At 39.1% G+C, this 41,366-nt stretch carries 38 protein-coding genes and 6 pseudogenes (1 of these 44 only partly in view); 18 read left to right on the top strand and 26 right to left on the bottom strand.

Features of this window, described 5'->3' with window-relative positions; all coding sequences use genetic code 11:
- The 6 genes and pseudogenes from JCM9152_RS21450 to JCM9152_RS13185 form a co-directional block, all read right to left on the bottom strand.
- Positions 1–757, bottom strand: a pseudogene (locus JCM9152_RS21450) (glycosyltransferase family 2 protein); the annotation flags it as partial.
- A 744-nt stretch (positions 758–1,501) separates the two neighbouring features.
- Positions 1,502–3,034, bottom strand: a complete 1,533-nt coding sequence (locus tag JCM9152_RS13205; protein ID WP_035345074.1) for an ABC transporter ATP-binding protein — start codon at positions 3,032–3,034, stop codon at positions 1,502–1,504.
- Positions 3,035–3,045: 11 nt separating this feature from the next.
- Positions 3,046–3,822 (bottom strand): ABC transporter permease, encoded by a 777-nt coding sequence (locus tag JCM9152_RS13200; protein ID WP_035345072.1) that lies wholly within the window; start codon positions 3,820–3,822, stop codon positions 3,046–3,048.
- Between the two features lie 67 nt (positions 3,823–3,889).
- Complete coding sequence (locus tag JCM9152_RS13195) at positions 3,890–4,660, bottom strand: glycosyltransferase family 2 protein (protein WP_035345069.1); 771 nt, start codon at positions 4,658–4,660, stop codon at positions 3,890–3,892.
- A 15-nt stretch (positions 4,661–4,675) separates the two neighbouring features.
- Entirely contained in the window at positions 4,676–5,803 is a 1,128-nt protein-coding gene (locus JCM9152_RS13190) for a glycosyltransferase (RefSeq protein WP_035345114.1), read from the bottom strand.
- Positions 5,804–5,821: 18 nt separating this feature from the next.
- Positions 5,822–6,940, bottom strand: coding sequence for a glycosyltransferase (locus tag JCM9152_RS13185; RefSeq protein ID WP_035345112.1), 1,119 nt, complete (start codon positions 6,938–6,940; stop codon positions 5,822–5,824).
- A 320-nt stretch (positions 6,941–7,260) separates the two neighbouring features.
- Here JCM9152_RS13185 and galU point away from each other — a divergent pair.
- A pseudogene (gene galU, locus JCM9152_RS13180) lies at positions 7,261–8,144 on the top strand (UTP--glucose-1-phosphate uridylyltransferase GalU).
- A 73-nt stretch (positions 8,145–8,217) separates the two neighbouring features.
- On the opposite strand, the gene galE reads toward galU, so the two are convergent.
- Positions 8,218–9,231, bottom strand: a complete 1,014-nt coding sequence (gene galE / locus JCM9152_RS13175) for a UDP-glucose 4-epimerase GalE (RefSeq protein ID WP_035345067.1) — start codon at positions 9,229–9,231, stop codon at positions 8,218–8,220.
- A gap of 181 nt (positions 9,232–9,412) precedes the next feature.
- On the opposite strand from galE, the gene JCM9152_RS13170 reads away from it, so the two are divergent.
- The 3 genes and pseudogenes from JCM9152_RS13170 to sigZ all read left to right on the top strand — a co-directional run bounded on the left by JCM9152_RS13170 (position 9,413) and on the right by sigZ (position 13,245).
- Positions 9,413–11,278, top strand: a complete 1,866-nt coding sequence (locus tag JCM9152_RS13170; RefSeq protein WP_035345065.1) for an InlB B-repeat-containing protein — start codon at positions 9,413–9,415, stop codon at positions 11,276–11,278.
- A gap of 44 nt (positions 11,279–11,322) precedes the next feature.
- Positions 11,323–12,150, top strand: a complete 828-nt coding sequence (locus JCM9152_RS21440) for an SGNH/GDSL hydrolase family protein (RefSeq protein WP_148296505.1) — start codon at positions 11,323–11,325, stop codon at positions 12,148–12,150.
- Positions 12,151–12,667: 517 nt separating this feature from the next.
- A pseudogene (gene sigZ / locus JCM9152_RS24305) lies at positions 12,668–13,245 on the top strand (RNA polymerase sigma factor SigZ).
- Positions 13,246–13,926: 681 nt separating this feature from the next.
- Here the strand turns inward: sigZ and JCM9152_RS13155 are convergent.
- Positions 13,927–14,181: a hypothetical protein gene (locus JCM9152_RS13155; RefSeq protein ID WP_035345063.1), complete on the bottom strand. Its 255-nt coding sequence runs from the start codon at positions 14,179–14,181 to the stop codon at positions 13,927–13,929.
- A gap of 241 nt (positions 14,182–14,422) precedes the next feature.
- Here JCM9152_RS13155 and JCM9152_RS13150 point away from each other — a divergent pair, with 241 nt between their 5' ends.
- Positions 14,423–15,742, top strand: coding sequence for a Na+/H+ antiporter family protein (locus JCM9152_RS13150; protein ID WP_035345060.1), 1,320 nt, complete (start codon positions 14,423–14,425; stop codon positions 15,740–15,742).
- A gap of 104 nt (positions 15,743–15,846) precedes the next feature.
- On the opposite strand, the gene JCM9152_RS22670 is transcribed toward JCM9152_RS13150, so the two are convergent.
- The 4 genes from JCM9152_RS22670 to JCM9152_RS13135 form a co-directional block, all read right to left on the bottom strand.
- Positions 15,847–16,005 carry a hypothetical protein gene (locus JCM9152_RS22670; RefSeq protein ID WP_156314997.1) on the bottom strand — a complete coding sequence of 53 codons (159 nt, stop codon included), beginning with the start codon at positions 16,003–16,005 and terminating at the stop codon, positions 15,847–15,849.
- Positions 16,006–16,052: 47 nt separating this feature from the next.
- Positions 16,053–16,364 (bottom strand): hypothetical protein, encoded by a 312-nt coding sequence (locus JCM9152_RS13145; protein ID WP_035345057.1) that lies wholly within the window; start codon positions 16,362–16,364, stop codon positions 16,053–16,055.
- Positions 16,365–16,439: 75 nt separating this feature from the next.
- Complete coding sequence (locus tag JCM9152_RS13140; protein WP_035345054.1) at positions 16,440–17,156, bottom strand: YebC/PmpR family DNA-binding transcriptional regulator; 717 nt, start codon at positions 17,154–17,156, stop codon at positions 16,440–16,442.
- Positions 17,157–17,237: 81 nt separating this feature from the next.
- Positions 17,238–17,663, bottom strand: coding sequence for a hypothetical protein (locus JCM9152_RS13135; RefSeq protein WP_035345052.1), 426 nt, complete (start codon positions 17,661–17,663; stop codon positions 17,238–17,240).
- A gap of 384 nt (positions 17,664–18,047) precedes the next feature.
- Here JCM9152_RS13135 and JCM9152_RS23745 point away from each other — a divergent pair, with 384 nt between their 5' ends.
- Positions 18,048–18,176, top strand: coding sequence for a hypothetical protein (locus tag JCM9152_RS23745; RefSeq protein ID WP_268870734.1), 129 nt, complete (start codon positions 18,048–18,050; stop codon positions 18,174–18,176).
- Between the two features lie 75 nt (positions 18,177–18,251).
- On the opposite strand, the gene JCM9152_RS13130 is transcribed toward JCM9152_RS23745, so the two are convergent.
- Positions 18,252–18,866 carry a zinc ribbon domain-containing protein gene (locus JCM9152_RS13130; RefSeq protein WP_035345049.1) on the bottom strand — a complete coding sequence of 205 codons (615 nt, stop codon included), beginning with the start codon at positions 18,864–18,866 and terminating at the stop codon, positions 18,252–18,254.
- A 154-nt stretch (positions 18,867–19,020) separates the two neighbouring features.
- On the opposite strand from JCM9152_RS13130, the gene gloA2 reads away from it, so the two are divergent.
- Positions 19,021–19,407: an SMU1112c/YaeR family gloxylase I-like metalloprotein gene (gloA2, locus tag JCM9152_RS13125; protein WP_035345046.1), complete on the top strand. Its 387-nt coding sequence runs from the start codon at positions 19,021–19,023 to the stop codon at positions 19,405–19,407.
- 331 nt (positions 19,408–19,738) lie between these two features.
- On the opposite strand, the gene JCM9152_RS13120 is transcribed toward gloA2, so the two are convergent.
- The 4 genes from JCM9152_RS13120 to JCM9152_RS13110 are packed head-to-tail and all read right to left on the bottom strand — an operon-like array spanning position 19,739 to position 23,297.
- Positions 19,739–21,592 carry a TRAP transporter permease gene (locus JCM9152_RS13120; protein WP_235715716.1) on the bottom strand — a complete coding sequence of 618 codons (1,854 nt, stop codon included), beginning with the start codon at positions 21,590–21,592 and terminating at the stop codon, positions 19,739–19,741.
- Positions 21,593–21,624: 32 nt separating this feature from the next.
- Entirely contained in the window at positions 21,625–21,870 is a 246-nt protein-coding gene (locus tag JCM9152_RS23340; protein WP_235715711.1) for a hypothetical protein, read from the bottom strand.
- Between the two features lie 14 nt (positions 21,871–21,884).
- Entirely contained in the window at positions 21,885–22,334 is a 450-nt protein-coding gene (locus JCM9152_RS13115) for a DUF1850 domain-containing protein (RefSeq protein ID WP_035345044.1), read from the bottom strand.
- A 24-nt stretch (positions 22,335–22,358) separates the two neighbouring features.
- The gene (locus JCM9152_RS13110) at positions 22,359–23,297 is read right to left on the bottom strand and encodes a TAXI family TRAP transporter solute-binding subunit (protein ID WP_035345042.1); all 939 of its coding nucleotides are present in this window, start codon (positions 23,295–23,297) and stop codon (positions 22,359–22,361) included.
- Positions 23,298–23,523: 226 nt separating this feature from the next.
- Here JCM9152_RS13110 and JCM9152_RS13105 point away from each other — a divergent pair, with 226 nt between their 5' ends.
- Positions 23,524–24,564 (top strand): methyl-accepting chemotaxis protein, encoded by a 1,041-nt coding sequence (locus JCM9152_RS13105; RefSeq protein WP_035345040.1) that lies wholly within the window; start codon positions 23,524–23,526, stop codon positions 24,562–24,564.
- 11 nt (positions 24,565–24,575) lie between these two features.
- Positions 24,576–25,204, top strand: a pseudogene (locus JCM9152_RS13095) (methyl-accepting chemotaxis protein).
- Positions 25,205–25,402: 198 nt separating this feature from the next.
- Here the strand turns inward: JCM9152_RS13095 and JCM9152_RS23740 are convergent.
- Entirely contained in the window at positions 25,403–25,528 is a 126-nt protein-coding gene (locus tag JCM9152_RS23740; RefSeq protein WP_268870736.1) for a hypothetical protein, read from the bottom strand.
- Positions 25,529–25,978: 450 nt separating this feature from the next.
- Positions 25,979–26,689 (bottom strand): response regulator transcription factor, encoded by a 711-nt coding sequence (locus JCM9152_RS13090; protein ID WP_035345035.1) that lies wholly within the window; start codon positions 26,687–26,689, stop codon positions 25,979–25,981.
- A gap of 311 nt (positions 26,690–27,000) precedes the next feature.
- On the opposite strand from JCM9152_RS13090, the gene JCM9152_RS13085 reads away from it, so the two are divergent.
- Both JCM9152_RS13085 and JCM9152_RS13080 read left to right on the top strand, forming a co-directional pair.
- On the top strand, positions 27,001–28,440 hold the full coding sequence (locus JCM9152_RS13085; RefSeq protein WP_035345033.1) for a zinc ribbon domain-containing protein: 1,440 nt from the start codon (positions 27,001–27,003) through the stop codon (positions 28,438–28,440).
- Between the two features lie 16 nt (positions 28,441–28,456).
- The gene (locus JCM9152_RS13080; protein WP_035345031.1) at positions 28,457–29,203 is read left to right on the top strand and encodes a zinc ribbon domain-containing protein; all 747 of its coding nucleotides are present in this window, start codon (positions 28,457–28,459) and stop codon (positions 29,201–29,203) included.
- Positions 29,204–29,654: 451 nt separating this feature from the next.
- Here the strand turns inward: JCM9152_RS13080 and JCM9152_RS13075 are convergent, their stop codons facing one another.
- Genes JCM9152_RS13075 through JCM9152_RS13055 form a run of 5 tightly spaced genes read right to left on the bottom strand, consistent with a single transcriptional unit; the run spans position 29,655 to position 33,745 of the window.
- A complete protein-coding gene (locus JCM9152_RS13075) occupies positions 29,655–30,440 on the bottom strand; it encodes a tyrosine-protein phosphatase (RefSeq protein ID WP_052015951.1) in 786 nt (261 codons plus the stop codon).
- Between the two features lie 14 nt (positions 30,441–30,454).
- Positions 30,455–31,264 carry a phosphonate ABC transporter, permease protein PhnE gene (phnE, locus tag JCM9152_RS13070; protein ID WP_052015949.1) on the bottom strand — a complete coding sequence of 270 codons (810 nt, stop codon included), beginning with the start codon at positions 31,262–31,264 and terminating at the stop codon, positions 30,455–30,457.
- Complete coding sequence (phnE, locus tag JCM9152_RS13065) at positions 31,261–32,052, bottom strand: phosphonate ABC transporter, permease protein PhnE (RefSeq protein ID WP_035345029.1); 792 nt, start codon at positions 32,050–32,052, stop codon at positions 31,261–31,263. Before phnE (JCM9152_RS13065) ends, phnE (JCM9152_RS13070) begins: the two co-directional genes overlap by 4 nt.
- Entirely contained in the window at positions 32,049–32,819 is a 771-nt protein-coding gene (gene phnC, locus JCM9152_RS13060) for a phosphonate ABC transporter ATP-binding protein (RefSeq protein ID WP_035345028.1), read from the bottom strand. The genes phnE (JCM9152_RS13065) and phnC overlap by 4 nt, the downstream gene beginning before the upstream one ends.
- 14 nt (positions 32,820–32,833) lie before the next feature.
- Positions 32,834–33,745: a phosphate/phosphite/phosphonate ABC transporter substrate-binding protein gene (locus JCM9152_RS13055; protein ID WP_235715710.1), complete on the bottom strand. Its 912-nt coding sequence runs from the start codon at positions 33,743–33,745 to the stop codon at positions 32,834–32,836.
- A 232-nt stretch (positions 33,746–33,977) separates the two neighbouring features.
- Here JCM9152_RS13055 and JCM9152_RS21435 point away from each other — a divergent pair, with 232 nt between their 5' ends.
- From JCM9152_RS21435 to JCM9152_RS13025, 6 genes and pseudogenes are all read left to right on the top strand, one after another.
- The gene (locus JCM9152_RS21435; RefSeq protein ID WP_052015945.1) at positions 33,978–34,379 is read left to right on the top strand and encodes a GntR family transcriptional regulator; all 402 of its coding nucleotides are present in this window, start codon (positions 33,978–33,980) and stop codon (positions 34,377–34,379) included.
- Positions 34,316–34,603: an FCD domain-containing protein gene (locus JCM9152_RS13045; RefSeq protein WP_369384559.1), complete on the top strand. Its 288-nt coding sequence runs from the start codon at positions 34,316–34,318 to the stop codon at positions 34,601–34,603. Before JCM9152_RS21435 ends, JCM9152_RS13045 begins: the two co-directional genes overlap by 64 nt.
- A gap of 59 nt (positions 34,604–34,662) precedes the next feature.
- A pseudogene (locus JCM9152_RS13040) lies at positions 34,663–35,504 on the top strand (SDR family oxidoreductase).
- 74 nt (positions 35,505–35,578) lie between these two features.
- The gene (locus JCM9152_RS13035) at positions 35,579–36,001 is read left to right on the top strand and encodes a VanZ family protein (RefSeq protein ID WP_148296502.1); all 423 of its coding nucleotides are present in this window, start codon (positions 35,579–35,581) and stop codon (positions 35,999–36,001) included.
- Positions 36,002–36,068: 67 nt separating this feature from the next.
- Positions 36,069–37,090 (top strand): annotated as a pseudogene (locus JCM9152_RS13030) (plasmid pRiA4b ORF-3 family protein); the annotation flags it as partial.
- A gap of 78 nt (positions 37,091–37,168) precedes the next feature.
- A complete protein-coding gene (locus JCM9152_RS13025; RefSeq protein ID WP_439644207.1) occupies positions 37,169–37,633 on the top strand; it encodes a DUF6930 domain-containing protein in 465 nt (154 codons plus the stop codon).
- Between the two features lie 148 nt (positions 37,634–37,781).
- Here JCM9152_RS13025 and JCM9152_RS13020 read toward each other — a convergent pair whose 3' ends face one another.
- Positions 37,782–38,426 carry a peptidylprolyl isomerase gene (locus JCM9152_RS13020; protein WP_035345016.1) on the bottom strand — a complete coding sequence of 215 codons (645 nt, stop codon included), beginning with the start codon at positions 38,424–38,426 and terminating at the stop codon, positions 37,782–37,784.
- A 189-nt stretch (positions 38,427–38,615) separates the two neighbouring features.
- Positions 38,616–40,319: a methyl-accepting chemotaxis protein gene (locus JCM9152_RS13015; protein WP_035345013.1), complete on the bottom strand. Its 1,704-nt coding sequence runs from the start codon at positions 40,317–40,319 to the stop codon at positions 38,616–38,618.
- A 410-nt stretch (positions 40,320–40,729) separates the two neighbouring features.
- On the opposite strand from JCM9152_RS13015, the gene JCM9152_RS13010 reads away from it, so the two are divergent.
- On the top strand, positions 40,730–41,366 hold the 5' portion of the coding sequence (locus JCM9152_RS13010; RefSeq protein WP_035345011.1) for a M23 family metallopeptidase. The gene runs 299 nt beyond the window's last position; the window shows 637 of its 936 coding nt (coding positions 1–637); its start codon is at positions 40,730–40,732; its stop codon lies beyond the right edge, outside the window.

Here is a 41,366-nt window from a genome sequence, read left to right as displayed (position 1 = left end):
AAGCGGAACTCTGATGCAATGATGACATCAAAATGCCGTCTCCCATTAGGCTTGTCCTCCCGTTTAGGCCACATTGGCTCCGGTACCGGGAATGGTCGCTCCTCTTGTGGAAATGGATAATATAACGTCTTTCCACTTTTGTGATACGTTTCATGAGCATCTTTATATTCTTTTCTCGCTCCCATAAAGTAACCAGGAAAACCAAAAGCTGAGTTTCCTGTTAATGAATCCTCCGTTTGACGTTGGAAGGAGAGCGGAGCCGTATCCAAAGAGACAACAGATCGTTCACCAAATGTCCATTTAACTCTTTTGACAAACTCAGAATCACCTGCAAAGCGAACACTATCCCAAAAGCCTATCTTCTCTATTACTTCTTTTCGTCTAAACATAAAAGATGACATATTGGCAAACGTGTAAACTCCAGGCTTTCCGCGACGATAAAAAGTCAATTGATTCGTTGTTCTGGCTTGGTTAGAAAAGTTAGCCATAACCGATCGATTTGCTTCTAAATGTTTGACTTGAATTTCAATTTTTTCAGGGTGAGACCAATCATCAGCATCATTAATCGTGACATAGTCACCAGTCGCCATTTGCAAAGCGACATTACGAGCTACATATGCTCCCCCATTAGTGGGGTTGATAAATATTTTACACGGTGATCTTGATTAGCATATTGCAATATAACTTCCTTTGTATGATCCGTGCTACAATCATCAACCACTAGTATTTCCAGGTTGTTCCATGTTTGTTTTACCATCGCTTCAATTGCTGTTCCTACTGTTTCAGCAGAGTTATAAGCTGGTATAATTACGGACACTTTTGCACTTTGATGGTTATCTTTGCTTTTGGCAGTTCCAATTAAACGATCGTACATTGTTTGATCATAGTCAGTCGTAAATAAGATAGGAGAAACGTGATAAGCCCGATACATCTCATTTAATAAATTCACCTTCTCTTCAGCGCTATGAATCAAACTTGCAAGGCCTAAATAGAGGTCAACATGTTTAGAGTGTTTGAGCTCATTTCGTAGCAAATTAGCTGCTTGTTCAACCTGTCCTAAACGCGCATAGCACTCTGCCTGTAAGACTTTGGCTCGGCGAATAGTACTCGAATCCTTCTCACCTTCTAATGCAATTTCAAGATAATAAAGACTTTGCTCTGCACCACGCTTGCTATATTGATTAACATACCAAACGGCTAGCTCCCAAGCAGCATACTGCCTTAGCACCCCACTTTCCGCAGCAAATGCTTTAAGATCCTCAATAGATCTATCTCTAAATCCTAATTCATACAGACGATACTTCATTCGTTCAATCTTCCGAATTTGCGTACGCTTTTTTCCTGGATTCATGATTTTTTTAAGCTTTTCCTTTTGCTTCTCAGTAAGTATGCTCGCCATCTTTTCTTTTTGAGTCGTACTCAAGAATTGATATAAAAACCAATCAACCGACGCTATGAGGCTTCGTTTCATTACTCGTAACACAGTTTACCACCGCCGTCATTATCCTTTGTTTTGTACCGTTTCACGTTTTTTCTTAATACTTTCTTGATAAAATTCCACCGCTTGTTCAGGATCTCCATCAAAACGAATCTGTCCTTTTTCCATCCAAATAGCTCTTGTGCACAATTGCTTCGTCAATGTCATACTATGTGTAACGATAATAACCGCCTTCGCTTGTTCCATCATTTCTTGAATTCGTTCACTAGCCTTTTGCTGAAAAGCAATATCTCCAGTTGAAAGTGCTTCATCAATAATGAAAATATCTGGTTGAAGGGTTGCTGCAATACTAAAACCAAGACGAGCTTTCATACCACTTGAATAGTTCTTAACCGGCTTGTCAATTGATTTTTCTAGACCAGAAAATTGGACAATTTCCGGAAAATCCTTTTCAACCTTTGCTTGGTCTATTCCAAGGAGCATACCATTCAAATAAATATTATCGGTTCCCGTTAATTGCTCATTAAACCCTGCACCATAGCTTAATAAAGAAGTTGTTTCACCATTTAATTGTAACGTCCCTTCTTCAGGACGCAATATACCTGTCAAGACTTTAGTCAATGTGCTTTTCCCTGCGCCGTTATGACCTATGATCCCAACAACTTCCCCTTCTTTAATTTCAAAGCTAATGTTTCTTAATGCCCAAAAGGGTTGTTTATTTAATTCAAAAGAAACAGCCACATTATCCGCTTTTACAATAGCTTGATCTTGAATCCTCGAAACGGTTTTTTCTAATTCTAGCTTCTCTTTCTTTCGTCTCTTCCTTGCTGGTATAGACAGTTTGTATTGTTTTATAATCTCAGCAGGATCACCTATTCCCCTAATGACACCTTTATCTAGCCATATTAAACGATCACAATTCCTTTTTGCATATTTCAAACTATGTGTAACTAAAATAACCATTTTCGCTTTTTGTACAAGTTCTCTCATCTTTTGTGCTGCTTTCTGACTAAACTCTCGGTCTCCAGTGTTTAAAGCTTCGTCTAAAATTAAAACCTCAGGCTCCATATGAGCTGCCACACTAAAGCCTAATCTTGCCTTCATTCCACTCGAATAATACTTCATCGGCTGATCTAGGAAGTTTCCTAAATCTGAAAACTGATGAATATCATCAATATACTCAGTTATTTTATCCTTCTCGATTCCAAGCATCATCCCGTTTAAATACACATTTTCTCTACCCGTTAACTCTTTCTTAAATCCCATTCCTAAAGAAAACAGCGCAGTTACTTTCCCAGCTACATGAATTGAACCTTCGTCCGGCTGCAAAATACCCGAAATTAATTTACACAACGTCGTCTTCCCTGATCCATTTGATCCAATAATCCCTAATACTTCACCTTTATATCCTTGAAAATCAATATGCTTCATCGGCCAAGCATATTTTGCTTGCCCTTCTACCTGTTTTCCCTTAAATAAATCGATCATTTTTGATTTATAATCATCTCGTTTACCAACAGGAAAACATACTCCCAGATTATCAGCTTGAACAACCACTTCACGATTCTGGTCAGGTAACATGTTATCTTTACACATGATGAACTCCTTTACAACGCCTTAATAATTTTGTGTTCGTTTCGACTATAATAGTTAAGCATCCCAACACTTACGAGTGCTGATACAAAAGCAATGACCGCAAGACCTATTAAGTTAGGAGTGGCTTGATACATTAATACATCACGATAACTATTTACTAGAATCGCAACCGGATTAATATCAACAACCCAACTATACTTATCAGGTAATCGATCGCCCATCCAAATTATCGGTGATGCATAAAATAGAACTCTTGTCACATGAGTAAGAACATAATCAATATCACGAATAAAGACATTAAAATACGCCAACATTAATCCTATAGCAATTAAAAAGATTAACTGTACAGCAACGATCAGTGGTAAATATACAACTTGCCATCCTGGTATTATTCCATTTAAAGCTAAGAAAATAGCAATAACCACTAAGCCAAAAGCGAAATTAAACAACTGTGATATTGTAAAAGCAAATGGGAAAATCGATTTAGGTAAATAAACTTGATTAATGATGGATGCATATTTTGTAATTGACTTAGCTGAAGAATTAACTGTCGTACTAATCCAGCGCCAAGATATTAAACCAATGGCTAAATATACTAAGTAATTTTCACCTGTTCTACCTAAAATAATAGAAACGAGAAAAAAATAGACTGCAACATTTAACAACGGGTCTAATAACCACCAAAAATAGCCTAAATAGCTATTTCGATGTTCAGCTTTCAAACCTGATTTCACCAAATAAATTAATAGGTCTTTTCGTTTTATAATTTCATTTATATAATTTCTCATTCTCTTTAACTACACCGCCTACATTTATTTCAGACTGTTTCTTTTTTTAGTTATTCCTCCAATACCCTCACCTAGCATACTTCACCAACTTAAACACCACATAATGACTAAAATACCACAAGCTTTTGACAAGATTTAACCCTTCGATTTCGCGGTACACACGCCAGTTTTGCTTAGCCATTTTCACCTTATTGCTTGAAACAGATTGCCGACCTACTCGGTACAAAGCCAATGGCTCCTTTAGGCCGTATGCCGTAAAGCCTCGCTTACAAATGTGTAGCCAGAGGACGTAGTCTTGGCGCGAGCGGATATTGACCATTTCAACGGCTCCGACCTTTTCTTTATCAAGCATAACCGTTAGACAGCCAATCACATTATGCTTCAATAAATCCTTGTATGTCGCTTCGTCCGGCACATCCTCTAGCTTACCTGTAACGTTCCCTTCCAGATCCATCACACGATATTGAGTGAAGGAAAAAGCGAGGTCACGCTCTTGCATAAATTGAAGCTGCCTCTCTAGCTTATTCGGAAGCCACATATCATCACTATCTAAAAAAGCAAGGTAGCGACCACTTGCTGCTGCAATGGCAGTATTACGTGTAATAGCTGGGCCACTGTTTTGCGCTAATTGAATATAACGAATTCGTGGATCACGACGTGTATACGCTTGTACGATTTGAGCTGTATCATCGGTTGAACAATCATCTACAATTAGCATCTCCCAGCTTTCATACGTTTGCTCTATAACTGATTCAATTGTATCAGCAATATAAGCTTGTGCATTGTATGCCGGGGTAATAATCGAAACGTTGGCTTGTTTTTTAATCAGCCTAGTCATGACGCCCCTTCCTTTCTATTGATGAGAAGGGATTAGCTTATGATACCAAGCAACTAGCCTCTCTTCTTCCTTCTCCCAATTTAATTCGTTTACTACAGCCTGTCGACCATTTTCACCCATTTTTCTCGCTTCTTCACGATTTGTTCGTAAATATTCAATCGCATCATAAACGGCCTTCTGATCATGAGGGTCAACGGCTATGCCGCATTGGTGCTTATCGACGAACGCCTTCCACACTGGAAAGTCCGAACACAAAATAGGCAGCCCATGACTCATGTATTCAAAGAACTTCGTGAGCTCCTTGCGCATATAATGAGGATCATAAGGAAAAAGCGCAATTCCAGCCAACCATTGCTTTTCCAAATAGGCTTGGTCAATTTCGTCCTTTGGCACATATCGTTCTATCCCTTCAATGATAATGTGCTCTTGTTTACCTTTAGCTTCGACATACATTTGCTCAGCTAAACCTTTTGCACACTTCCCATAGAAACGGATGGTCACATCAGGATGAAAAAGTGGAATTCGTGCTTGTGTCAGTGCTCCTCTCGTTTCAGAAAGGTTCCCTGTATAGATTAGCTCATCACTAGCTTCATTTGTCTTTCGCTCTGCTTGAATTGCCCCTTGATCAAGGATCGGATAATTTAATAGACAAATGCCTCGCTCATATTTTTCTTGATAATATTTTTCAGCTAAACAGAGCTCAAGCTTTCTCAAGAAGAACGATTCCATTAATCGGTACGCCTTCGCGAACACCTTTTGTACGGGCTTTGGTAAATAATCCTTTTGCAAAATGCTCGTTTCATAGTCCTCATGAATATCGTAAATCACGACATTGGATTTCTTCTTCAGCAGCCAAGCAACTGGAATCAATTCAGGGTCATGAATCGTATAAACATCTGCTTGAAGCTTCTTTGCTTTTCGATACGCTTCAAACGTTGAAAGCAGCATTCGTTTGAGCCGCCTGCTTCTCTTTTGTAATGATTGAATACGAATATCACTTGCGCCGATTACCTCTTCTCCATTTGGAGCAATTAATGTGACATCGTAGCCTGCTTTTTGCAACGATTGACACTGTTTATAATAAATTCTTGGATCTAGAGGATGATGAACGGTCGTTATATGTACGACCTTTCGCTTTTTCATCAATGTAAATCACACCCTTTAACGCTTTAACGTTTGTAGAAATAACGCTTCATATTGAGCAACAATCTTATTAGCGTCAAAATGAGCCGCCCGTTCCAGTCCATTACGAGACACCTGTTCACTCTTTTCCTTATTATATGAAAGTACTTTTTCCATCTTATTCGCTACATCGCTTGCATGACCGACTTCACATAACTCGCCATATTTCCCATTATCCAACACCTCTCTTGGCCCTGAATGACAATCTGTCGCTACGACAGGTGTCCCTGTAGCAAGCGCTTCTGCAATAACATGACTAAACCCCTCATGAATCGAGGTCAACACAAATAAGTCTGCCTTGGCAAAATATTGATAAGGATTCGCTTGGAAGCCTAAGAAATGAATACGGTTAGCAATCCCCAATTCGACACCGAGAGAGATTAAGCTCTCTTTTAAAGGCCCTTCTCCTAATAAAATGAGTTGGCTTTTCACTTTTTGATTTAATTCGTAAAACGCGCGTATAAGGGTTTCTTGATCCTTTTGCTTCACTAAGCGTCCTGCTGTTACAATAACCTTATCTTCCGTATCAAATAATGCTTGATGAATAGGGTCCATATCTTCTTGATTCCGTTTTTGTTCAATTAATCGCAAATCTACCGGATTATAAATAACCTTAATCTCTTCAGGCTTCACTTTGTACCGCTTCACTAAATTCGCCTTCACCCCTTCGGACAGTGACACAATTTGGTGAGCGAGTTTATAAACAAGACCAAAGCCAAGCAGCTGCATATTTTCTTTAAAGCTTCCCCCTAAATTATCCGCTTCTCGAATAACATTTTTAGCACCTGTCCTTGATAACCGATTAGCAAGTATCGCAATCGTATTCACTCGAGGGATCGTACTAAACACGAGATCTATTTGTTCCGTTTGTATAATCTCCTTAAGTCGTCCAACAGACCGACTTAAGCGTGCTGTTTCTAATTTAATAAACGTCACATCTTCCTTTAATTCACTCTCATAAGACCCATTCATATTAAGGGTCACTAAATAAGGGGCAAAGCGTTCACGATCAACATTATTCATAATATTTAATAACGTCCTCGCCGCTCCTCCTCCACCCATTTGGTAAATAAAAAAGAGGATTTTCACTTTCTTCATCACAAGCTACCGACCTTTCTAATTAACGGTACGTACTTTGCTTATAAACCAATAATCGATTATACCATATTCACTTAAATGAAGTCGCTTTTCTTTTAATCGTTACAAACGATGACACAACATTTTCAATTTTTTTCACAATCGCTACCTATACAAGACTTTTTTAATTCCTTTAATTATCTAATAGTGGTTGCTCATTGATATAGAAAGAGGTTTAATAGAGTTGAAGCAATTCCAACGATTTACATTGTTTGGAATGAAACATTCATTTAATACTTATGATAAAATAGATTGACATTATCTTTAAGAGGTGACCGTTCATGAAAGTTCGTAAAGCCATTATTCCAGCTGCAGGTCTTGGAACACGATTTTTACCTGCTACGAAAGCTCAGCCGAAAGAAATGCTTCCGATCGTCGATAAGCCAACGATTCAATATATTGTGGAAGAAGCAGTAGCTGCCGGTATTGAAGATATTATTATCGTGAGTGGCCGTGGAAAACGAGCTATTGAAGACCATTTTGATAAATCATATGAGCTAGAAGAAACATTAGCTCATAAAGAAAAATACGAGATTCTAGAAGAGGTTCAGTCAATATCCAATATTGCTAACATTCATTACATTCGCCAAAAGGAACCAAAAGGACTTGGGCATGCGATTGCTTGTGCTAGCCGCTTTATCGGCGACGAGCCCTTCGCTGTTCTATTAGGCGATGATATTGTTGAGTCAGATACTCCTTGTTTAAAGCAGCTGATCGATGTATACAATCGTTACCATTCATCTGTTGTCGCGTTCAGCCTGTAGCCGATGAGGACGTTTCAAAATACGGCATTATTGCACCAAAAGGCAATGAAATCGAAGAGCATGTCATTCATGTCGAAACATTAGTCGAAAAGCCTAAACCTGCAGAGGCACCATCGAACTTCGCCATTATGGGACGTTACGTTCTGCGTCCTGAAATATTTGATATTTTAGCGAAGCTTGAGCCCGGTGCGGGGAATGAAATACAATTAACAGATGCGCTCGTTAAGCTTAACCAGCAGCAAGCTGTATTAGCATGTGAATTTATTGGAAAACGTTACGATGTCGGTGATAAGCTCGGATTTATCCAGGCAACCATTGACTTTGCCTTAAACCGTGATGATCTTCGCGATGATGTGTTGAAATACATCGAGAAAAAAGCAAACGAAAACCTTGTAAAGTAGGGCAAAGATTGCAGTAATTAAGACAGCGCCTCAATTGTTGATTCGCTGTCTTTTCTCCATTTTCTCTAACCGACTATTCAGCAAACCCGTTAGGATTCATCCTCTGCCAATACCATGCATCGCGACACATTTCTTCGATTCCCTTTTCAGCTTTCCAATCTAACTGCCGAAATGCTTTTGTCGGATCGGCATAACAAATCGCAATATCTCCTGGACGTCTCTCACTTATGACATATGGTACATTTCGCTCTGAAGCTCGCTCAAAGGCCTGAATCATTTCCAGGACACTATACCCATTCCCTGTCCCCAAATTATACGCATCTATCCCAGTGGATTCGCTTAATTTCTCAAGTGCTTTCACATGCCCTTTAGCTAAATCAACGACATGGATATAATCACGAATGCCTGTCCCATCTTTTGTTGGATAATCATCACCGAATACCGTGAGCTCGTCTAATTTTCCGATTGCTACTTGAGTAATAAAAGGCATTAAATTATTCGGAATTCCATTTGGGTCTTCACCAATAAGTCCACTAGTATGTGCTCCTACGGGGTTGAAATAACGCAGTAGCGCAATCGACCAATCTGGATGAGCACGAAACAAATCACCTAGCATCTGTTCGATAACGAGCTTCGTCCGTCCATAAGGATTTGTTGCTCCGAGTGGCGTCGTTTCAACTAAAGGGACTTCTTCAGATAATCCATATACTGTTGCCGATGAGCTAAATACGAGCTTTTTCACTCCATACTTTTGCATTACTTCGCATAAATAAATCGTTCCTGTCACATTTTGATGATAATAGTGCAAGGGTATTTCAACAGACTCACCAACTGCTTTTAATCCAGCAAAATGGATGACCGCATCAATGCTATATTTTTCAAAAACTGTCTCTAGCTGTTCATAATCCAACAGATCCACCTGCTTAAAGGCACACGTTTTCCCGGTAATTCGCTCTACTCTTCTAATCGCTTCACGATGACTATTAGATAAATTATCTACGACAATGATGTCGTAGCCTTCCTCAAGCAACTCAACGCAAGTATGGCTTCCAATATAACCAGCTCCACCGGTAACAAGAATCATCACTACTCACTCCTTTATCGTAACTATATCATAAGAGAATTTCTTTCAACATCGTTCACTCTTTTTTGCTATGAACTGTTCCTTTATTTGGATGCTTTTATTATAATAAAAATAGTATTCTAGCAATTATTCTAATTATCCTCTAATATTTTAACCTAACAACTAGTAAAAGAAGGTGTTTTCTATGTCTAAGAAAGCTGTCATTTCCATTATCAGCTTTGTTATTATAATTGGTGTCGGGGCCATGCTTTTTTTCCCTTTCGAATCTAGTGGTAAGATTGAAGAATTAGAGCTTGAGGCAAAAAATTCCTTTGACCAAGCTCAGTTCGATGAAAGTATTGAACTGTATAAAGAAATTCTAGCAATCGATCCTTTGCACATCAATGCACGTGTCGGATTAGCCCATAGCTACGTTGGCATCGCTAGACTTGATTTAGCTGAACAAACATTAAAGGCTGGTATTGATCTACAACCAGAAGTATCGATTTTCTATACACATTTAGCCGATTTATACATTAGTCAATCCAACTTAACCGATGCTATTGCCACTCTAGAGCTTGGCATGCAACAAGCAGACAGAGAAGAGTTTCAAGAAACGTACGATCAATTTATGGATCACATTCAAATTCATATTGAACGTCCTTTTATTCAAATTGGACACGAACGCGCTATTGAACTCGTTTGGTCAGACGGGGAAAGCCGCATGATCCCTCTTGAGGCGGAGTGGTCGAGTGAGGATGATGATATTGCTACTATCATTGATGAGGAGGACGACCTCGGTTTACGAGTTGAGGGAACCGACATTGGGGAAACCATCCTTGTTGCCAAATCTGGTTCTATAGAGCGCGAATTAACGATCGAAGTAAAAGAACAAGTTGCCGAAGAAATCGTCTGGGAAAACATCGATGAAACACCTTTACTTGCAATGAACCAAGAGTTAGAGCTTTCGATCGTGGCATATGACAGCAATGATGAAGTCATGGACATTATTCCAGAGTGGGCATTAGAAAAAGAGCTTGGTACACTAGTAGAACACGAAAGCAATACTCAAACGATTCAATTTCTTGCTGAAGAAGAGGGCATTGAAACGATTCACGCAACAGCTGATGGCTTGACCTCCTCTTTGGATGTTCGAATTTCTGGTGACAACCATACGGTGTTAACGAATGTTACAGGAGAAGGGCAAGTAGCGATCTTCCCAGATCAGGACACGTACGAACCAGGAACACTTATTACAATTGAAGCGATTCCTGCTCAAGGCTGGACATTTGCAAGGTGGGAAGGAGACTTGGAAGGCTCTGATACTAAACGAGATATCACCGTAGATGATCATCTCTCCATTATGGCTGTATTCACACGCGAAACAGGTGAATATACATTAGCCTTATCCAAATCAGGCTCTGGTACCGTAACGAAGGACCAACCCGGCTCGACATTTTCAGCTAACGAAACCGTTACGTTACAAGCGACACCTGATTCAGGCTGGGAATTCGTTCGATGGACAGGCACAAAGGAAAGTACACAACCATCCTTTACCATTACGATGAATGAAGATACATCATTACGAGCTATTTTCAGAGAAATCCAACCATCATCAGGTGGACAAAGTAGCACTAATACGAATTCGGGGTCTAGCTCAGGCGCCAATTCAGACTCAGGCACAAGTACACCTTCTAACAACAATAATAGTAGCAATAACGGTTCATCAAGCCCGCCTCCATCAGCAGAGGAGAAGCCACCGGCGAATAATGATGACAACAGAGAGGCAGAGAAGGAAGAACCAAAACCAGAGAAAGTTCAACTGACTGTATCTCGTAGAGGAAATGGGATAGTCCTATCCAATCGTACTCAACACGAAATAGAAAAGGGAACTTCAATTACACTTGAAGCACGTCCTAATAGTGGATGGGAGTTTAGTCATTGGGAAGGACATGCATCAGGTTCACGAAAGACTCTTACAGTCACAATGGATCAATCGAAATCAATTACAGCAGTCTTTATAGAAATCCAGAATGGAGAAGAGGAACAACAAGAAACCGAGGATGACTAAAATCATCATAATCTTTGAAATTAAAGAAGGGCGGAAAATTTGTTTTGAAAACGACGTTATTTATTAGCACGATCGTGTTAGCCATCATCTTAATTATCGGAGGACATTACTATTATCAACAGAAGCTTCAAACGATAGCCGATGACGCCAATCAGACAGATGTAGATGTGAGCGAAGAAGAAATGCGTGATAACGAGCAACCAAGTGATGAGGATGAAGCATTAGACAATGACGATTCATCCGAGGGGGCAAACGATCAGCCAACACCTACCTCAGCTAGTGGGAAACTTAGCGAATGGATTAATCAATATGGTGCAGATGGTACATTAAATATAGCCGTATTAGGCTCCACATCGATTACACTTGATAACGCAGAGGACTCTTGGCCGAACTTACTAGCTGCTTCCTTACAAAGCAGCGCTGAGGATGTTCAGCTAACGATGAACATTGTTGATGTAGACCGCTTGAATACATTTGAAGTAGCTGAAAGTGATCATATTGATGAAGTGAATAATCTCCAACCAGATGTTCTCCTGATTGAGCCATTTTTATTAAATGACAATGGGTTGTTAATGAAAGAGGACTCAATTGAAATGCTAGGAAGAATATTATCTTCTTTTGAAGTAGGATTAGAAGAGACCGAAATCATTTTAATGCCTGGAAATCCGCTCTATGGTGCTGAATATTATTTACAACAAAACGAGGCATTGGAACAATTCGCTGAGCAAGAGGGTTATTTGTTTGTTGATCATTGGTTCGCTTGGCCAGCAACTGACGATCCTGATTTACAAAATTATATTGATAGTGCTCGCCCGAATGAGCAAGGCCATCAACTATGGGCCGAAGCGTTATATGAGTTGCTTACTAATTAAAGGGAACCTACTATACGAGGGCACTGAAAAAGTACGATTTTCACTTTTTCAGTGCCCTCTAAGTAATGTGCGTGCCGTTGCCCGATTTTGAAAGTCTTGATATGAGTGGTTTATTCATAGCAAGGCGCGCAACGAGCGGAGCCATTACTCTTCTTTCAGTTACTAGAAAGGACTTTTTCAGTGGCTTCTACTATACGAGTATCTAAAAAAGCGCAGAAAAGGTCACACCGGACTCTGCGCTTTCCTTATAATAATATCCCGCTTAATATCTTCACCCATCCAAACAATGACAACCACAACGGTAAGCTTAATAATACACCCACAAAATCCCCTTTACAATATAATAATCTTCATGCATAGACCCTCTCCTCCTTTATGAACAAGTATGATCAAGTAGAGAGAGACGTATACAGCATGAAATTATTTTTTATACGTTGCTATGACACATTGCGTCCATTTGCTTTTTTAAACGTCTTTCTTCTTTAGGAACACATATCATTTAAATGGAGGGACTAATATGGATATTGAACGTTTATGGCTACAGTTTCATGAGCCTTTAAAGAAGTTCGTCACCCAACGCGTTTCTGATCAAGCTACTGCAGAAGACATCATACAAGAAGTATTTATAAAGATCACAGCTCATATAAACACCGTGAAAGACGAGGAAAGGATACTCCCTTGGATATATAAAATAACAAGAAATACGATTATTGATTACTATAGAAAGCAAAAGCCGTCAACTAAATTGCCAGATAAATTGAGGCACTTGATATATCGACAGATCCTAACTTCAATTCTGAACTTGCCATGTGCATCACGCCTATGATCAATCAGCTACCAGCTATATACAAAGAAGCTATTAAGCTGACACAACTAGATGGAATGAGTCAAAAAAAATTAAGTGAACACTTAGGCCTTTCGTTCTCAGGGGCAAAATCGAGAGTACAAAGAGGGAAAAAGAATTTAAAAACGCTCTTAACCAATTGCTGCCATATTGAATCAGACCGATATGGCAACATTATTGAGTACAGCCAAAATAAAACCAATGCACCTAGTTATTGTCGTAATCATAAATGTAATGATAACTACTTATAAAGGGTTTTCTCATAGGAACACACGACCTGTGTCCATACAATGAAATACACACTGCATCTTTTTTATTTATCAATTGTCTTCTATCATGCAATCCATTATTCCAATGATTGGAGGTGACAATATGAGTAAAAGTTGTGAGTGCAACTGCAAGTGTGAATGCAAGTGCATGTCAACCGACTCTACGTGTGACATAGAGGGAGGGCACTGAAAAAGTTTGGTTTTTAACTTTTTTGGTGCCCTTTAAGCAACGAGTGAAGCCATCGCTAATCAAATGAAAGGTACTGAAAAAGTCGATTTGTCCTTTTTCAGTGGCCTCACATAGAGGATGAGCCAAGAGCCGTACAGGCAAAGTAACTCAAAGCAGAGTAATGGAACGAATCTGTGACAGCCACTTATTTAAAGAGTAGAGGCTGGGACAAAACAAAAGTGTTTAGCTGAGAATCCGAACATTTAGACAACGTAACGGATGAAATATACGTAGACTCCTGCGGAATGAAAAGCAAAGGTGAGACCCCACAGTGCGTAGCACGAGGAGGCTCACCAGCTTCCCGCGGAAAGCGAAGTATATTTCAGGAGCGGTGAATGTGCTCCACTCTTGATTTGTTCGGCTTCTCATTTCTTAAAATACTTTTATCCCAGCCTCCTCCTTTTAATTAAAGTAAATAAAGTTAAGTGTATTTCTTACAGCACACAGGGAATCTTCTGTTCACATAAATCAATCATTTCAGCTAAAAAGTCCGGCTTCTCTAGCTGAGTCCACGGAACTTCAAGCCCTCTACCAGGAGCATGAGCCTTACCATAATGTTGATCGTCTTCAGTTGTTGAAATGTATATGTCCCAGCTCCAGCGTTCCGTTTGATGCTTTTTAGGGTTAATATCAATTTCAGCTAAATAATATTTATTTACTCTAGCATTGTTTTCAACGACTCTTTCCATCATTGCACTCTCCTTTTTTCTTTTTAATTTGATCAGCCAGTTCATTATGATTATGTATAATGTACGACGACTATGACAGATTGTCCTCCTTTTCGTAAGGAAATCTTACGCTTTTTTCTATATAAGCTCGAAACCTTACATTGGATTATAGATTGACATTATTCTAGAAAAATGATAGTTTGATAAAGACTTTCACATATTAGCGATTTATCAAACTAAAGGGTTTTGGAGATGATACACCATGAATGCTGTCTTAATAGCTGTTTTAATTATGCTTATTCTTAGTTTATCCAAAGTGCACGTTGTTCTTGCATTAGCGATTGGTGCACTTGTTGGTGGTCTTGTTGGCGGTTTAGGCTTCGAGCACACAATGGCTACCTTTAATGAAGGGTTAGGCGGAGGAGCTTCTGTTGCATTAAGCTACGCATTGCTAGGTGCTTTCGCTGTCGCCGTTGCCCGAACCGGCTTACCTGACGTCATGGTCAAGTTCGTCCTCCGCTTAGTCGGAACAAAGAATGATTCGCGAAAAGCTGCATTATCAAAGGCACTGATTTTTTTCTTATTAACCATTGTCGCCTGTTGTTCGCAAAATGCTGTCCCGATTCATATTGCCTTTATTCCGATTCTTATTCCACCTATTTTACAAATTCTAAATGAATTAGGAGTGGACCGACGTGCAATAGCTACCATTTTAACGTTCGGATTAACAGCTCCTTATATTTTCTTACCATATGGCTTTGGTGCAATCTTCCACGGAATTATTGCCGACAATATGAATGAAAATCAATTAACGATTGCCTTATCAGACGTTCCAACTGCGATGCTGTTACCAACGATCGGTCTTGTCATCGGTTTACTCATCGCCGTCCTTTTCACTTACCGAAAAAAGAGAACCTATGAGAACAAGCCGGTGATAGGCGCATCTGAAACAAACGAAGACTATACAAAGCGGTCTGTCATTTCAGCGGCTGCTGCCATTTTTATTACTTTGATCGTTCAAACCGTCTTTGAATCGATGATTGCTGCTGCATTATCAGGGTTAATCGTCTTATTTGCTACACGCTCTTTGAAATGGAAAGAAGCGGACGGAGTGGTCACAGAAGGAATGAAAATGATGGCTTTCATTGGCTTTGTTATGTTAACAGCTTCTGGTTTTGCTGCTGTTATTCGTGAAACTGGTCACGTTGATTTACTTGTCACACAAGCTACGAATATGATCGGCGACAATCGAGCTGCAGCTGCTCTTCTCATGCTAATTATTGGTTTGTTCATCACAATGGGCATTGGTTCATCTTTTGCAACTATCCCAATTATCGCAACACTGTTCGTCCCATTAGGGGTAGCTGCTGGCTTTTCACCATTAGCGATTATTGCCTTAATCGGAACAGCTGGCGCACTAGGTGATGCTGGAGCTCCTGCATCTGACAGTACACTCGGACCAACAGCTGGTTTAAATGCTGATGGTCAGCATAATCATATTTGGGATACATGCGTCCCAACCTTCTTACACTTTAATATCCCACTGCTATTATTTGGTTGGCTCGCAGCAATGATGTTATAAGGAAGACTTACACTCCTATCCTTGCATTTTTATCGTTCCCTCACTTTATACAAAAACAAGCACAGCCGATATTATCGCTCACTGTGCTTGTTTCGTTTTTACTGTTATTCAACTGTTAACGTCGTTGATACTTCAATTTCAAACGTATCTCCTTGCTCAAGCTCAATCGACACACCTTCATTTGAAACGATGTTTTCATACTTGGTCGCACCGTCTGGACCTCTGATGCTTAGTAAGCCTTCCGCACCATCAGCTTGAGCCAAATAGTTACCACCCGGTAAGTCCGCACCAATAATATAATAACCTTGATCTAGCGTAATCGACCGTCAATCCCTTCGACAGTCTCCTCAGCAGTCTCTTCTTCTTGTCCACCTTCACCATTATCGCCATTTGTATCTGATTCCTCATTCGAATCAGAATCACCTTCTGCTTCTTCTAGTTCTTGGCGAAGTTGCTCAACCTCTTCTACTAGCTGTTCGTATTCAAGTTCCTTTTCTTCGATTTTCTCAAGTAACTCTTCATACTCAGCCTCTAATTGCTCAATGTCAATATCGTTGTCATCTTGGCTACAACCTACCACTATAAAAGATACAAATAACAATGTAAAAATCCACTTTTTCATCGGTATCACTCCTCGTTGTCTACAATCACTTATTTTTCATAAGCATTTATTATTTTATACCCGTTTTTGCGATTTTTAAGCTAAATCAACATTATGGTACACTTGCTTCACATCTTCCAAATCTTCTAATACATCAATTAACTTCTCTAACTGCACTTGATCATCTGCCGCTAATGACACTTCACTTTGCGGAAGCATCGTTAACTCAGCAACAGTAAACTCTGTAATACCAGCTTGCTTAAAAGCCTCCTGAACAGCATGAAATTGCTCAGGCTCAGCATATACAATGACAGCTTCATCTTCTTCAAACAAATCTCGCACTTCAACATCCGCTTCCATTAAAAGCTCTAACACTTCCTCTTCATTCTTTTGATCGACTCCGATAACAGCTGTCGCATCAAACATATAGGCAACCGAACCACTTACCCCCATGTTCCCACCATTTTTACCGAAAGCAGCACGAACTTCTGATGCAGTCCTATTCACATTATTTGTTAAGGCATCGACAATAATCATCGAGCCATTAGGGCCGAAGCCTTCATAACGAAGCTCATCGTAATTTTCTTCTTCGCCACCTTTCGCCTTTTCAATAGCACGATCAATGATTGCTTTTGGAACATTATACGTTTTCGCACGTTCTAGAACGACCTTTAGCGCTTGGTTCAATTCCGGATCTGGCTCACCTTGTTTGGCAACGACATATATTTCACGTCCAAATTTCGCATAGATTCGACTCGTATTTGCATCCTTGGAAGCTTTCTTTTCCTTAATATTATTCCATTTACGACCCATGCTACCCACTCACCTTCATTTCTTTTGATTCATATTCCCTTCATATTATACCGCACAAATAGACTCTGAATCGAGTGTTATTCAATCGTTCAACAACATTTCTCTCATAACACTCGTGTCTTCCTCTGAGGTTACATAAGCTGTCTCATCGCCAATATAATAAAAAATACTTTTCTCGCCATCCATCCCAATAATGACATGTAATCCATGAGTCGGTAACATTCCATCTACCTCACTATATTCTACTAACAAGTCAAATTCAGGTTGTACATCGGTCATTTTGATCTCATTCTCTTTTCGTGCTGTTTCAATGATATGAATGAGAGCGTCTAGCTCGTCCTGTTCATCAATGAAGAGCATAATCTCTTCGTTAATTCCTCCGAACCCTTCCGATTCAGAAACACCGATTGCAATGACTTCTTCATCTAATAGCGACATAGTTGAACCAGAAGAGAAGCACCCACTTAACAATATAAGGAAACCTACATATAATAGTGATTTCTCCACTTATCGTTCACCTCTTTTGATTACTTTTTCTCAAACTCAAAATAAAATCGTATCTCTTTCATCTAGGACAGAGAATCATAAGTTAATCAAAAAAAGAATACCATACTTAGACGGCGTGATCATATGAAAAATAATCAAAAATGCCATTCAAAACTTGTTCATTATAAAAGGTGCCAATATAATAGTAAAATAGTCCTGTTTTTCTTAAAAAGGATCGATTCCCTTCTTTTTTCCTAGTATACTGCTATATATCATACGAAAGTCTAAATCAGTTCATACAGTTAACACAAATTGACAGGGGCTAAAATTTAGAATTTTGCGCCAGCCGACAAATATAATAGTGTCTTCTCTGTATGGTGAAATAGACTAATGGAGGCTATTATCTTGTATTTAACACCGGAAGAAATTGCGCAACGGAAACAGCGCAAGAAATTTTTAGTAACATATGTAGTTGTACCAATAATTGCGATCGCCATTGGTGTAGGAGTTACATTTCTATCCAGCATGCTCTAACTATCATGAGCTACATAGTAATAAAGAAAACGTCTAGTGATTCCGGTCGGTCAATCACTAGACGTTTTCTTTATATTATTGTTCAATTGCTTGCTGTGCATCCTCGGTGCTCTCTATCTTATTTCTCATAAATGTCCAAACTAGGAAAGAGATTTGGGATAGTACAATGATACTCAATAACGTTAATGGTAGGATAGCTAATACAATAAATCCCATTCGGTCTGCACTTGAAATCATCCCATTAGAAAATACTCTTGTATAATCAATGAACAACATGATAAACGGAATAAATGCAATAACAGATAAAACAATCGTTCCCCAAAGGGCATAGCCTCTAAAACGATCATACAAAAACAGACTGATGAATAAAAGCAATAGCAGCACGACAATTGGCGCAATTAGTGGCACAATCGTATATTCGCCATGTGCAACGATCCTTCGAGCTACAACGTAAATCCACACTAATGATAGTAACATACATACATTAGCAATATACGAGATCACAGACGAATATTCTGATAGTTTAGGAATTCTAGAGGTCGGCCGTAACTCTTCTGCTTGCTCTTCTTCACTCGAGTCCTCCTGCACATTCTCTCCATTAAATAACTCAAGATCTAATCCACAGGAACCACAAAATTTCGCTCCTTCTTCTTTTTTTGCTCCACATGTCGGGCAAAAATTTATGACCATAAGCATAACCTCACATTGTATTAATTTACTACTAGGGCTACTTTTTTCCTTAATTCTATTATACTATATAACAAGGTTAGTTGATGAAATAAGTAGGGAAAAGTGGAAAATAGTAAAAAAGTAGTATGAATATTTAATTAGAGGTGAACCTGTCATGAACTTGAAACACATTCATCATGTAGCCATTATTTGTTCTGATTATCAAAAATCTAAACATTTCTACACAGAAATTCTCAAGCTATCTATTATACAAGAAACTTATCGTGAGGAACGTGATTCCTATAAGCTCGACTTAGCTGTAGGTGAGCTTAATCAAATTGAACTGTTTTCCTTTCCGAACAGCCCTAAACGTCTTAGCTATCCTGAAGCTCAAGGGCTACGCCATCTAGCTTTTTCAGTTCCAAATGTGGAAGAAGCAAAAGCTGAGCTTGAGTCAAACGGAGTTTCAGTTGAGCCTATTCGTTTAGACGAAACAACAGGAAGGCGCTTCACCTTCTTTCCAGACCCAGATGGCTTACCTATTGAGTTGTATGAGCAATGAATGAGTACAGCAAGATAAAAGCAGCCTCACGTTAAAACAGATCAAAATCGACAGGCAGAGTGTACGTCCATCATAAGTCATTTTGACTTCGCTCCTGAGGTGCGGGAAACGGGTAATAAGCCTTCGAGAGTCGTTTCTCAAAGGCTTTTCCATTTACGGTTTGAAGAGCCTAAATTGTTTAACTGAGAAGACGAACATCTAGATACCGTAGCGTAATATATTGCAGGTGCGGATTATTTGACCTGCCATATATTTATTTTTATTCCCATTCACGAAAACACATTTGTCCCAATTTCTTTTCTAACAGAGGTAATTATTTTATTTTAACTACTTACTGTTTATTAAGCTCGTGATCTTTTTCTACTTCACTGTTCCTTTTTCGGATCACTTGCCATGCCATTAGCACTACGAACAGGAAGACCCCAATGATATCTGTCATACTTGATCCGTGAATAAAGACAAGTGCTGTCACAAGAGCAAGTAGTCGTTCAATAATCGTTAATCGCACAAGTAAATAGTTTTGGATGAACATCACAAATGCCAAAATACCAACGAGTGCGGTGAAAATATATTGAGCTATTTCCAACCAGTTATACATACCTGCTTGTTCTGGCAAAAGTAAAATAGCTGTATTTGTCGTAAACACAAAAGGTAATAACAAAGCGCCAGAGTCGAACTTAAACCCTTGTATCCCAGTTCGAATCGGCTCTGATTTCGCAATTCCCGAAACAGCATATGCAGGCAGATTAATGGGAGGCGTATCATCAGCTAGTATGCCATAGTAAAGGACAAAGAGATGTGCTGCCATAATCGGCACCCCCATTTGTACAAGTGCCGGGGCAACCATCGCTGCTAAAATAACATATGTGGCAGTCGTCGGTAACCCTAATCCTAAAATTAAACATGCTATTAATGTAAAAACAAGAGCAAGTAATAAGTGTTCACCGGCAAAATTGACAATAATCGTTGGCAGCTTAGCTGACAATCCAGTTAAATTAATGACGCCAATTAATATCCCAGCTGTTGCACAAGCAACGACAACGGTTAAAGAATTTCGTGCTGCCATTTCTAGACCAGAAATAAGCTCTCTTAATCCAAAGCGTACAGGAGCTGATTGGATATGAAAGCCTCGCTGTAACAAAACGACAAGTAGCGCAACGACAATTCCAATCGTCACCATCACCGCAACCTCTAATCGCCATGCAAAGAAATAATGTAAGGCAAACGCGATAACCGCGACTCCCCCTGCAACGAGCATACCTGCACCGAAGCGTTCTCTCAATCGATGTGTGAAGCTTGCGAGCACAAGTAACAATATAATCGCAAAAAAAGCTGCATTTGGTACCGTTTTTCCTTGCACTAAAAAGTAAACAAGCACGATAACAGGTAAAATTAAATAGCCATGCTGGATAAGTGTTTTCCGTCCAGATACGAGCGCTTCCTTTGGAAGTCCTGTAATGTGGTGTTTTGACGCTTCTAAATGAACCATAAACAAAATCGCGATATAGCTTAATATGGCTGGGATGGCAGCAGATTTAATAATTTCTGCATACGTATAGGGTGTATATTCAATCATAAGGAAGGCTGCAGCCCCCATAATGGGCGGCAGAAGCTGACCACTTGACGATGCAGCTACTTCAATTCCACCTGACACTTGTGGCTTAAAGCCAACTTTTTTCATTAATGGAATCGTAAACGTTCCTGTTGTTACAGCATTTGCCACGGAGCTACCTGATATAGAGCCGAGCATTCCTGAAGAGACAACCGCCGCTTTCGCTGGTCCTCCTTTATACTTTCCAAATGCTCGTAAAGCAAGGTCAATAAACATCTTTCCTGCACCTGTCGCTTCTAATATGGCTCCAAATAAAATGAAGATAAACACATACGTTGCCGAAACGGATAACGGTGTACTAAAAATACCAGATGTCGTATAGCCCATTTCATAAATAAATTGCTGAAAATTAGCACGTGTATGGCGAAAAGGCGGACTAAGAAAGCCACCGATGAAGAAATACGTCATAAATATACAAGCAATAATGACGAGTGGCTTACCAACGACTCGCCGTGTAGCTTCTATCACTAAAAGCAGTAAGACAATTCCAACAAGTAAATCAATGAACGTCATACGTCCAGATAATATCGAAGGTGATGTTTGATTGGCATATAAATAATATCCTACGACAATCGCTATTCCGGCAATGACAAAGTCATATGTCGCTATCCGCTGTTGGTTAAGCCTTTTTTAATTGGGAAAATAAGAAAGACAAGTGCTAGTCCTAACGATAAGTGAATAATCATATGGGACCGTGTTCCAACACCAGGCATTAAACCAAATCCTGCTGTATATAGGTGATAGATCGACATGACGACCGCAATAACTAATATAAGCATCGCCATCCAACCTCTGACCACTCGATCGCTTCCCGCAAGCTCATTGACTTTTTGATTCTGATCACGCTCCAACTTAATCCCTCCTCTCATTGACGGACAATTCGAATGTGAAGCTTATGACCTTCATAAGTGGTTAAATCTACCGTATTCTCTTTAAAATAAAAGGAATGTGGAAACAAAGAGGATGGCATAATCGTTAACGCTTCTACCTCTCGTTCCTCCTCAATCACATAAAAGCCATCGATATACAACAGCTTGTCTTTGCGCTCATAAGGTACTCCTGCTCCAAAGGATTGTACCCAGCTTTCTGTTGCCACCATATTCCCTTCCGTATTCATCTTGTAATACTCTCGGACAGGAGTTAATGCAACAGAATGAGTATACTCATGATAGAACGTCTCCTCTGCTATAATCGGAGATTCCCATATAACCTTTCCTTCCGTCTGATCATATAACTGCAAATAATCAGTAGCTGTCACATAGCGATTAACTGCCAAATGAGGAGGATAAATAAAAAGGCAGCGCCAAAACGCCAAGCCTTTTTGTTTATCCCTCTAAGTTTATTGTTCATCGAAATAACGTTGAGCTCCTGGATGAATCGTAATCGGCATCCCATCAAGTGCAGAGTCTAACGTTATATTTGTACCTTGTTGATGTGCATTACTAAATTGGTCAACATGTTCAAACATCGCTTTTGTTATGTCATAGACCAAATCCTCCTCTAAATCTTCATCAACGACTAACATCGCTAAAACCGCTGCTGTTGTGACATCTCCATCCGTCCCATATACACTACTTTCCACTACAAATTCTGTATAATATGGATAAGCAGCTGCTAATTCACCAAGCTTATCAGAACTAATTTCAACGAGACGAAGCTCCTTTGTTGCCCTTAATGCCTCAACCGCTCCTGTTGGTAAGCCGGCTGTAATAAATGCAGCATCGACATTGCCATCTTGAATATTTCCAGCTGCTGTCCCAAAATCCATATATTCTTCTGAAATGTCTTCATACGTAATGCCATGGATTTCAAGAATTTGTTTGGCATTTGCCTCTGCACCAGATCCTAAGTCACCAACAGCCACTCTTTTTCCCGCTAAATCCTCCACGGTCTCAATACCACTATCTGCTGATGTTATGATTTGAATCACTTCTGGGTATAAAGTCGCAATTCCATGAAATCCAGATAATGGCCCTTCCTCTTCAAACATATTAATCCCTTCACTTGCATAGTAAGCAATGTCATTTTGTACGAGCGCCATTTGGGCATCGCCATCTACAAGACCATTAATGTTTACAACGGATGCACCAGAGGTTACTGATTCGGCATTCACCCCATCAACATGCTCATTAATAATATTGTTAGCTAGCGCAGCTCCTAATGGAAAATACGTCCCTTGCTCTCCCCCAGTCATAATCGTTACATCTTCAATATCTGAACCACATGCAGCTAGTACAAGAAGCAGCATTGCTCCTACAACTAATCCAATCTTTTTCACCGTACCATCATCCCCCTTTAAAAATTTCATGTCTCTATCACTGAACAAACAGAAACCATGTGACGATACAGTATATAGTTGTATCTCCTTGAATATGACAAGTTCACTACATTTGTACTATTCGAAAAAAATGGTATTATAGTATAAAAGACCTCTTTATTAAATAAAAAAATAAAGATCAAGAGGTAGCAACAATGGAGAGAAATCATACGCTTAGGAGGAAATCATGAATTTACAAAAGAAACTACTATTTTCATTTTTAGGTGTCATCCTAGTTTGTTTAGGACTACTTTTGTATGCGATTTATAATTTGACAGAATTAAATCGTGATGCGAATACCATTTACCATGAACGACTTGTTCCAACGAAACATCTCGTTGACCTTGCAAGATTAACAGAAAACACCAACTTTCTAATGGTGCAATCGATTATTAATGAAGATCCTTCATTAACAAATGAAGCGATTCAAAATTTAGATGAGATAAGCATTATTTTAGATGAGTATGAACAACTGCCTTTAACATCTGCTGAGAGAGAGCGTTTTGAACATTTCTCTGAAAGCTGGTCTAGCTTTGAGCGCCGTGTACGAAATAACAGAGGACTCATTTCATCGCAAAGATATGATGATGCTCGAGAAGGCTTAAATGGAGGTATGCAATTATTTGAGTCGACATCAGCTGATTTAATGGCACTTGTTGAAATCAATGATTCAGAAGCAGAACAACTGCTTGAAGCAAATAACTCTTCCTACCAACGAACAGTAGGATTATCGATTATTTTAACGATTGTCATCGTTGCAGGCTCCGTCATCTATGCGCTGTTCTTTAGTCGATACCTTTCGTCCAACCTAAAGAAAATCACACAACGACTTAACGCGATTGCAAAGGGTGATTTAACAGGCGAACCGATGAAATTAAAATCAAAAGATGAGCTTTCTTCCCTTGCACAGGGCCTTCATTCAATGCAAGAGCAACTGCGTCAGCTTATATTAAAAACATCTGAAGCAAGTCAGCAAGTTTCAGCAAGCTCAGAGCAAATGTCTGCTAGCTCGGAACAAAGCTCGCGCGCATCTGAGCAAATGACCCAGCTTGCCTTGAATACGTCTGAAGGGGCAGATAAGCAGCTACAAAGTATTAATCAAGTGTCTAGCTCATTAACACAAATGAATAGAAGCCTACAACAAATTGCACATAATAGTCATGAGATGGCATCCTACTCTGAGAAAACGGCGGAATCAACTGATCACGCTCTAAGGCCATTCAATTAGTAAATGAGCAAATGAATGCCATCGCTGAATCAATGAATGATACATCTGCTTCCATCACAAATCTAGGTAAGAAGTCAGCTGAAATCGGTGAAATTATTCACCTCATTACAGGGATTTCAGAACAAACAAACCTATTAGCCTTAAATGCAGCCATCGAGCCGCTCGCGCCGGTGAACATGGAAAGGGCTTTGCTGTCGTAGCTGATGAAGTACGAAAGCTAGCGGAGGAGTCTGGAAAGTCAGCCAATAAAATCTATGAGATGATCTCTGATATGCAAACGGAAACCGACCGAGTTGTAAGCTCTATGGAAAGCGGAAATGAGCGCTTTAGCAAAGGTGTCGCTGCAACAGATCAGGTGACAAACACATTCAGCGATATTAAGGAAAGCGTCGAAATCGTCACAGCAAAAGTGCAGGAAGTTTCTGCATCTATTCAAGAAATGACTAGTGTTAGTGAACACGTACTTACATCAGTTGAATCGATCCAACAAATCGCACAATCAAATGTAGAGTCGAGCCAAGAAAATTCCGCTTCTTCTCAGCAGCAATTGGCTACCATGGAAGAAATCGCATCATCAGCAAGCTCACTTGCTCACTTAGCTGAAGAATTGCAGCAATCGATTCAAAAATTTAACGTATAGCCTGTTGTATGAATCATTCGATTTTCTCTATCAATATTGGATTGAAACGGGTTTTCTTTCATAATAAAGAAGCCAGAACTTGAATTCTGGCTTCTTTCTATCATCCGAAAGTCTTATTGACCCAAAATGCTACATCGCTCTCTACATTATAATATTGAATCATTCAATAATGAAATTATGAATTGTATAATGCCAAAATTAACCTAACTTTTTTAAATCCGATCCCCATACCTTAATATAATAAGCACCATAATCATCTTTCAATAATTTTATACCAACTAACATTAACGGTGTCCATATGCTTTTCAAGCGCACTAGTGGCAATGTTATCACCTCCTAAAATAAGATTTGTCACCCTTACTCTCTACTACAAAGGTACCATCGTTCTTTATGAAGAACAATAGGTTGAATTTGACTACTTTTGTCGATAATAGAACAGAACTAAATTCCAATTAATTAAAACGATTACATATATGTTTACAGGGTATCTATCTATTAAACGAACAAGAAATACAATCTCCTCTGATGTTCTTTTTAGCGAACTTTTTTGTTGGGTGCTCGAATTATTCGACTTATCTATCTAAAAAATATCTCTGTTCGACACTACTAATAGACGTGCTAGACTAATAGGCCTAATGGCTCCTTAGTAATACCTTTTTCCATGACACCATGTATAGTTGTTGTTACAAAGAAATTGAGCTTTTCTGAAAATAGGCTTCTTTAAAAAAGTGCCTGTCCAGGTACATAACCCTGAACAGGCACACTCTACATCATTTATTGTTCTTCTGTTGAACCGATGACCGGCGTCCGAAAGCGATAACCAACATGCTTAACCGTTTCGATATACGTTGGCTTCGATCGCTTCGGTTCAATCTTTCTTCTTAGCTTACTTACATATGTATCGATAATCCGTTCATCACTGGAATCACAGATTTCTAATAGCTCTGAGCGGGTTAAAACTCTACCTTTGTTTTCATAAAAAAAGAGTAACAGTTTCATCTCTCTTCCACTTAGATCCGATTTGCGATTTTGCACTTCTACCCTATAACTTTCAGGAAATATCCTCAGCTTACCAACGGTTAAAATTCGCTCTGAATCCATTTCAAAACGTTTCATATTGCACAAATAGCTTCGACGTACTTGGGCCTTTATTCTTGCTAACAAAACCCGTTCATTAATTGGAAGCATCACATAGTCGTCTGCTCCTAATTCATAAGCAACCACCATATCATACTCATCTGTAGAAGAGGAAACAACAACAATGGGAGTCTGAATATTGTGCATTCTAAATTGCTGGCATAAATATCCACCTGTCTCCATGAAGTGATCCTTCATGATGATGATTAAGCTTACATGTTTTACTATAGCATCCCTTAATGCCTGTTCAATTGTCTTATCATGATAAAATTTATAATTAGGTAAATGATTTTTTAACTTACTTATCATATTGTTGCTTGCATCTAATAACAAAATAGATTCATTCATGAAGGAACTTCCTAACTTTCCTTAGTCATTTTCTTTGAGCTTCCATATTTAATATTACAAAAAAATGATTAAGAAACTGTTAAGAGTACTTAAAATTTGTATTGAGTTTCATTATAATTCATTACCATTCCCTGTCTATTTCGTTTGAACTAATACAAAAGTCTATATATCCCCTATCATTCATGACTATTTTCCTGTATACTATACCCGTATTAATAGTTTCAATATTAAACAATCTTACATTATATTAATCAAAATCACACTGATCATACAGTGTTTATATAAACAACTTAGACCTAGGAGGAGCAACCATGACTTTTTGTAAAGAATGTGGCACTCAATTAAAAGAAGGTGCCGTTTTTTGTGCTGAATGCGGTACATCCGTACAGCCAAACAATGAAGCAACATCTAACGTACAAGCAACTGAAAGTAAACCCTCTTTTTCTTTCAAATCATTTTCAAAAAAGCAAAAAATGATTGGGGGAGCCATTCTCTCTGCTATTATTTTATTATTTATTAGTTATCAAGTTGGATCATCCTTCACCAACCAACATAAAGTCGTTGAAAACTTTAAAGCTGCGGTTTTATCAGAGGATACAAGCAGAGTCATGTCTTTACTCTATACAAATGACTCACGGATGACCATTGATGAAGCTAGTGTGGACAGTTTAATTACATATTTAAACAACAATCCTTCATACTATGACTTTTTAATGGATCAATTAGAAAGCAAAGCCGATTTTTATGATCAAAACCACCCTGATGACTTTTATTATGAGGATTCATCTATTTTTTCATTAGAACTAGTTGGAAAGACAGCTTTCTTCTTTGATCGTTACCGTATCCAAGTGATGCCTTTTTATTTCACCTTATCAACGAACTATGAAGATGCCATCATTACATTAAATGGTGAAGAATTAATGATCAGTTCCAAAGAAGACTTTGAACAAGAATTCGGTCCATACATGCCAGGTATTTATGAAGTAAGTGCCTCATATACAGGCGATTATTCGTTACTGGAAAGTTCTAATGAATTACAATTAATGGATCCTAGCTGGAACAACACGTATGTCGACCTTTATTTATATGGAGACTATATTGTCATTGACTCTGATTATGAAGGCTTTGTTGATGACTCGCGGATCTATATTAACGATGAGAATATTGAATTTTCGTTAGAGGATCAATATGATGAAGCACTTGGTCCCATTTCCCTTGATGGTAGCTATGAGGTTCATGCCGAACTCGATTTCCCGTGGGGAACGGTTGTCACAGATAAGCAAGTCATCGACCATAGCTACATTTACTTATCAGTGAATCGATTATTAACGAATGAAATTGCTGATAACGTCGTTGAAACTGCTTTTCAGTTTGCTAAAGAATATGCCAACGCTATTACGAATAATGATAGCTCTGGCCTTACCACTGTTTCTAGTTCGGTGAAGTCAGATATTGAATATTACTTCGATGAGGACCGAGAATATTCAATGGACTTTCTTGAAGCATCCTTCAATCCACATACCGCTTATTTAAGCTACTACGATGAACAGCATATCGTGAATTTACCCGTTCAATTTGTATTTGAAGAGGAATATGATTGGTTTGGTGACATGATGACTGACGAAACAACAGAATCATTAGAGCTTTCATTATCCTATGATTCATCAGAAGATAGTTGGACCATCGTAAACTATTATTACTCTTATTTTGAGCATAATGATGATACCGTTCAGCGTGACGGATCTAAATAATAAAGGAGGATTTCTAATGACAAACTGCACAAATTGCCAAACACCTTTAGAAGCCGAAGCAAAATTTTGTACAAGCTGTGGTGCAAAAACTTCTGATACGAAAGAGGTAGCTGCTGCAAGTACTAATGAACCTACACAAAATGCTTATTTAGAGCAAAGTAAAGAGGTCGGTAAGCAATATTTTTCCTTTGCGAAGTCTGCATTAAAACAACCGTATCAATTTTCCGCTCGACTTGGGGAAAATAATATGATCAATGGCCTTATTTCAATGATTTTATATTCAATTTTGCTACCACTCTTTTTATATAACGTTATTCGCAAAATGAGCATGGGCTTTATGCCTCTTTCATTCTCTGATATCGTTCTAATGCCGGCTGTCGTATCTATTATTATGCTTCTCATTCTAACAGGCATCATGCTCGGTGTTGCCAAATTGATGAAAGTTAATGTGAATTATAAAACGATCCTTGCTCGTTTTGGATCTTTTATGACCATTCCTACAGCTATTTTAATTGTGGCCAATATCCTTATTCTAGTATCAGTCATTACCTTTAGCGTTCTTTTAGTTGTTCTTGCTTCACTCGGTTACTTTGTAGCAATCGCTGTTACGATTTTCTCGCTTCACAAGGAAAATAGCGGAGGATTAGATACCTTTTATGGCATTTTCCTTACTTATGTCGCACTCGGTTTCTTGTCCTACTTAGTAAGCGAAAGCATTCTAACAGACTTAGTTGAACGAATGACATTTATGAACTTCTTTTAATGAACAAACATTTATGACAATTCAGGTATGAAAATATTTCACGATTTTTGCCTCCACAGTTAAAATCGTATTAAGAAGGGCACTGAAAAGTACAAATTGACTTTTCAGTGCCCTCTAGTTTTTAACTTCTCTAGTGCCTTTTAACCAGTTACTTGGTTTTAAAACGAGTAGGGTTCTTATATCAAGCTGGCGCCAAGTGAAGCCACCCCTCCTCATTTCGAATACCCATGTGCTAGCCAATAGGTAATCCTTATTCTGCTATACAGAGGAAACAACCCCCATTTAAAAGAAAAGGTAATCCTCATTCCACTAATCAAGCAATTGAGTTCGAATTGAGTCATTAAAGCCAAAATAGAGGAACGAGGAACCGATACGGCACGAAAAAGAGCAACATAGAGAGAATAGCGGAATGAAAAGTCCACATGTAGCGCGTTATCGGTTATCACACCTCTTATACTCGTTCCAATAATTTCTCTTGCAACAACTGAATTTCGGCTTCCGATAATCCGATTGCATTCGTCATGTACTTGTAAACATTTCCATAATCTTGATCAATCTTCTTAAAAAAAGCTTCAATGTATTCTGTACGAGCTTCAAGCATCGCCTCAACCACCTTAGTATCTAGCTTTTTGATATGCTCATGATTATGAGTGGCTAAGCTTTGCTTTAAGCGATCTGATGAACGATTCGTATATAAATAATCCTCTACAATGATCTCTCTCGGAACATTTAGGACACTTAAAATAAGTGCAGCCATCACTCCGGTACGATCTTTTCCAGCCATACAATGAAAAAGAACGGCTCCTTCTTCTTCTAATAACACATCAAATACCTTTCGATACGCCTTTGTATGATCAGTCATTTTCTCATTTAATTGTGTTAATAAATCCCCAGGCTTTGATATTCTTTTGACAAATTCTTCCGTTAAATCAAGTGCTTGACGATACTCTTCTTCCCCATTACTCGGAATGACAGGAACATGATACAACTGAATGAATTCCATGAAAGGGGTTGGAAATCGTTCTAGTTCATCATCCGCACGCAAATCACAAATCGCTGTAACTCCTAACTGCTGCACTTGTCTCATATCTTGTTCATCTAGCATACTTATATTTCCAGACCGAAAAATCTTGCCCCATTTCACTCTTCGTCCATCCGTTGTTTCATAGCCACCTAGATCACGAAAATTAAATGTTCCTGTAAATTCTATTAATCGATTCGGTTGTTGTACGTTCATTCTTCCACCACCATTTATGTATGCTTTAATTTCATTTTCAATCTATTTGATACAAATTCAACACTAAATACCATGACAAAGATTACGAGTGCGACAAAGAACGCTTGGTCAAAGCGATAGAGGCGCATCGCATGCATCAGCTCCCAGCCAATTCCACCAGCACCAACCGCACCTAAAATCGTTGACTCCGCAATATCGCCTTCAAAGCGCATAATGCACCAAGCTAATAAGGCAGTCATAACAGTAGGAATGACGCCTTGTACAATGACCGCAAACCAATTCGCTCCCGTTGCTTGCATGGCCTCAATGACACCTTGATCTACTTCTTCAATCGATTGAGCAAAAACTTTAATTAACATCCCAATTGATCCAATCATAATTGCTAAAATTCCTGGAAAAGGGCCCATTCCTACGGCAACAATAAAAATAAGTGCCCAAATTAACGTAGGTATGGCTCGTACAAGTGAGGCGAACCCTTTTAACAGCCACGAAATCGTTCGGTGAGGTGTTAAATTCTCGGCTGCTGGGAATGCTAACCCAAAACCAATGATAATCGCAAGGACACACCCGACAATTGCCACTTGAAGCGACTCTAATGCTGCTGCTAACACTTCTCGCCAATAGGTGAAATCAGGTGGAACCATGACTGTCAACGTTTGGAGAAAGGTCCACACACCTGAGAACAACCTACCGTAATCAATACTTAATTGATACAACGAGAAGAAGAAAAAGAGTATAGCACCTATAAGTACGCTCCGCATAAAGCGATTTTTCTTTTCACGCTGACTTGTTTCAGCCTTATGAACGACGATATCTCCTCTCATATAATTCGCTCCCTAATTTGATTTGTTAGCCACTCTGTCATTAGAACAATAAACAAAATGAGAATAACGCCCATACATACTTGTCCATATTGGAATAGCTTAATATTAGACTGAATGACAAAGCCTAATCCTCCACCGCCAACCATTCCAATAATCGTTGAAGCACGTACATTAATTTCTAGCATGTATAACGACCATCCGAAGAAGCCCGGCAAAAATTGCGGGATGACACCTTGTGCTAATACTTGAAAATAGTTCGCTCCAGTTGCCTTAACCGCTTCTAGTTGACCCATATCAATTTCCTCAAGCACCTCTGCAAATGCTCGCGTCAGCGCTCCAACAGAAACGATAATTAAAGATAACGTCCCAACTAATACCCCAAGACCAAAAGAAGCCGTTAAAACAATCGCCCAAATAAACACAGGAATATTTCTGAATAACGAACTAAACCCCCGCATGAATATTTGCACACTTGGATGTGGTGACGTCGTTGCTGCCGCCAAAAAAGCTAAGCCCGTTGCGATAATCGCTCCGATGACCATCGCCACAAAGCTCATGTAAATTGTATCAAGTGCCGGAGGAATTAAGCTTGCTAGCACAGAAAAATCAGGTGGAAATAAATCATAAATCATAAACGAAACAGCTTGAGTCGCTCCTGAAAAAAGAGAAGGGATCGAAAAGCCTGTTTCAAATGCAGACCATATCGTTAACAGGACTAGGACGATGACGAAGCTCCAAACAAGCATGTTCTTATTACGGCGCACTTCAAGAAGGTGTTCCTGTTTCACGAAGCCATTTCCTCCTTCTGCTCTTTACTTCCACGATAAATTCGCTCAATGATCGTATCTGTTAACTCTTCTGGACGCCCATCGAATACTTTCTCTCCATTATTAATTCCGATAATACGAGTCGCATATTTCTTCGCTACATCAACTTGATGTAAATTACAAAGACAAGCAATCCCTTCTTCTTTGCAAATGGAGTAGAGCTGATCCATCACAATTTCTGAGGAAACCGGATCAAGGCTCGCAATCGGTTCGTCAGCTAAAATGAGAGATGGCTTTTGCGCAATGGCCCGCGCGATCCCTACACGTTGCTGCTGACCACCACTTAATTCATCGGCACGCTTGTACACTTGTTCACCTAAGCCAACTCGCTCCAAAAAGCGAATCGCTTCATCCTTATCTTCTTTTGAAAAAAGGCTCAACACCGCTCTAACTATATTCATATAACCTAGGCGTCCATGAAGAACGTTGCGCAAAACAGAAGAACGCTCAATTAAATTAAACCGTTGAAAAATCATCCCTACCTCACGTCGGTGCTTCTTTAACTGAGAGGCATTTGCACTTACAATCTCTTGGCCTTTAAATAACAACTCGCCGGCTGTTGGTTTAACAAGACGATTAATCGAGCGTAAAAGCGTGTTTTTCCCAGCTCCACTCGGACCGATAATGACAATAAACTCTCCATTATGTAGCTCAAAGCTAATATCCTGAAGCGCCGTTGTACCGTCTGAATAGACTTTTGATAGTCGTCTAACTTCTAACAATGCCATAATGATCGTCCCCCTTAATTCAGCATCTCTTCTGGTGACATATTTAATAACTCGGCCGTCTCTCGGATAACATCAAAATCACTATCCTCAACGGGAAAATACCCTTTCATCCCCATCACCTCGAAATATTCCGGATTCTTCTCGTGATAAGAAAGAGCAAAGTCTTTGATTTTCTCAACTAAATCTTCCGGCAGACCGTCTCTATAAGCTAAAGGACCTCCAGGAATTGGATCAGTTGTTTGAATGACACGAACATCACTTGGATCAAACAAGCCTGATTCAGCAAACATTTCCACACAGAACTCACAAACCGCCGCACCGGCTGCATCTCCGTTCGCAATCGCTAAAATCGATTTATCATGCCCCCCGGAATATGTAACACTATTGAAATAGCCTTCTAACTGCTCATTTTCAATTCCTAATTGTGATAGCATGGAAGCTCTTGGGAACAAATGTCCTGAGGTCGAAGCTGGATCAACAAAGAGGAAATCCTCTCCCTCTAACTCTTCTAACCTTTCAACGGGCGAATCGGCTGGTACAATAATGACACTTTGATACATCGCTGATTCTTCACTTTCTCCTAAGATTGCTAAAGGTAGTGCCCCACTACGCTCAACGGCGATAATATAACCAAACGGCCCGTAATTCGTCAAATCAATTTGTTCTGCCCGCATCGCTTCAATCATCATATTGTAGTCTTGACCTTCAAACATCTCAACTTCGATCCCTAACTCTTCTGCTAAATCCTCAGCAAAAGCACTTGATGAACGCGCCATATTGTTGTCATCCTCTGTCGCCATCATTCCCATTCGTAATGTCGTTGGCCAACCATTCTCATCCACCTCTTTCGTACTCGAGTCTTCCGAACACGCTGTAAAGATCAATAGCACCGTCATCCATAGCAACATTAAACCTACTTTTTTCACCACATTCACCATCCTCATCGCATTAGAATACAAGGTTGTATACAACCTTGTATATAACTAAAGAATATCAGCACATTGTTAAGCTTCTATAAAGACGGTATTCAAAAGTCGTAAAGATTTTGTAAAACAAGTTATGAGCGATAATCTATTTACAATGAAAGGAAAGGAACGCTATGATAGAAAACAAGATGGTTATTAAAATTGGATTTAATGTAGAAAGTTGGAGATGAACATGCAGCCACTTGAAAATAAAGCATTTGATTTTCTAAAGGAACGTTTAATAAATGGGGAATATATGCCTGGTACACTTCTATCTGAAAATGAGCTAGCAAAAACATTGGCAATGAGTCGCACCCCTGTCAGAGCAGCCATTTCCCAATTAGAGCGCGAAGGATTTTTAGAAACCGTAAAAAATCGCGGTATATTAGTACGTGACATTTCTTATAAAGAGTTCCTCGAAATTTTCGAGGTCATTTTCTCCTTTCAATTCTATCAATTTTATTATCAAAAACCAGAAGAACTGGATATCGATGTCGAGCTATTACATTATCATTTGAAAAAGCAGTATACATGTACGAGCAATCAAGATTATTTAGCTATTCACGCCACTCAATTTCATTTTTACGAACGATGATTTCAGGGACGAACAATAAGGAAATGCTTAAAGTCATTGACGGCTTTTTCGATAAAATTATTCGCTTTTCGATCGTCAATTACATCCGTACCCCGCATCAAAGTCATTACTCAGCTAATGAAATGAACCAACAGCTTGTCGATGCATTGGCTAAGCAAGATTTCGAGCAAATTAAACAGCTACTGCACACTTATTATGAAAAAGTGAAAAGGCGTTTTGGATAGGAAAAGCCACGGTAGCAGCGTTGTGCTGACCTGTTATAATAGGAAGGAGAGGGACAAGCATGGAAAAATTCGCAATAGTGACAGGTGCTTCAAGTGGATTCGGTCTCCACATCACGATTGAACTAGCAAAGGCTGGATTTACCGTTATAGCGACAATGCGCAATCAATCAAAGAAGCATGTATTACATGAGGCTATCGAAGACCCTCAAATTCTTAAACGAATTCGTGTCACCGAGCTTGATGTCACCGACTCCCTTTCCATTCAAGCGTTTCAAGACTACATTCAATCAATATCACCTATTGTTCTATTCATTAACAATGCCGGCATTGCCCAAGCCGGTTTTGCTGAAGAATTGTGCATTGATGCCTATCGTCAGCAATTTGAAACGAACCTTTTCGGTGTTATCGCCATGACTCAAGTTATTCTTCCACACATGCGAACGAATAGAAAAGGAACCATACTAATGATGAGTAGTATTAGCGGCCGTATTGGCTTTCCCGGTTTGTCAGCTTATGTGGCTTCAAAGCAAGCGTTAGAAGGCTATACAGAGAGTCTTCGACTAGAACTTGCGCCTTACAACGTACAGGTCGCTGTTATCGAGCCTGGCTCCTATCAAACAAACATTTGGTCGTCTGGACTTGCCAACATACGTACACATGAACACTCACCTTATCAACGTACACTCGCTGCGCTCAAGCAGCATATTAAAAAGACATCTCCAGCATATGGAGACCCAAAAGAGGTCGCTCATCTAGTCGTCAAATTATCTCGTCAAGAAAAACTAACAAGACTTCGCTATCCTATTGGCAACGGGGTTCGCTTAACCATTTTTATGAAACACATACTCCCGTGGCTATATGGCAAAAGCTTATTTTAAAGAACATCTTTAAGAGTTCTTAACATACAGCAGGATTTAAACAATCCGTATAGAAATGTTATGGAAGATCTAATATGCGTCAGAGGAGTGATGACACATTCATGTAACTAAATGGCTCCTTCTTTTAATATGGTCTCTTTTTGTGTTTATTTTGTATTGTACAAGTAGCTTTACATTATTCATTTCTGATGGGATTATTCGCTTTTCTTTCGTTGTTCCTAATTATTCTGAGTTCATGGAGCCTTATACGTTATCTCGTCAAGAACCTTTTTTGACCATCCAAAAAATCGGACATTATGTATCCTTTTTCGTATTAACAGGCTTATTATACACATGTTTAAAAAAATGGAGACTAACACTTATCATTTGCTTTTCATTTAGTATTGCTCTTGAAATCATACAGCCGTTCTTTAATCGTGATGGCCGAATACTTGATATTGGCGTAAATCAATTAGGTATTATTAGCTTTTTGATGCTGTTTATGATCGTTAATAGAAGGGGAAATAGAATGGCAAAGTAATAGGACAAACATATTATTCCTTTACTTTTACATAAATGACGAATTCGACAACGCAAGGAGGATTTTGATGATTTTTCAGTTGAAAATAACGTTATCTCATATAAAACCACCCATTTGGCGTCGCCTATTAATTGATAGTGAGAGTACCTTCGAAGACTTAGATGAGTTGATTCAAATGATGTTTGATTGGAATGACATGCATCTACACCAATTTGAAATGAGGAAGACGAATGGACAACGAACAACAACATTCATTGAACCAACTACTCCAGATGATGTAGCAGATAATTTCCGGATATTTTTTCCGCAATTCAACGCATTCAATCCAGCTTTAAAGACTGAAAACGAGCGCTTAAAGACACATTTCAAAAAAGAGAAAGATCGTTGCATATATACATATGACCTTGGTGAAGGTTGGCAGCATGAGATTATTTTAGAGAAAATCGTTCAACCCCAACCAGAAATCGAATACCCTTATTGTCTCAAAGCAATAAGACCTGCACCTGGTGAAGACCCTTTTAGTGAAGCAATTCAAGATAAGTTAGATAATGAAGCGTTGCGCGAGATGATTAATATCCAATTAGCTGAACACTCAAATATTTTAAAGGAGATCGCTTCTGAACCTGCTCTTCAGAATAAAGAGGCTCATTTACTCGATTTAGCACAAACATTTAACCAATTGGCTCTATGGGAATGTCTAAATGATGATCAAATTATCGTCATTTGGGTTCCGACCATACAGAACTATGCTTATTGCTCCGTATTAGGGGCAATGAAGGAGGAATTCGGCCTCGCATGCTATTTGGGAAATGATGGACTAAAAGCCTTGTATTCTACATTGAATGGCGAGTTTCATCATCATGAAGCGATTTTGTTCGAACAACGTTCAATCCTCTTATCTCTATCCGATCGGGACGAGCTTGAACGTGAGGACTATGAGTTTATTAAAGCACACAATGCCTCGTTTCATGCAAGAAGCAATGGCCTATGTTCCGTAGCTTCAAGCCAGGCTATTACCCTTGGTTAATCAATGATGAAGAAATCGAGATATTAAATGGATTGCTAGAACAAATAATAGAGCTTGCTCCTTTTATTAGGCAAAACAAGTCTAACATCCCAACGGCATTTGAAGGGCCTTGGTTCACTCGAAGGCTCGATCAAAATCAAATGTGGTACAACGATTATATTGAACCAGCATTAGAGCATCAAACGAAGCAGCCTATCGATTTATTTATTAATGAACTTGACCTAAAGCGAGTGAAAAGACTTAAGGTGGCAGATGTGACGCTTGAGATCGGTTCCTTCTTTGCATCAGAGCCTGTTCAAAGTGAAGAGGATGACCGTCCCTTCTTCCCATTTGTTGTCATTGCTATGAATAAGCAAACCGGGATGATTACCTTTATTGAGTTGCTTCAACATGATAATTTGGAAGAAAACCTACAGAAGCTACTAATAAAATTGATACACCAACTACTAAGTATCCCTAAACAAATCGAGGTTGAATCAGGACAATTACATCAAGCGCTCATCCCTCTTATAGCGCAATTACCAATTAGGATGAACCATGTAGAAGCCCTTATACACTTAGAAGATGCAAAAGAAATGGTGCTTTCATCAATGGAGCACTCGTGATGAAGGCGATCGGTCTACAATAGAAATTCCTTCAGTGTACCTCAACTTAATAAAAAGTAAAAAGACTAGAACAAAAGTGTTTTCCAAAGAGCACTGAAAAAGGACAAATCAACTTTTTCAGTGCCCTCGTTTTCCCAACCTCTTTTAATTAATTTTCAATCCTCACAGGATCAGAATAGTCGATCCCTTTCACATCTACAACAACACGGGACATACGCTGTTCTTCGACTGGGCGATCCTGTGCACCCGTTTCTACTGCTACAATTTGATCAACAATATCCATTCCACTTATCACTTGTCCAAACCCTGCATACTCACCATCGAGGTGGCTAGCTTGATCCACCATAATAAAAAACTGTGACCCCGCCGAATCCGGATGCTGCGAACGAGCCATCGAAATGACTCCACGTTCGTGTACAAGTTCATTTTCGAAGCCATTTAAGGAGAATTCCCCCTCAATGGAATAACCAGGCCCACCTATCCCTGTTCCTTCTGGGTCTCCACCTTGAATCATAAACCCAGGAATAACTCGATGAAAAATTAAACCATCATAAAAGCCATCCTCGACTAGCGCAATAAAATTGGCAACTGTATTTGGTGCAACCTCAGGATAAAGCTCAATGACAACCTCGCCTCCTGTTTCCATCTCAATCGTCACAGCTGGATTATCCTCCCCTGACCATTCTCCTGTAATAGATTCATCATGGCTATCAGGCTCATTGCTTGTCCCACAGCCTACTAAAAGCAACAAACAAAGGGTCGTAAGGGCACGTACGAATACATTCACAATCATTCACTCCATCTCTTATTTTTCTAAGAACTATTATACAAAATAAATTCGTGTCTCGTATAGCCATTGAACCGTATGCTTCGTTCAGCGAAATGTGTACGATTATTTTTGAAATCCATTCGCATTCAATAGAAAAAAGAAGAACACTGAAAAAGTTAAAAGTCAAACTTTTTCAGTGCCTTTTTTTCAACTCTACAATTTAAATTTCTTCATCGAGTCTTGTAAATCTTGTGCTAATCTCGCTAGCTCTCCTGAGCTTTCAGCCATTTCTTCCATCGAACTACTCGTTTGTTGCGAGGAGGCCGTCGTTTCTTCAATTCCTGCGGCTGACTCTTCTGAGATAGAGACAATTTCTTCAATTGATGAATGAATAGACTGGCTATCATGAGCCATCTCAGAAAGGCTTGTCGTAATCTCTTGAATACGTGAACTCATATTAGCTATCGCTCGATCAATCTTCGTAAACGTTTCCTCTGTTAACTCCATCTGCTGCTTTCCTTTTTCAACTTCTTCATAACCACTTTGTAATGATAAGGCAACGTCATTCGATTCCTTTTGAATCCCACTTACGATATTCGTAATATCTCCAACTGAATTTGTCACTTGCTCCGCTAACTTGCGTACTTCATCAGCTACAACCGCAAACCCTTTTCCATGTTCACCTGCTCTTGCTGCTTCAATCGCTGCATTCAATGCCAATAAATTCGTCTGTTCGGCAATATCACGAATAACCGCCACAAGCTGCGAAATGTTCTGTGCCTGTTGGTCAAGACCTTGAACACGCTCTACTGCTCCACTCACCACTTGATCAATATTCGTCATTTGTCCAACTGACTCCTTCATACGCTGACTACCCTCTGTCGTTAGCTCCAACACACCTTGTGATGATTCATAGACACCTTGACCATTCGAATTAGCCGTATTGGCCTTCGTCGCAAATAGTTCGATTGTTTCAGAAATCTCACTAGAATGATTCGCTTGTGCATCAGCACCAGTCGATAATTCCTGCATCGTTACAGCAACCTGTTCCGCTCCTTGCTTCACCTCATCAGCTGATTGCGTTAATTCCTCACTTTGAGCCGTAACCGTTCCAGACACCTCTGTAATTTGTGATAATAATGCACGCATTTGATCGGTCATTTTATTTGTCGCATCGACTAGCTGACCGATTTCATCTTGAGATTTCGTCTGTAGCTGCTCCTGACTTAAATCACCGGCAGCGATCTGTTGCATACGGGTTGAAACCATTTTGACAGGACGAGAAATTTGGTTGGATGTATAAATGGCGATGATAACACCAATGACAACCGCTATTATGCCCGCTCCAATTGCAATACTTTGAAAAATGTTCGCCCAACGTATTTGTTCCTGCCCTTCCTCAATGACATCATTTGACTGGGATTCAGCCATTTCTTGAAAGCCACCCATTAGTACGATCGCAATCGGCTGTGCTTCATCTCGTAGCCGCTGTGTTGCAAGCTCAATATTGCCATTATCGTAATCGATAAAAATATCTTCAACTATAGCCCGCCATTCCATTGAACGTTCAACTAAATATTCCATTTGCGGAAAATCACTATTTGAAAGTAAATATTCCTGATGTTCAATACTTTCCTCAGTAATTCTTTCAAAATCTTCTTTATATACCTCATCACCATATAAAATATACGCTCTTGAAGCTGCTATCCTTTCAGCCATATTATAAGCTAAACGTTCATTTGCCATTAACAGTGGTAAATCTTCCTCTACAATATTCGTTGTATTTTGATTGACTATATAAGTCATAATACCGCCACTCACACTTATATAAAGTGTTAAAAATAGCACCACGAAAAATCCTGCTAATATTTTCGCTCTTAATGTTTTAAATCGTAATTTCTTCATAAGTCTCTTCATTTTGTCACACCTCTTCATATTCCATTTGAACTATCAACTCATCTTTTCAACAGGTACTATTTTCATAAATAACAACCTCCAAATTATAACATATCATACCTTTTACTCCCATATAAAATTAACCATTTTCGTTCAGTAGTTCTAAAGGCTTGAAATCATCACACATAAAAGCTAATTAAGAAGTCCATTCTTACTAACTCTTCTTTCTCTCTCCCAAATTAACTATTAACTCTCTTCCGAATTTACCTAGTAATACCCCAATAAAAATTTATTTTTTATCGAAAAAATAGGTATTATGTCATAATTTGATGTTATAATGGCAAATGTTGAAATAGAAAAAATGCTGTAACGCTTACAATATTTCCTGGGAAACATGTCGAAGTAAACATTAAAATAAGGAGGATAAACGAGTGAATTGGAAGAAACGGCTCACAAGTCGCTGGTCTTTTATTATTTTTTCGAACTCATCCAAACCTGTGATTCATCTAAATATTCCGTCCTTCGTTTTAACTGGACTTCCATTAGTGATCTTCATTCCTTTAGCCTTTTTCTTTTTCTCCCAACATACGAACGAACAGCTCACACAAGAAAACGAAATGCTTAGCGATGAATTAGCGTATCATACGGAAAAGGTCGAATCACTACGTTTAAATCTAGCTTTTTTAGAAGATGAAACAACAGAATATGAGACAAAAATGCAAAACCTCGCCACTCTAGAAAATGAAATGCGTGAATATATGTCTGAAATCATTGATACAGTCGAGCAAGCTAACGACCGAGCAAATTCCTCTGACTCTAGTGGAGGGATTGACATCCCTGTTTCGAATTCATTAAAAAAGAATGAAGAGATGGATCTAGATAACCTGACGCTTCAAGGCTTGATTGAAAGCTATCAAACAACGATTGCCGATATTCATGAAATGAGTGAAGCATTAAAAAGAGTCCCTACCGCATGGCCTGCTGACGTGCAAACGATCACCTCACATTACGGTCTAAGAGAAGATCCGTTTCGCCGTACATCAGCCTTTCATTCCGGGATTGATTTAG

Origin of the sequence: Halalkalibacter hemicellulosilyticusJCM 9152 (assembly GCF_000513115.1) — a bacterium.
GTDB classification, from domain to species: Bacteria; Bacillota; Bacilli; order Bacillales; family Bacillaceae_D; genus Halalkalibacter; species Halalkalibacter hemicellulosilyticus.
This window is presented reverse-complemented; position numbering and strand designations above follow the sequence as displayed.

Excerpts from the sequence above, each read along its gene's own strand:
- gloA2 (WP_035345046.1), top strand. The coding sequence starts at position 19,021 with ATGAACTTGAAACACATTCATCATGTAGCCATTATTTGTTCTGATTAT.
- JCM9152_RS13155 (WP_035345063.1), bottom strand. The coding sequence starts at position 14,181 with ATGGAAAGAGTCGTTGAAAACAATGCTAGAGTAAATAAATATTATTTA.
- JCM9152_RS13200 (WP_035345072.1), bottom strand. The coding sequence starts at position 3,822 with ATGAGAAATTATATAAATGAAATTATAAAACGAAAAGACCTATTAATT.
- JCM9152_RS13045 (WP_369384559.1), top strand. The coding sequence starts at position 34,316 with ATGTACGAGCAATCAAGATTATTTAGCTATTCACGCCACTCAATTTCA.
- JCM9152_RS13185 (WP_035345112.1), bottom strand. The coding sequence starts at position 6,940 with ATGAAGAAAGTGAAAATCCTCTTTTTTATTTACCAAATGGGTGGAGGA.
- JCM9152_RS13145 (WP_035345057.1), bottom strand. The coding sequence starts at position 16,364 with ATGAAAAAGTGGATTTTTACATTGTTATTTGTATCTTTTATAGTGGTA.
- JCM9152_RS13085 (WP_035345033.1), top strand. The coding sequence starts at position 27,001 with ATGACTTTTTGTAAAGAATGTGGCACTCAATTAAAAGAAGGTGCCGTT.
- JCM9152_RS13140 (WP_035345054.1), bottom strand. The coding sequence starts at position 17,156 with ATGGGTCGTAAATGGAATAATATTAAGGAAAAGAAAGCTTCCAAGGAT.
- JCM9152_RS13075 (WP_052015951.1), bottom strand. The coding sequence starts at position 30,440 with ATGAACGTACAACAACCGAATCGATTAATAGAATTTACAGGAACATTT.
- JCM9152_RS13205 (WP_035345074.1), bottom strand. The coding sequence starts at position 3,034 with ATGTGTAAAGATAACATGTTACCTGACCAGAATCGTGAAGTGGTTGTT.
- JCM9152_RS13025 (WP_439644207.1), top strand. The coding sequence starts at position 37,169 with ATGTGGTACAACGATTATATTGAACCAGCATTAGAGCATCAAACGAAG.
- phnC (WP_035345028.1), bottom strand. The coding sequence starts at position 32,819 with ATGGCATTGTTAGAAGTTAGACGACTATCAAAAGTCTATTCAGACGGT.
- JCM9152_RS13105 (WP_035345040.1), top strand. The coding sequence starts at position 23,524 with ATGAATTTACAAAAGAAACTACTATTTTCATTTTTAGGTGTCATCCTA.
- phnE (WP_052015949.1), bottom strand. The coding sequence starts at position 31,264 with ATGAGAGGAGATATCGTCGTTCATAAGGCTGAAACAAGTCAGCGTGAA.
- JCM9152_RS13170 (WP_035345065.1), top strand. The coding sequence starts at position 9,413 with ATGTCTAAGAAAGCTGTCATTTCCATTATCAGCTTTGTTATTATAATT.
- JCM9152_RS13080 (WP_035345031.1), top strand. The coding sequence starts at position 28,457 with ATGACAAACTGCACAAATTGCCAAACACCTTTAGAAGCCGAAGCAAAA.
- JCM9152_RS13190 (WP_035345114.1), bottom strand. The coding sequence starts at position 5,803 with ATGAAAAAGCGAAAGGTCGTACATATAACGACCGTTCATCATCCTCTA.
- JCM9152_RS13015 (WP_035345013.1), bottom strand. The coding sequence starts at position 40,319 with ATGAAGAGACTTATGAAGAAATTACGATTTAAAACATTAAGAGCGAAA.
- JCM9152_RS13195 (WP_035345069.1), bottom strand. The coding sequence starts at position 4,660 with ATGACTAGGCTGATTAAAAAACAAGCCAACGTTTCGATTATTACCCCG.
- JCM9152_RS13130 (WP_035345049.1), bottom strand. The coding sequence starts at position 18,866 with ATGGTCATAAATTTTTGCCCGACATGTGGAGCAAAAAAAGAAGAAGGA.
- JCM9152_RS21435 (WP_052015945.1), top strand. The coding sequence starts at position 33,978 with ATGCAGCCACTTGAAAATAAAGCATTTGATTTTCTAAAGGAACGTTTA.
- JCM9152_RS13150 (WP_035345060.1), top strand. The coding sequence starts at position 14,423 with ATGAATGCTGTCTTAATAGCTGTTTTAATTATGCTTATTCTTAGTTTA.
- JCM9152_RS13090 (WP_035345035.1), bottom strand. The coding sequence starts at position 26,689 with ATGAATGAATCTATTTTGTTATTAGATGCAAGCAACAATATGATAAGT.
- JCM9152_RS13020 (WP_035345016.1), bottom strand. The coding sequence starts at position 38,426 with ATGATTGTGAATGTATTCGTACGTGCCCTTACGACCCTTTGTTTGTTG.